50 protein-coding genes and 1 pseudogene (2 of these 51 running past the window's edge) are annotated in these 57,671 nt (G+C 48.8%); 19 read left to right on the forward strand and 32 right to left on the reverse strand.

Annotation, left to right across the window (positions count from 1 at the left end; translation table 11 throughout):
- The 16 genes from MESINF_RS04270 to MESINF_RS04345 all read right to left on the reverse strand — a co-directional run.
- Positions 1 to 503, reverse strand: the start of a protein-coding gene (locus tag MESINF_RS04270; RefSeq protein ID WP_169698691.1) for an ABC transporter substrate-binding protein. It extends 739 nt beyond the left edge of the window; the window shows 503 of its 1,242 coding nt (coding positions 1-503); it begins with the start codon at positions 501 to 503; its stop codon lies beyond the left edge, outside the window.
- A 267-nt stretch (positions 504 to 770) separates the two neighbouring features.
- Entirely contained in the window at positions 771 to 1,796 is a 1,026-nt protein-coding gene (pdxA, locus tag MESINF_RS04275; RefSeq protein ID WP_169700823.1) for a 4-hydroxythreonine-4-phosphate dehydrogenase PdxA, read from the reverse strand.
- Positions 1,797 to 1,827: 31 nt separating this feature from the next.
- Positions 1,828 to 2,136 (reverse strand): cytoplasmic protein, encoded by a 309-nt coding sequence (locus MESINF_RS04280; RefSeq protein ID WP_169698692.1) that lies wholly within the window; start codon positions 2,134 to 2,136, stop codon positions 1,828 to 1,830.
- Positions 2,137 to 2,423: 287 nt separating this feature from the next.
- Positions 2,424 to 3,572 (reverse strand): M14 family metallopeptidase, encoded by a 1,149-nt coding sequence (locus tag MESINF_RS04285; RefSeq protein ID WP_169698693.1) that lies wholly within the window; start codon positions 3,570 to 3,572, stop codon positions 2,424 to 2,426.
- A 10-nt stretch (positions 3,573 to 3,582) separates the two neighbouring features.
- Positions 3,583 to 3,735, reverse strand: a complete 153-nt coding sequence (locus MESINF_RS04290) for a hypothetical protein (protein ID WP_169698694.1) — start codon at positions 3,733 to 3,735, stop codon at positions 3,583 to 3,585.
- A gap of 12 nt (positions 3,736 to 3,747) precedes the next feature.
- Positions 3,748 to 5,052: a C4-dicarboxylate ABC transporter gene (locus MESINF_RS04295; protein ID WP_169698695.1), complete on the reverse strand. Its 1,305-nt coding sequence runs from the start codon at positions 5,050 to 5,052 to the stop codon at positions 3,748 to 3,750.
- Positions 5,053 to 5,120: 68 nt separating this feature from the next.
- The gene (locus tag MESINF_RS04300) at positions 5,121 to 5,753 is read right to left on the reverse strand and encodes a DUF6305 family protein (RefSeq protein WP_169698696.1); all 633 of its coding nucleotides are present in this window, start codon (positions 5,751 to 5,753) and stop codon (positions 5,121 to 5,123) included.
- Positions 5,754 to 5,870: 117 nt separating this feature from the next.
- On the reverse strand, positions 5,871 to 7,535 hold the full coding sequence (locus tag MESINF_RS04305; RefSeq protein WP_169698697.1) for a dipeptidase: 1,665 nt from the start codon (positions 7,533 to 7,535) through the stop codon (positions 5,871 to 5,873).
- 60 nt (positions 7,536 to 7,595) lie between these two features.
- Positions 7,596 to 8,882: a hypothetical protein gene (locus MESINF_RS04310; RefSeq protein ID WP_169698698.1), complete on the reverse strand. Its 1,287-nt coding sequence runs from the start codon at positions 8,880 to 8,882 to the stop codon at positions 7,596 to 7,598.
- On the reverse strand, positions 8,875 to 9,489 hold the full coding sequence (locus MESINF_RS04315) for a DUF6305 family protein (RefSeq protein ID WP_169698699.1): 615 nt from the start codon (positions 9,487 to 9,489) through the stop codon (positions 8,875 to 8,877). The genes MESINF_RS04310 and MESINF_RS04315 overlap by 8 nt, the downstream gene beginning before the upstream one ends.
- Before the next feature lie 216 nt (positions 9,490 to 9,705).
- Positions 9,706 to 10,476 (reverse strand): SDR family NAD(P)-dependent oxidoreductase, encoded by a 771-nt coding sequence (locus MESINF_RS04320; protein WP_169698700.1) that lies wholly within the window; start codon positions 10,474 to 10,476, stop codon positions 9,706 to 9,708.
- Between the two features lie 2 nt (positions 10,477 to 10,478).
- Positions 10,479 to 11,303, reverse strand: coding sequence for a nucleoside phosphorylase (locus MESINF_RS04325; protein ID WP_231936860.1), 825 nt, complete (start codon positions 11,301 to 11,303; stop codon positions 10,479 to 10,481).
- Between the two features lie 4 nt (positions 11,304 to 11,307).
- Positions 11,308 to 12,150, reverse strand: a complete 843-nt coding sequence (locus MESINF_RS04330) for a carbohydrate ABC transporter permease (RefSeq protein ID WP_169698701.1) — start codon at positions 12,148 to 12,150, stop codon at positions 11,308 to 11,310.
- A 10-nt stretch (positions 12,151 to 12,160) separates the two neighbouring features.
- Positions 12,161 to 13,027 carry a carbohydrate ABC transporter permease gene (locus MESINF_RS04335; protein WP_169698702.1) on the reverse strand — a complete coding sequence of 289 codons (867 nt, stop codon included), beginning with the start codon at positions 13,025 to 13,027 and terminating at the stop codon, positions 12,161 to 12,163.
- Positions 13,028 to 13,069: 42 nt separating this feature from the next.
- Positions 13,070 to 14,317, reverse strand: a complete 1,248-nt coding sequence (locus MESINF_RS04340) for an ABC transporter substrate-binding protein (RefSeq protein ID WP_169698703.1) — start codon at positions 14,315 to 14,317, stop codon at positions 13,070 to 13,072.
- A 27-nt stretch (positions 14,318 to 14,344) separates the two neighbouring features.
- A complete protein-coding gene (locus MESINF_RS04345; RefSeq protein ID WP_169698704.1) occupies positions 14,345 to 15,085 on the reverse strand; it encodes a GntR family transcriptional regulator in 741 nt (246 codons plus the stop codon).
- A gap of 331 nt (positions 15,086 to 15,416) precedes the next feature.
- Between MESINF_RS04345 and MESINF_RS04350 the strand changes: the two genes are divergently transcribed.
- Positions 15,417 to 16,361 (forward strand): MFS transporter, encoded by a 945-nt coding sequence (locus MESINF_RS04350; protein ID WP_231936861.1) that lies wholly within the window; start codon positions 15,417 to 15,419, stop codon positions 16,359 to 16,361.
- Between the two features lie 17 nt (positions 16,362 to 16,378).
- The gene (locus tag MESINF_RS13635; protein WP_231936862.1) at positions 16,379 to 16,612 is read left to right on the forward strand and encodes a hypothetical protein; all 234 of its coding nucleotides are present in this window, start codon (positions 16,379 to 16,381) and stop codon (positions 16,610 to 16,612) included.
- A gap of 24 nt (positions 16,613 to 16,636) precedes the next feature.
- Here MESINF_RS13635 and prfA read toward each other — a convergent pair whose 3' ends face one another.
- Both prfA and MESINF_RS04360 read right to left on the reverse strand, forming a co-directional pair.
- Entirely contained in the window at positions 16,637 to 17,719 is a 1,083-nt protein-coding gene (prfA, locus tag MESINF_RS04355) for a peptide chain release factor 1 (protein ID WP_169698705.1), read from the reverse strand.
- The gene (locus tag MESINF_RS04360) at positions 17,719 to 18,768 is read right to left on the reverse strand and encodes a type IV pilus twitching motility protein PilT (RefSeq protein ID WP_169698706.1); all 1,050 of its coding nucleotides are present in this window, start codon (positions 18,766 to 18,768) and stop codon (positions 17,719 to 17,721) included. The genes prfA and MESINF_RS04360 overlap by 1 nt, the downstream gene beginning before the upstream one ends.
- A 135-nt stretch (positions 18,769 to 18,903) precedes the next feature.
- On the opposite strand from MESINF_RS04360, the gene MESINF_RS04365 reads away from it, so the two are divergent.
- From MESINF_RS04365 to MESINF_RS04405, 9 genes and pseudogenes are all read left to right on the forward strand, one after another.
- The gene (locus MESINF_RS04365; protein WP_169698707.1) at positions 18,904 to 20,346 is read left to right on the forward strand and encodes an alpha-amylase family glycosyl hydrolase; all 1,443 of its coding nucleotides are present in this window, start codon (positions 18,904 to 18,906) and stop codon (positions 20,344 to 20,346) included.
- Complete coding sequence (locus tag MESINF_RS04370; RefSeq protein WP_169698708.1) at positions 20,336 to 21,274, forward strand: cation diffusion facilitator family transporter; 939 nt, start codon at positions 20,336 to 20,338, stop codon at positions 21,272 to 21,274. The genes MESINF_RS04365 and MESINF_RS04370 overlap by 11 nt, the downstream gene beginning before the upstream one ends.
- Before the next feature lie 128 nt (positions 21,275 to 21,402).
- Positions 21,403 to 21,993, forward strand: coding sequence for a rubrerythrin (rbr, locus tag MESINF_RS04375; RefSeq protein ID WP_169698709.1), 591 nt, complete (start codon positions 21,403 to 21,405; stop codon positions 21,991 to 21,993).
- Positions 21,994 to 22,511: 518 nt separating this feature from the next.
- A complete protein-coding gene (locus MESINF_RS04380; protein WP_169698557.1) occupies positions 22,512 to 22,649 on the forward strand; it encodes a hypothetical protein in 138 nt (45 codons plus the stop codon).
- A gap of 196 nt (positions 22,650 to 22,845) precedes the next feature.
- Complete coding sequence (ltrA, locus tag MESINF_RS04385; protein WP_169700828.1) at positions 22,846 to 24,114, forward strand: group II intron reverse transcriptase/maturase; 1,269 nt, start codon at positions 22,846 to 22,848, stop codon at positions 24,112 to 24,114.
- Positions 24,115 to 24,642: 528 nt separating this feature from the next.
- Positions 24,643 to 24,780 carry a hypothetical protein gene (locus tag MESINF_RS04390; RefSeq protein WP_169698557.1) on the forward strand — a complete coding sequence of 46 codons (138 nt, stop codon included), beginning with the start codon at positions 24,643 to 24,645 and terminating at the stop codon, positions 24,778 to 24,780.
- Positions 24,781 to 24,976: 196 nt separating this feature from the next.
- Positions 24,977 to 26,247 (forward strand): annotated as a pseudogene (gene ltrA / locus MESINF_RS13765) (group II intron reverse transcriptase/maturase).
- Positions 26,248 to 27,086: 839 nt separating this feature from the next.
- Entirely contained in the window at positions 27,087 to 27,410 is a 324-nt protein-coding gene (locus MESINF_RS04400; protein WP_169698710.1) for a hypothetical protein, read from the forward strand.
- A gap of 115 nt (positions 27,411 to 27,525) precedes the next feature.
- Positions 27,526 to 28,167, forward strand: a complete 642-nt coding sequence (locus MESINF_RS04405) for a peroxiredoxin (RefSeq protein ID WP_169698711.1) — start codon at positions 27,526 to 27,528, stop codon at positions 28,165 to 28,167.
- Between the two features lie 60 nt (positions 28,168 to 28,227).
- On the opposite strand, the gene MESINF_RS04410 is transcribed toward MESINF_RS04405, so the two are convergent.
- From MESINF_RS04410 to MESINF_RS04430, 5 genes are all read right to left on the reverse strand, one after another.
- The gene (locus MESINF_RS04410) at positions 28,228 to 29,061 is read right to left on the reverse strand and encodes a hypothetical protein (protein WP_169698712.1); all 834 of its coding nucleotides are present in this window, start codon (positions 29,059 to 29,061) and stop codon (positions 28,228 to 28,230) included.
- Positions 29,062 to 29,387: 326 nt separating this feature from the next.
- Positions 29,388 to 30,206: a hypothetical protein gene (locus tag MESINF_RS04415; RefSeq protein ID WP_169698713.1), complete on the reverse strand. Its 819-nt coding sequence runs from the start codon at positions 30,204 to 30,206 to the stop codon at positions 29,388 to 29,390.
- 255 nt (positions 30,207 to 30,461) lie between these two features.
- Positions 30,462 to 31,316: a thermonuclease family protein gene (locus MESINF_RS04420; protein ID WP_169700830.1), complete on the reverse strand. Its 855-nt coding sequence runs from the start codon at positions 31,314 to 31,316 to the stop codon at positions 30,462 to 30,464.
- Between the two features lie 104 nt (positions 31,317 to 31,420).
- Positions 31,421 to 32,713: a mannosylglucosylglycerate synthase gene (gene mggS, locus MESINF_RS04425; protein ID WP_169698714.1), complete on the reverse strand. Its 1,293-nt coding sequence runs from the start codon at positions 32,711 to 32,713 to the stop codon at positions 31,421 to 31,423.
- A gap of 12 nt (positions 32,714 to 32,725) precedes the next feature.
- Positions 32,726 to 34,591, reverse strand: a complete 1,866-nt coding sequence (locus MESINF_RS04430) for a glycoside hydrolase family 127 protein (protein ID WP_169698715.1) — start codon at positions 34,589 to 34,591, stop codon at positions 32,726 to 32,728.
- An 87-nt stretch (positions 34,592 to 34,678) separates the two neighbouring features.
- Here MESINF_RS04430 and MESINF_RS04435 point away from each other — a divergent pair, with 87 nt between their 5' ends.
- The 3 genes from MESINF_RS04435 (at position 34,679) to MESINF_RS04445 (ending at position 37,049) form a co-directional block, all read left to right on the forward strand.
- Positions 34,679 to 34,999 (forward strand): hypothetical protein, encoded by a 321-nt coding sequence (locus tag MESINF_RS04435; protein WP_169698716.1) that lies wholly within the window; start codon positions 34,679 to 34,681, stop codon positions 34,997 to 34,999.
- Between the two features lie 223 nt (positions 35,000 to 35,222).
- Positions 35,223 to 36,062, forward strand: a complete 840-nt coding sequence (locus tag MESINF_RS04440; RefSeq protein ID WP_169698717.1) for a M23 family metallopeptidase — start codon at positions 35,223 to 35,225, stop codon at positions 36,060 to 36,062.
- A 6-nt stretch (positions 36,063 to 36,068) separates the two neighbouring features.
- The gene (locus MESINF_RS04445) at positions 36,069 to 37,049 is read left to right on the forward strand and encodes a lipoate--protein ligase (protein ID WP_169698718.1); all 981 of its coding nucleotides are present in this window, start codon (positions 36,069 to 36,071) and stop codon (positions 37,047 to 37,049) included.
- Between the two features lie 41 nt (positions 37,050 to 37,090).
- Here the strand turns inward: MESINF_RS04445 and MESINF_RS04450 are convergent, their stop codons facing one another.
- Positions 37,091 to 37,570: a hypothetical protein gene (locus MESINF_RS04450; RefSeq protein ID WP_169698719.1), complete on the reverse strand. Its 480-nt coding sequence runs from the start codon at positions 37,568 to 37,570 to the stop codon at positions 37,091 to 37,093.
- 318 nt (positions 37,571 to 37,888) lie between these two features.
- On the opposite strand from MESINF_RS04450, the gene nifJ reads away from it, so the two are divergent.
- Both nifJ and MESINF_RS04460 read left to right on the forward strand, forming a co-directional pair.
- Positions 37,889 to 41,416, forward strand: a complete 3,528-nt coding sequence (nifJ, locus tag MESINF_RS04455) for a pyruvate:ferredoxin (flavodoxin) oxidoreductase (protein ID WP_169698720.1) — start codon at positions 37,889 to 37,891, stop codon at positions 41,414 to 41,416.
- Between the two features lie 62 nt (positions 41,417 to 41,478).
- Entirely contained in the window at positions 41,479 to 41,988 is a 510-nt protein-coding gene (locus tag MESINF_RS04460) for a ferritin family protein (protein WP_169698721.1), read from the forward strand.
- A 718-nt stretch (positions 41,989 to 42,706) separates the two neighbouring features.
- Here the strand turns inward: MESINF_RS04460 and MESINF_RS04465 are convergent.
- The 5 genes from MESINF_RS04465 to MESINF_RS04485 form a co-directional block, all read right to left on the reverse strand.
- Positions 42,707 to 43,900, reverse strand: a complete 1,194-nt coding sequence (locus tag MESINF_RS04465) for an FprA family A-type flavoprotein (RefSeq protein WP_169698722.1) — start codon at positions 43,898 to 43,900, stop codon at positions 42,707 to 42,709.
- Positions 43,901 to 44,024: 124 nt separating this feature from the next.
- Positions 44,025 to 45,089 carry an ABC transporter permease gene (locus MESINF_RS04470; protein ID WP_169698723.1) on the reverse strand — a complete coding sequence of 355 codons (1,065 nt, stop codon included), beginning with the start codon at positions 45,087 to 45,089 and terminating at the stop codon, positions 44,025 to 44,027.
- Entirely contained in the window at positions 45,082 to 46,245 is a 1,164-nt protein-coding gene (locus MESINF_RS04475) for an ABC transporter permease (protein ID WP_169698724.1), read from the reverse strand. Before MESINF_RS04475 ends, MESINF_RS04470 begins: the two co-directional genes overlap by 8 nt.
- Before the next feature lie 12 nt (positions 46,246 to 46,257).
- The gene (locus MESINF_RS04480) at positions 46,258 to 47,175 is read right to left on the reverse strand and encodes an ABC transporter ATP-binding protein (protein ID WP_169698725.1); all 918 of its coding nucleotides are present in this window, start codon (positions 47,173 to 47,175) and stop codon (positions 46,258 to 46,260) included.
- 67 nt (positions 47,176 to 47,242) lie between these two features.
- Complete coding sequence (locus tag MESINF_RS04485) at positions 47,243 to 49,012, reverse strand: GTPase family protein (RefSeq protein WP_169698726.1); 1,770 nt, start codon at positions 49,010 to 49,012, stop codon at positions 47,243 to 47,245.
- 672 nt (positions 49,013 to 49,684) lie between these two features.
- On the opposite strand from MESINF_RS04485, the gene MESINF_RS04490 reads away from it, so the two are divergent.
- The 3 genes from MESINF_RS04490 (at position 49,685) to MESINF_RS04500 (ending at position 53,966) form a co-directional block, all read left to right on the forward strand.
- The gene (locus tag MESINF_RS04490; RefSeq protein WP_169698727.1) at positions 49,685 to 51,112 is read left to right on the forward strand and encodes an asparagine synthase-related protein; all 1,428 of its coding nucleotides are present in this window, start codon (positions 49,685 to 49,687) and stop codon (positions 51,110 to 51,112) included.
- Positions 51,113 to 51,262: 150 nt separating this feature from the next.
- On the forward strand, positions 51,263 to 52,351 hold the full coding sequence (locus tag MESINF_RS04495) for an NAD/NADP-dependent octopine/nopaline dehydrogenase family protein (protein WP_169698728.1): 1,089 nt from the start codon (positions 51,263 to 51,265) through the stop codon (positions 52,349 to 52,351).
- A complete protein-coding gene (locus MESINF_RS04500) occupies positions 52,344 to 53,966 on the forward strand; it encodes a cobalamin-dependent protein (protein WP_169698729.1) in 1,623 nt (540 codons plus the stop codon). The genes MESINF_RS04495 and MESINF_RS04500 overlap by 8 nt, the downstream gene beginning before the upstream one ends.
- A gap of 433 nt (positions 53,967 to 54,399) precedes the next feature.
- Here MESINF_RS04500 and MESINF_RS04505 read toward each other — a convergent pair whose 3' ends face one another.
- From MESINF_RS04505 to MESINF_RS04515, 3 genes are all read right to left on the reverse strand, one after another.
- Positions 54,400 to 55,593 carry a MalY/PatB family protein gene (locus MESINF_RS04505; RefSeq protein WP_169698730.1) on the reverse strand — a complete coding sequence of 398 codons (1,194 nt, stop codon included), beginning with the start codon at positions 55,591 to 55,593 and terminating at the stop codon, positions 54,400 to 54,402.
- Positions 55,594 to 55,621: 28 nt separating this feature from the next.
- Positions 55,622 to 57,232: an HD domain-containing phosphohydrolase gene (locus MESINF_RS04510; protein ID WP_231936864.1), complete on the reverse strand. Its 1,611-nt coding sequence runs from the start codon at positions 57,230 to 57,232 to the stop codon at positions 55,622 to 55,624.
- Between the two features lie 170 nt (positions 57,233 to 57,402).
- A protein-coding gene (locus MESINF_RS04515; protein ID WP_169698732.1) for a glycosyltransferase crosses the window boundary here: on the reverse strand, positions 57,403 to 57,671 show its 3' portion. It continues 1,183 nt past the right edge of the window; the window shows 269 of its 1,452 coding nt (coding positions 1,184-1,452); the start codon falls outside the window, past its right edge; the stop codon is at positions 57,403 to 57,405.

Genomic DNA, 57,671 nt, shown 5'->3' on the forward strand with positions numbered 1-57,671 from the left:
CCGTTCTTCTTCAGAACTTCGGCGTTGGCCACCAGTTCGTCCCAGGTTGTCGGCTCTTTCAGTCCGAACTGATCGTAGTAATCTTTGTTGTAGAAGATTCCGACTACCTGTACCGCGAAGGGAACTCCGTACACTTTGTTTTGCCAGGTCACCGAGTTCAACGAGGCCTGTGGGAAATAAGTCAGATCTACATACTCATCGATCGGCAGATAGAGACCATTTTCGATCAGTACCTGTGTTCTTCCACCGGGGAGTCTTCTGGAGTAAACTATATCCGGTCCTGTTCCTGTTTGAAGAGCGAGGTTGACTTTCGAGTCGTACTCGGTTGGAGCGTAAGCGGTGAATTCGATCGTTATATCGTGGCCCCTGCTTTTCAGAAGCGCTTCGATCTTCTGCCAGACCTCGGCATCCTGTGTTCGCCAGCTCCAGATTGTAACTTTGCCGGCAAAAGCACTCACAACAAGTAGAGCCATTACAACAACTAGCAAAATTTTCTTTTTCATTTTTCCCCTCCTAACACTTAAAGTTGAGAACGGATGGTTCGCTTATTCTATGTTCAATAACATCTATACAACATCTGTCAAAAAGGTATGGTACTGAATTCCCTTGCTAAAGCTGACTACCGAAATACTACCTCTTAAAAATCCATCATTGTCAGAATGATTATACAATACGGGCCATGCAAAAATGAAGACTTAAAACATCACGAACAGAATCGATTCTCGCCTTTTACAGCTACCTATGGTCTATCAGTAGCGAATTGGGCAAAATCAAGCATATACAGCGGCGAGTTTCACCGCTTCGATCAAGCTGGCGGGGTCTGCTAAACCCTTACCGGCTATGTCGAAAGCAGTGCCGTGATCGACCGAGGTTCTCAATATGGGCATTCCAAGTGTCACCGAGACGGTTCTGGCAAAATTCAGCGTCTTGGCCGCAATGTGGCCCTGATCATGATACATGGACAATACGGCCGAGAACTCTCCCTTGCGGGCCATGGCGAAGACCGAATCGGCTCCGAAGGGACCCGCAACCTTGATCCCCGCTTTTCTGGCTTCTTCGATGGCGGGTATTATTTCATCGATCTCCTCTCTGCCGAAGAGACCGTTTTCCCCGCAGTGTGGATTGAGACCGGCTACCGCAAAAGGTCTATCGTCTTTCAATCTCAACTGTTTTAAGGCTTCCGTGCAGCGTATTATATAATCCAGCACCCTCTCTTTTTTCACCATATCACAGGCCTGCCGAAGCGATACATGTCTGGAAAGAAAGAAAACTCTCATCTCTCCGTAGATCTCGAACATGGTCAAGGGATCACGCGTGCCGGTGAGTTCGGCCAGAATCTCTGTGTGGCCGGTGAGTGTGATGCCGGATTCTTTCAAGGATTGCTTGTTGATAGGACCTGTGACTATTGCGGCAACCCTCTTTGCAAGGGCCAGTTGAACGGCCTGGCGTATGTATTCGAAGGCGGCCCTACCACAATCGGCCGATACTTTTCCAATGGGAAAGTCGTTTTCCTGAAGGGATCGTGGTGATAGGAGCACGAGTCTTCCGGGACGGTAATCACCTTCTCCTGAGTCTCCTGCTTCACTTATTGTTAAATTCAATTCGTTGTGAACGATCTCTCTCTCGATGCTTTTGCGATCACCTATTACCAAAGGCCTACAAAACTCGTATATTCCTCCACCGGCAACGGCTTTTGCAGTTATTTCCGGGCCTATCCCCGCAGGGTCGCCCGTAGTTACGGCGATAACGGGATTGCCCGGCGGAATTTTCAATTCAAGAGGTTTTGCTTTACTCATGTCGTCCACGGAGATAGTTCCGCACTTCATATTATCCCTCTCCGAAGACTTCGGTCCTTATTCTTCCGAGATACCAGTTGAGAGCGTCCAGGGCTATTTCGGCACCCAGTTTATTTTTCTGAGTACCGGCCATTTCGATCTTCGTACCAATTATTGAAATAAAATCGAACCCACAACCGGAACCGGCTTCCCTGAGAGAGTTTCCAATATTCTTTATCTCTTGGAAATCATGCTCTACAATAGCCTTCTGGAGTTTCTCGGAATCGAGTTGTCTGCTAACTAGAAATCCATCTATGAGACCTTCCAGGTCGGGCTCCACAGTAACGATGATCCTTTCCATTGGCTATCCTCCATGTTCTCACAACTTTCCTGCCAGATTTTCGCCCTGTGAATGTTCTATGATATTGCTATGGCCGTGTGTGAGTCGGTCTATCGCCAGTTTTTCCCAGACCTGCCGACCATATTACAGTTTTTCTGGTCTGGATTCTGTCAGGATATACCAATGATACAATATAAGATTCGTCAAAGGGATATTTCAAAGTGGTAACGAAGATCCTTCGAAATCACTGTAGAACGGGGAATAAAAAAAGTCCGGGGAAAGGTCTTTCCCCGGACTCGAGAGATCACTTACTGGTAATAGACATCGTCCTTGTTGGCTTTGGAAGGATCTTTGAAGAAATAACCGAGACCATTTTCAACGATCTCCTTGTATTTGGGCGCAGAAATGGTAAGACCTCTTTCGGGGTTCTTCTTCGACCACTGTACAACTATTTCCTGAATGACCGAAGAGTGTTGGCCAACCCTTCTATCCATCGAGAAACCGTTTTCATCGTAAGGAATAAATAGAAGTCCCTTTTCGGCGGCTTTGAGAACGAAGGGATCGATACCGTCCATTATCAGCTCGGGAGTTTTGGCCGCGGTTATCTGGTCCAGATGAACGCCGGGAGACTCCAGCAGGAAGGGATAGGCGTCCGACCAGTCGCCGATTTCTCTGTGAGACAGTCCTCTGAAAGCCGTTGGGGAGCGTTCGACATGGTTTTCGAACTTTTCTCTACCCTTGACGTAGAACGAGGCTCCGGTGGCGTAGCTCATCGATTTCTCCGGTACGACTATACAGTTGGTGACCGGATACATGGCCTCGGCTTCGTGGAGATCGATAACGATGTCGATCTTTTCCTTCTTTATCATCTCCATGGTGGCGTAGGTTACCTGTTCGGCATAGTATCCGTCCGGTCTTCCCGGCCAGGCTCTGTTAGTGTTTCTCGCGTCTATGTAAGACATGGCCTGACCTTCGGGATAATGTATATAGACATCGGGATCGGGCCACTGATCGAGAGCCTGAAATCCTCTGTCGCCCATTCTGAAAGTCTTCTCTCCCCAGGGAGTTTCCATACTGAAATACAACGGGAAACCGCCTCCGGGCTGAGTGCCGAGCGAACCGCTTCTGTTGAAATGAGGGATTATGTAAACAGTTCCACGATCGACTTTCAGATTTTCAATAAGATAGAATGCCGTGAGCGCCGCAGAGGGTTCGTTCTCGTGCGTACCGGCTATTATGAGCATCTTCCCTCCCTCTTCGGAACCTTTCAATTCGAAGACGTCGGTATCGGCTATAGTTCCTTCGATGCCGCTGAAGTATCTGCTCAATTTGAAGACATCGGTTACACCCGGACCGGCAACGACCTCTTCTTTGAAGTTTCGTTGCAGGTACAGAGGAATTCCACCGGCCAGAACCACCAGCAGCAGTACCGCCAGAATAATCCATTTTCTCATCATACAATCCCTCCTATTTCATTCTCAGTAATCTGAGAATGAGTGGTAGAAGGGCCAATGCGTAGAGTATTTCACTTTTTATGTCCTTGGTTTTGATGAAATTCCATATAAGCATGCCCACTACATAGGCTGTCATCACGTAATAAAGGATCATGATAAAAGTCATGACAATTCCTCCTTAACCCACCATCATCAGGAAGCTGAGGTTGTTGGCAAAGATAACCATTATCATTCCCACGACGGTAATAGCTATCCAGGGAACTATACACTCCTTCAGGAAGGAGCCGTAAGAGCCTTTGTAGCCGACGGTACTTACTGTCAGGCGTCCGATGAGCGCGGTCGGTGGCAATCCGTCACCGAGAGGCCACAGCAGACTCAGACCGGCCAGAACGATAACGGGATTTATGCCGTTAGAGTTCAGCATCCAGATGAGAGGAATACCGATAACCATCGCGCCTCCGTAGGTTAGCAAACCTTCGGAGATCGGTATTATGAATGGCAGGATTATCCAGACGACGATCAGAGGAGCCGTGACGATCCACATGGAGATCAAGCCTTTGACTCCGTTGAAGCTCATTATCTGAACAAGCATTCCAACGACCGCGGTGGTGGCCAGTAGAGGTGTCAATTGAGAAACCGTATCTTTGCTCACCTTGAGTATATCGACTCGCTTGTAGTTCATTATCCAGGCCACGATCGCACATATCGCAAACGACAGAGGCAGACCGAGAACGGGGAAGTCGAAGGGCCAGATCCTCGGGGCGGCGAGCAAAAATATAAGAACCAGGAAGGGAATTCCGACGCTCCAACCGCTCAGACCTTTGGGCTCGGGAATATCCTTGAGGGCCTTTTCTTTGTCAACGACTTTGGCCTTTCTTCCTAGGAACAACACGGTGAAAAGACCGAGAATTATGATTGGTATTAAAAGCGGCATTGTAAACCCAACATAAGGTATGGCTGTACCCGCACAGGTCATCATAGCCCATATGTTGATTGGTGGAGCGGCAGCGCTGAGACCGGCTACTATGAATATTATCGCCGATATCGTGACTTGCGAAAGTCCCATCGCACCTAAGGCGGCTGCGACGGTTCCGCCCACGACGAGAACTGAGATACTCCCTGCTCCGGTAAGGGCTCCTGGAACGAGGATTACACACATAAGGAGAATCAACATGAGGGTCTTTTTATTATAGAAAGCTCCTACGATTTTCCTCACTATGTAGTTTGTCCCACCGGATTCTTTGATGATATTCATGAAGATCGTTGCAAAAACAAATATCAAACCGATATCGAGATAGGTGACAGATCCTTCCGCAAGATGCCTGAAAAGGTCAAATCCGGCGCCCCCTGCTATACCTCCGCCAACCACTGCCAGGAACATACACATTTCCGTCGAGAACTTGAGTAACTTCCCGACCACGTACGCCCCGACCATTACTATACCTGCGATGATCGTTTGCATGTAAATTGCATCAGCAGACAATTTTACTACCCCCTTCAATTAAACCGGCTCTCTCACAACCCCTGTGACAACGCCGGTCAATGGGAAAATCAAAGGCCGAAGATCGTGGTGAACGTATCCAGAAGGTCGAAGGCCGACTCTATTTCTATAGCCGGAACGTTTCTTGCTTTGGCTTCGTTCGAGAAGCGTCCATCTTTGTTTGAATCGCTCGTGAACACCAATACATCTGCAGAGGGAAGAACCGTGTCGATCATGACTTCGTTCGGGCTTCCTGGAAGTCCACGTCTGATCTCCCCACCGATTGCTATTGCAACGATCTTAATACCGTTGGCCTTGGCATACTCGATAAGGCTCTTCAGTCTTGCGACTTCGGTATCCACCGAAAGACCGGATGCACCCATGCCCTTCAGATCTGCGCCCACGACAAGAATAAGCGTCTGGAACTTCGTGCCCTTTGGATCGGGTGAGAGAGTTGTAACATGTTTGCCAATTCCGGATTTGGCATCTGCCAGTCCTACACCGGCCGCGAATTCATCTTTGGAGAGAATGTCACAATAATCGTACTTAAGACCGACTTCGTCGGCAACGTAATTGACAGTCTCGACTTCGGCGCTCTGACCGGCAGATGTTATTGCCAGAGGAAGCATAAGCTTGACATCCGTAGTTGCCAACGCCAGTGTTACAACGGAGATGGCAACAAGGATCAGTATAGCCTTTTTCATATAAAACCCTCCTTTTGAGTTTTTTATGGAATGCTTTATCTCAAAACAAGATCTTTTTCAAGTCACTGGACAAAAAAATATAGAAGCCTGCCCCCTTATGGGGACAGGCAACAGTGATTACTTCGCTTTGTAACCGTCCGGTCCGAAGATATGGCCGTCGGCGTATCCGACTTCCTTGAGCCACCAGTCGGGATAACCAACAGACTTTCCAACATCGGGGATGTTGATGTAACCGTCGCGGTACTTGGTTATCAGATATTCGTTGAATTCCCATGTTTCTGCCATTACTCTGTCAGTGACATCGGCGACGTAATCTGTCAGGAATTCCTTACAGAGTTCGGGGTCCACCTCGTAAAGCTGTGCCGCAGCGGTTTCTACCGCCGACTGCATTGCGAAGAGTTTGCCTTCAGTCTTCTTCTGGAATGCCTGGATTTCCGGGTACATGTAGCTCCACTTCAGCTCGGCCCAGTTGCCCATGAAATTGAAGGCCCAGGATGCGACATCGCGATCGAATTTCTGGAGACTGCCGCTGTCATATGCGTAAGGAACATCGGTGATGCCACAGTACATCGGAACGAGTATCGTTTCATGAGGTGCCGCTGCGCCCCACCATACCACTCCACCGACAGGATCGGGAAGCCAGTCTCTAACCTGAGACACAAACACGTATTCACATCTGAAGATCGAGAGTGCTCTTTCCCAGCTGCCCTTGATCAGTTTGCTCGAGCCAGAATAGCGGTTAGGATTGCCGAACGGTCCGGCGGCTAGACCCTGTGTCAGGTCGAACTCGGTCCCTTCGTAGTGGTCTCTGAAGAGGTCGATCACGTCGGCCACGGAGAGCTTCTTGTCGGGAACAACCGAGAACGGGTAAGCCTTTGTGAAGCTGTCTTCTACCCACGGAGAAAGTTCCAGGGAAGGAGCAACCCTGTCGAGAACTCTCCAGGTCCTTCTGAGACTGTAGTAGGGCATGGAGTATTCGCCGGTGCTGACGGTTGCCATCCAGTCGATAGGACCGGAGCTGGGGTCATACCAGCCGGCCGCCGTCGCGACTTCGATCAGGTTCGGGGAGAACATTATGTCGGGATCGTTGGGATCGAGTTCCCTGATCCTGAACATGTTGGATTCGACGAAGACTTCTCCGTCGGGAACTTTCTTGGCCGCCCAGAGAGCGCTCTTCTGGTCCGGTGTCGCACAGATCTCGAAGACCCAGGCTTCCTGAGGGTCGGTTATTGTGAGAGTTTCGCCCCAGCCGTAGTAGCCGTACTCTACGGCCAGCGCGCCCATGAGCTCGATTGCCTCTCTGGCCGTCGTGCATCTCTCCATGGCTACTCTGGAAAGAGCGGCAACGTCGAAAATACACTGGCCGGCTTTGGGCTGCGCATAGACTTTGGCCGAACATGTACACTCGCCGATCGCGAGCTGGTGTTCGTTGATTACTCCATAGACTGCATCGAAGTATCCGTAGGTGTGCTCGACCTGGTCGATGTAACCAAGAGGTTCTGTCGGTGGATAGTTAGGATCATCGTAGGTCGGGCCCATGTCCTTACCCACATAACGCGGATACGGTTCGATGAATGGATATACGGCTCTCTGTGCGCCTGGTTCATAATCCGCCGGTGGAACGTAGACATACCTGAAATCGCAGAGACCACAATCTGCGGAATGGCTGGTCATGACCGACCCATCAACCGATGCGCCCTTGGTGACGATGATGGTCGTGCAGGCCCAACCGATCGTTACGATTGCGGCAACCGCAAGCAAGACTAACAGGATCTTACGCAATTGAAACCCCTCCCAACAAAATGTATTGGGGATATACCCCGGATTTAAGGTCGTTAGACCTTATTCAATCACAGTAAAGACAAGTAGATCTTTTCCCACGGAATTACCCGTCTCTAAAGAAGTGGAGTATCCCGTAAAATACAGCTTTTTGTCTCCATAACAGAACGATAGTATCGCATCGTCCTTTGAGCCTCCGACTGCGAGCCTATCCAGAATTTTACCGGCGGTGTTCACCCGGATGATCCAACCGTCGGCCATTCCATGGTTTCCAACCACATCTTTATCGCTGGATGTTGAATAACCGGCTACAATGAATTCATCTTTTCCAACCTGTACAACTCCACGTGCGATGTCTGAGAAGCTTCCGCCGAAATTGTTGCTGGAGATCTCTGTTCCATCGGGTGAAATATACGCAATCCAGAAATCCTTTCCGCCGAGTCCGCTGGAGAACATCGAAATCCCCGCGTCCTGTTCTCCGACCACGACTATGTTTCCATCGCTCGCAACTATTAAATCCGATCCCGCTTCGTACCAGAAACCTCCGTATTGATTGAACCATTGTATGATTCCGTCGCTCCCTATCTTCAAAACGGACGTTTGTTCTTCAACGTAGTTGCAACTGACGTTGCAGTCTTTGAACGCGTAGTACCCGACAACGTAAATCGAACCGTCGTCGCCTATGGCGATCCTTTTAGCGCAATCTTCGCTCCGGTAGGCCCCGGCGAGCCACTGCCCGAGCAACTCTCCGTCGCAGTTGAGCTCTATTACCCAGAAATCCTCGCCCCAGTCGTACCCTATGACATCTCCGTTATCCGATCTGGTATATCCCGCAACGAGTATATTTCCTTCGGGAGTCTCCACCACATCGTAGGCGTAGTCCTGTCCGCTTCCACCGAAGGTTTTCTGCCACTCAAGCTCGCCCGTCGAAGAAACTCTTATCACCCAGAAATCTCCCAAACCTTTGTTACCGGTTACATCTCCGTCGGAGGATTCCGTCAATCCCGCAAGCACGAAACCTCCATCCCGTGTAGTCGTAAGCGCCTGAGCAACATCGCGCTTGCTTCCACCGTAAGCCTTCCACCATATTAGTTCGAGATCTTTGTCGAACCTGGCTATGAGAAAGTCTTCCTGTCCATGACTGGAAAAGAAAGTGCCTTTCGAGGAAGTGGTGTAACCGGCTATTACGACACTACCGTCTGCGAGTAGAACGATATCGTTGCCCACATCGTTCCCGTCTCCGCCCACGACGACCTGATCAGAAAGTGTCAAACCGGCGCAGACCGTAACTGCAAAAAAAGCGAATAAAACTACCATGTATCTCTTCATCCATTTTCTCCCATCAATCACAACATCTTCCCCCACCGAAGTCCCTCTCGAAAACGATCAAAAGATCCACCACGACCGAAAGTTTCAAAACGATTGGCGAACCTTCATACAAAGCGGACGCATAATTTTCTCTAGAACTACCGGCAAATATAACGGCATCTGTAAACGGAATCAATCTTCGGGCGAACTCCGCCTTGATTGAGTCATCACCGGAATCATCCACATCTATATCGATGATCATTACCAGTCCGTTTTCTTTCTTAATTTCGGCTGCCATTTCCACGACTCTGGAGATATCCCCCAGATGCCTTTCGGATCCACCACCGGCAATCACAATCAGGGTCCTGTATTGGGTGCCAGGCGTATAGAAATGGTAGAAAATATCGCCCTCGCTTTCTTTTGCCTTACCGAAACTTGCGCCCATTTTCATCTGCTCCAAAGTCGCTCCGGGAACGTAATCACGGGCTATAAAAAGATTACTGCAGAAGTAGTTCACCGTATCTATCTCCTGGCTCTCTCCCCAGACGGTCATTAACATGGGGTCTTCCATTGGAGGTAGAACGTCCGGCACATAGGCGAAAGAAATTGTAGTAATAAGAAAAAACAAGAAAGACAAAAAGATTTTCAAAAGACCATCTCCGTTTAAAAACCAGTGTGAGTTTTGGACAGAAAGAACATACATAATTGCCGTCAGAATTACTATACTCCAAATTGTACCAGATAAATACTTCGATTAGCGAACTTTTCCAATTTTGATACAGAAGTTTTAAAAAGGAGCTTTTTTATCCGGTTGTCTCTTAACTACTACATGATCATATTTAGAAATCGACTCTAATTCACTTATTCACACTAGACTCAATCCACCATCGGAAAGTATCACCTGACCGGTAATCCAGTCGGACTCCTTGCAAGCTAGGAAGACAAGCAGGCCGGTATGGTCTTCGGGTTGACCGATCCTTCCGGCCGGAGTTCTGGATTCTATCCTCTGGAGGACCTCCGGGTGTTGCAAGTAGAACGGCGAGGAGAAGGGAACGGTTTCGGTCGGCCCTGGAGCCACGACGTTGACCTGGATGTTGAACTGTGCCAGCTCGAGAGCCATGACTCTCGAAATCGCTATTATACCCGCCTTGGCCGCACAGTGGCCGGTGTGCTCCCTTTCTGGATACTTGCCCCCGATCGAAGCCATATTGATAATCTTTCCACCTCCTCCGTCTTTCATTACCCTCGCGATCGCCTGAGAAAAGATGAAAACAAGTCTCACGTTCACATGCCACTGCCTGTCTAGCTCTTCCACCGGGTGATCTAGAAAAGGCGCGCGGAATATGTAAGCAGGACAGTTGAGGAGTATGTCTATCCTTCCAAAGATCTCAATGAGTTTTTGCGATACTGTCCGTGCATCCGACTCGCTCTCTATGTTGCTCTCGATGGCGATGCAACGTTGGTCTTCTCCCCTGCCTTTTAATAGACGTTGTTTTATAGTTGCCAGTTTTTCCGAGTTTTTATCTATCAGGGCGAGCGAAGCGCCTTCACTCCAGAAGGCTTCGGCGGCCGAGCTTCCTATCCTTCCGGCGCCTCCGAAAATCACCGCAACTTTATTTTCAAGTCTCTTTCCCATTATTATATTCTCCCCCTATCTTCGATCGGTGGAATCAGGAAATTCTTTCCGGCTTGTTCAGAAAGTCTTTCCCATCTCTTGAATAGAAGCGCTGCTTCGCACGCGCATCTGATAGCCGGGTCGTTAGATGGCGGATATTCAGGCCTCAAACCTTTGGTTATGTTTGAGCCGGCGGTGCAGATCGCTCCGGCTGAGATTCCCAGGAGCGACGACAGTACAAACAGTGTAGCGGCCTCCATATCCAATTGAAGCGCTCCGGCTGATTTCCAGAGGTCCATCTGGCCGTTTATAGTAGAAGGAAAGTCCTTCCCAATCAATCCAGGCTTCGTCGCGTAAAAGGAATCGACCGAAAGGCCCAGACCGACGTGAAATGTGGTCCCTTCTCTGTCGCAAGCGCATATCAGTGCCTGAAGCACTCTATAATCGGCGATCGATGGAAAATTCTCCGGCACGAACAGATTTGCAGTTCCCGAGTACTTTATGCAACCTGAAAGAACAATTAAATCGCCGGGCGAGATTTTTTCTGAAAGACCGCCGGACGTTCCGATTCTTATAATAGTATTCACGCCGTGTTTGTGAAGCTCAACCACTGCTATCTCCGTCGATGGACCTCCCATGCCACTCGAACAGGCCGCTATTGGGAGTCCCCTGTACTCACCAACTATGGTCAAGTAATCCCTGTTGTTCCCAACCTCTTTAACGTTATCCAGAAAACGTCCTATCTCATATACCCTTGCGGGATCGCCCGGTAGGAGCAGGACGTCCGGCAATTTGTCTACGGAGAGCTTGAGATGGTCCTTGGATATATTTATATTTATGCTTTCCACACGCTCACCCCTTCAATCCAGTTCCGCTTATTCCGCGAACGAAGTATTTTTGGAGAAACAAAAATAGAATCACAGGCGGCAGACTACCGGCGATCGCAGAGCTGAAAAGATTGGCCCAGCTCGTACTTTCGGTAGATCTGTGAGAAGCAATGGCCACCTGCACAACTTCAAACCTGCTGGAATGAGTCGCAACAAGCGGCCAGAAAAGGGAGTTCCACTGGAACATGAAGACCATGACGACAACCGTAACTATCGCGGGCATACTCAGGGGCAGCAAAATCCTCCAGTAGATCCTGAACCAGGAAGCGCCATCGATTCGGGCCGCTTCCATGATTTCCGAAGGCACTTCCGAGAAGAACTGCCTGAAGAGGAATATCGCCAGCCCGTTCGCCACGCCCGGAAGTATGAGAGCCCAATAAGTATTGTCTATTTTTAGCTGTTTCACAAGAATATAAAGCGGAATCACGATCGATTCGAACGGAACCATGAAGGTTATCAACACTATGGCAAAGACCAGGTTCTTTCCTCTGAAACTGAATTTCGCCAGTGAAAATCCAGCCATCGATGAAACGAAGACCGTGAGAAGTATCGTAACTAGCGAAACGAAAAGGCTGTTGGCGATTGCCCTGCCAAAGTTGAGCTTCGAAAAGATGTGTACGAAATTCTCCAGCGTCGGTTTCGAGGGTATGAAAGTCCTCCAGGTAAGGGGATTGGCGTACTGGTAAAGCGATCCGGCCGGCCTTAAGGCCGAGGCTACTATCCATACCAGCGGCACTATGAAGAAAAGACTGATGATCGCCAGCACTATGAAAAGCGATGTTGTTTTCCAGACTCTGCCACTTTTCATAAATCTCGCCTCAATACTCAAAATTCGCCTTCGTCAGCTTCAATTCGAAGAAGCTGAAGACGAGAATGATCGCAAGAAGTATCGACGTAATGGCCGATGCCCTGCCCATATCGGCATTCACGAAGGCGCTCTTGTACGATTCGTACATGAGCAGGTTGGTCGAACCCATCGGTCCGCCTTTAGTTATTATATATACCGGAGCGAAACTGAGAAAATTGAAGGCCGTGTTGGCTACCAGAACGAAAGACATAGTTCGTGTCAAGAGCGGCAGGGTTATCTTCAGAGTCTTCTGGAGGGTCGATGCGCCGTCCATTTCGGCCGCCTCGTAGAGACTTTCCGGAATGTTCTGCAGGCCGGCCAGGAAGTACATCATCCAGTATCCCGAACTTCTCCAAACGTTCAGCATTATCAATCCCCACAACGCCTGATTGGGCGAGGCGAAAAAAGGCTGTGGCTTAAGACCTAGCGAAGTTAAAAAACTGTTCGCCAGTCCGTAGTAAGGGTCGAGCACGATTGACCAGATAACCGCGACCACCGCGTACGAGATCGCCGTGGGCAGAAAAAAGACCGTTCGAAAAAACTTTGTGAAGAAATGCGACCCGTTGAGCAACAAGGCCATGAGCAAGGAACTCAAGACTATCAGCGGGTTGACTATCGCCGAATAAAGGAGAGTTACCCAGAAGGAATTCCAGAAAACGGGATCGTACTTGAACAGATAGGAGTAATTTTCAAATCCCACAAAAGACTTTGTTCCTCTGAAACTGGTCGTTGTCAGACTCTCGATAAAAGAGACGCCTATCGGCCAGATCTTGAACAACAAAAGAAATACCAGCGCGGGTAATATAAAAAACCATGCAACTCTGCCACTTCTGAACACTTCCGCACCATCCAGATTAAATTCAAATACGATCCCCTTCGATCATTTGTACCTCTTCAGTTCTCTATCGATTCTAATTGCGGCATCGTCAAGGGTTTTCTTAGGATCGGCCCCATAGTGAATAGAGTTGAAAGCCTCTCTGAGCATCAATTCGTATTGCGAGTAACCGGGCGTTACCGGCCTGGCCACGGCGGTGTGTTCCATCTCATACAGGAAGGTCTGCCACATCGGATTTTCGAAGACCTCGGGCAGGGCCTCATAGACATCGTACCTAGCCGGAGCGATGCCGTTCAGCAAGTGCCAGGTTATTACGGCTTCTTTCCCGGTAATGAACTTGGTGAACTTCAGAGCTTCGTCGAGCTTCTTGGTTTTCGAGTTTATTCCCACATGCCAGCTTCCGGTGGGAGTGACGATCGCTCCTCCTTCGAAATAAGGGAAGGGTGTCAGGCCGAATTCGACCGAAGGATACTGGGACATCCTGCGTATATTCCATTCGTTGCCCAGCATCATGGCCGCCTTGCCGGTACCGAAATACTCCCTGGCGATGGCTGAATCGGAAACGCCCTGGGGACTTATCTTCCACTCGTTGAAGAGTTTCCAGTAGAAAGTTGTGCCTTCTATGAACTCCTTGGAGTTGATATATCCCTGCGAGACGAACCCGTCGCTGGAGAGTACTTGAGCTCCAAGCGATTGTACGATCGGGAATATAAGATAGGGTCTGTCTATCTGCTCGATCACCAGGCCCCAAATGTCAGTTATACCATCGTTGTTCGTGTCTTTGGTGAGAGCTTTAGCAATTTCGACAACCTCATCCCATGTCAATCTCTCGTCGATCCTTTCGGGTGGAAAGGGTATTCCGTACTCCTTGAAAATGGCCTTGTTGTAAAAAATCCCGGCCGAAGATGTGCCGTATGGTACCGAATAAAACTTGCCGTTGTAGCTCCCCTCTTCGATCGATGAGCTAAACCAGTCATCCATCTCTTCATCCGTGAAATAATCGTCCAGGGCCAGTAAATAGCCTCTAGCCGCGTAAGACGCGGTGTTAGGACCGTCAACGATATAAACGTCCGGCGTCCCATCGCCCGCGGCGAGTCTCACTTCGAGAGTCTGGAAAAGCTGCCCGAACGGAACAAGTTGAATGTCCACTTCGATAGTGGGGTTCTCGTCCTTGAAAGCTTTCACCAGCTGCATGACCTGATCCTGTGGCCAGCCCATCCACAAAACCTCGATGGTCGTTGCAGAGAGAAAAATCCCGATCAACAGTACCAGCAGTACAAAAAGCCTTCTCAACGCACTCACCTCCTTGGTAATGGTATCTTAGCGCCTTCTGATCAACTTGAAAGTGAACTTACCGACAGGGAAATAACTTTTGGAGTACAGGACCCTTCTGTTCTGCGAATCGTAATGTATCTGCTCCAGCAGCAGAACCGGCGTTCCGGTCTCTACGGAGAGCTTTCCGGTCAACTCCTCTCCAGCGGTCATAGGTATCAGATCGCACTCGGCGTACCTTATATCCACTCCGTAGTGATCCCTCAAACCGTCGAAGATGGAGTTGTGAATCCTGTCCGGATCGATGTTCCCGGCGATCGAACGGGAAATGAAATCTACGCAGAGCGCTACCGGCACTTCTGAGGCGTACTTGATCGTCTCCATTATGAAGATCTTTTCACACGGTTCTGTATCGAGCTTCTGGCCTATCTCACCCGGGCATTCCAGGAGCTCGAATCTGGTGATTTTACTTCCGGCCTTGAACCCCTGCGCCCTTATGAACTCAGTGATCCCGGCAAGTCGTTCAATTCCTCCACGGATCAACGGATACCTGTCGGTCACGAAGTTGCCCACACCATGACGCTTCACCAGAAGGCCCTCTCTCTGGAGAAGACCGATCGCCTCTCTCAAGGAGTTTCTGCTCACCCCCAGCTCCATTGCGAGTTCCGGCTCGGAAGGAAGCTTCTCTCCCGGCTTGAAGGCTCCGTTAACTATCCTGGTCTTGAGTTCGTTTTGAATAACGCTTATCAAAGAGCTGTGACCGCGGTTCTCTACGGGAATGTGAGACATATGCAACCCTCCCGATCAAGATGTAGGATGTCCTACAACAATACTATATCAGAATTCTCTGGACTCTTGCATATTTTTCGTGATGTCGAATGGAAAATTATATACATAATCACCCGTACGGAGTGTATAATTTCTCTCGGATAAAGAGGAGGTGGCATCTCATGCTGGATATTATCCAGGCTCACAGAAGAGCGATCCTCGGCGGAATTGCCGATTCCGTGGGTGAATGCTACCTCGTCAGGCTCGGTACCGGAGCTTAAACCGCCTCAAAGCATCAGTATACAAGGCCGTGACGGGAGTCACGGCCTTTTTATTTTAGGAGAGGTTTTGAATGGATAAACTGGCTGTTGGAATGGAAAAAAATATACGCAGGAACTACGTATTCTCTTTCTTAATGAACCTCAGGCTGTCTGGCGGCCTGTGGATGATCTATATGGCCTTCAAGGGAATGAGCCTGACGCAGATCGGATTATTGGAGGGCATATTCCACGTCACTTCGCTGGCTATGGAGGTACCTACCGGTTCGATCGCGGATCTTTTCGGAAGAAAACTGAGCCGTGCCCTGGGACGTTGCATGTCTCTTGCAAGCATTCTGATTTTGATAGCCTCCAGCGATTTCACTCATTTTCTTTTTTTCATGGTGTTTTCTGCCCTTTCATACAATCTAGAATCCGGTTCGGGAGAGGCTCTAGTCTACGATTCACTGAAATATCTCGGAAAGAGCGAAGAGTTTATGCGAATTGCAGGAAAACAGGAGGCCATCTTTCAGTGTTCATCGATCGTGGCCTTCCTCGTCGGAGGTCTCCTCGGAACTCTCGATTATCACCTTGCCTTCTGGGTGTCGGCGGCGATAATAACCTTCACCATCGGCTACTCTTTGCTTTTCGTTGAACCGCCGATAGACTCGGATTCGACCGGATTTTCGCCAAAGCGTAGCCTGAAGGGTTTTGCAAGGCAGATTGCGGATAGCTTCGGCGTGATCGCGAAGACCAGAAAGGTGGCCTTCCTGATTCTCTTTACGCAAACCATGCTGGCCTTTTGCACCTGTATTTTCTTCTATATGCAGAACTTCTGGAAGGGCGAGGGAATGAGTGAATTCCAGATCGGGGTGTTGCTCGCTATCGGCTCTCTTGCAGCGGGAGTGACGGCCTCAAAGGTTCACAAACTCCAGACGCTGCTCAGAGAGAAGAGGATGCTCATCGTTTTGCCGTTGGCGGCAGTGATTTCTATATGGGCGCTCGCCCTGGCCCCATTCAAGGCACCCTTTTCATTCTAATATCAATGTTTGAAGCCATGCTCTTTGTGACCAGCAGCGATTACATAAACAGACTCATTCCATCGCAGTACAGAGCGACGATCATCTCGTTTTCCAGCATGGTTTTCAGCGTAGTCATGATAGTCATTTTCTCGTCGTTCGGAAAGATGGCCGACACCTTTTCTTTCGGCATCGCCTTCATTTCGCTTGCGGCTGTCGGGTCGTTTCTTTACGGGCTGAACATGCGGGTTCTGGCAAAGCTCGAAATGTGACCTTCACACTCGACCGTTCATGGCTCAACCCACCAGTTCTTTGTGAAGGAGTTCGAGCCTCTTGTTTATATCGGCGGCGGAGAGTTCAGTGACAAGTTCCTCTATATCTCCATCCATTATATCCAGGAGGCGGTAACTGGTGAAATTGATCCGGTGGTCGGTCACTCTGTTCTGCGGGAAGTTGTAGGTCCGGATTTTTTCACTCCGCTCTCCGGTGCCGATCTGTGATCTTCTGGTCTGGGTTACTTCACTCTCGGCCTTCGAGCTGTACATGTCGTACAGTTTTGCCCTCAACAGCTCCATCGCCCGGGCCTTGTTCTGGTGTTGTGATCGTTCCTTCTGCACCGCCACCACTATTCCGGTGGGGATATGGACGATCCTGACGGCCGAGTCGGTCTTGTTTACGTGTTGCCCGCCGGCCCCCGAGGCCCTGTACGTGTCTATCCTGAGATCGGAAGGCTCTATCCTTACCTCTGTCTCGCTGACTTCGGGGAGTACCGCCACTGTGGCGGTCGAGGTGTGTATTCTCCCGCCGGATTCGGTTGTGGGCACTCTTTGCACCCTGTGAACGCCGCTCTCGTATTTGAGCTTGCTGTAAACGCTCCGACCCTTTATCTGGAAGATGATCTCTTTGAGGCCGCCGAGATCTGTTTCACTCACTTCTATAACTTCAGACTTCCAGTTGTTGCGCTCCGCGTAGCGGCTGTACATTCTGAAGAGATCGGAGCCGAAAAGGGCCGCCTCTTCGCCGCCCGTTCCCGCCCTGATTTCTATTATTATGTTCCTGTCGTCGGCCAGATCAGGAACTAGAAGCGACTTGAGATTGCGCTCTTCTGTCGCGATCTTCACGTTCAATTCATCGATGGTTTTCTCTATCTCTTCGAGCTCTTCCTCTTCGCTGCTGTTCTTCATTTCGCTCCAGTCGTCGAGTTCTCTCTTCATGATCTCTATCCTCCCGTGAAGCTCGATTATCTGGGAGAGCTCGGCATGTTTTTTGCCGTATTCCATAAGTCTTTCCGGATCGGAGGCGATTTCGGGCCTTGAAAGTTGGGCCTCGACCTCTTTGAATCTTTCCCGGAAGACTTCCATGATCTTTTCGAGATTCATCAAAAACTCCTCCTGGCCATCGAACTGGCGTCCCTAGCGTAGGACAAAAGCTGATCTTTGTCTATTATCCCCTTCTTGAAGATCTCCACAAGGGCGTCGTCGAACGTGACCATACCGAATTTCACTCCGGCCTGCATCATTGACTCTATCTGGTGGAATTTCTGTTCACGTATGAGATTCCTTATGGCCTGATTAACCACCATGATCTCTATGACGGCGACTCTTCCCTTACCGTCGCGTCTTTTTAGAAGCCTCTGGTAAACGACGGCCATCAAGGTGTTGGCCAGCTGCATGGATATCTGGTTCTGCTGGTGGGGCGGAAAAACGCCGACGATTCTTTCGGGTGTCGTAGCCGCAGAATTGGTATGTATGGTGGAGAAGACCAGATGCCCCGTCTCGGCGGCGGTCATGGCCAGCTCCATGGTCTCGCTGTCTCGCATTTCTCCAACGAGAATCACGTCGGGGTCCTGCCTGAGAGCGTACTTCAGGCCGTTGTAAAAGGATTGTGTGTCAGGTCCTAGCTCTCTCTGATGGATCAACGCGTTCTTTTGCTCGAAGACGTACTCGACCGGATCTTCTATGGTTATGAGGTGAACATGCCTGGTGCGATTTATATTCTCCAGCATGGCGGCCAGTGTCGTCGATTTACCGCTTCCGGTGGGACCGGCCACCAGAACCAGCCCTTTGTCAGGCTTGCAGAATTCCTTGAATAGCTCCGGGTATCCGAGATCGTCGAGCGTTCTTATCGTTTTGGGTATTAGCCTTAGCGCGAGTGCCGGCAGCTTGTTTGAATAGAAAAAATTGCCTCTCACCCGCGAAGAACCAAATCCGAAAGAGAAATCGATCTCTTTCTTTTCCGACTCTTCGAACTTTTCGTTGGTGAGACTCTGAAGCTCTGAGAGGATCTTCCTCATCATTATATCGTCCGTAATAAAAATATCCTCGACCAGCTCGCCATCAACCCTATACATGACGTTTCCTCTACAGGTTATGTGAACATCGCTGGCGTTCATCTTTTCGCCCTTGCCGAGCAACTCTTCAATCAACATTCGATTCCATCTCCTTCTACCGGGGCTAGAGAAAATTTTATCACAAGAAATAATCCAACAACCGTGATAAGATGTAAGATTCTAATGTTGAGTTGACCGGTCCAAATTAGTCCACACTGACTGGAGGGAAGAACTTTGTTTTATGAGCTTTATCTCCGTTCCTTCTGCGACGGAAACGGCGACGGGTTAGGCGACCTGAAGGGAGCCGAAAAGAAGCTCGACTACATAGCCGAACTTGGGATGGAAGGAATCTGGCTGCTTCCCATAATGCAATCTCCCGCTTACCATGGGTACAGCGTAACGGATTTCTTCGCCATAAATCCGATTTATGGAGATCTGAAGGACTTGAGAAACTTCCTTTACGGCGCGCACAAAAGAGATCTCAAAGTGATCCTTGATCTCCCGCTCAACCACACATCACCCAGCCATGAATGGTTTTTGAAGGCTCTGGACGGCGAGAAACCGTACTGCGACTGGTACCTCTTTCTGCAAAGTGAAGAGTGGCTTAAGGCGCGCCGCCACTGGGACAATCAACAGGTCTGGTCGAATTACTCGGGCCGGTGGGTATATGCGCTCTTCGGACCGGGGAGTCCCGATCTCAATTTCGAGTCGCCCTCTCTATGGCAACAGATAAAAGAGGTTTTGACTTTCTGGCTTTCTGTGGGATTCGATGGTTTCAGGTTCGACGCGGCCAAACACATTTTCGATTTCTCCATCGAGAAGGGTATTTGCGAGTACCAGCACAGTAGGAACATCGCCTTCTGGAAGGAGATGACTTCACACTGTCGCGCGATCTCCCCCGATTGTCTCTTCGTTAGCGAGGTCTGGGACGACGCCAGGATCGTGGATATGTACTCGAGCATCTTCGGGATCGGTTTCAACTTCCCCCTGGCCGAAGATCTGAAGCTGGCGATAGCTTCCAGGAACGCCGAATCGCTCGTAAAGGCTCTGAAGACGGACATGCAGAGATTTTTCAGATCCAAGCGTAGTTACGAGTCTGGTACTTTCCTGACCAACCACGATATGACAAGGCTCGTCAGCTCCATGAATGGCGACAGGGATCTGGCTCTTCTGGCGCTTACGGTACTGCTCACTCTCCCGGGACTGCCCTTTCTGTACTACGGAGAAGAGCTGGGAATGGAAGGGGTTTACGACGAGTACTTCAACGAAGAACAGTTGGAACCGTTCCTCTGGTACGAAAACGGTTATGGACCCGACCAGACCGAATGGAAGGCTTTGGGAAAGAACCGCCCGCACGGCGGCGTATCCATCCAGGCGCAGAGCGGTATCGCTGGTAGCTATTTCGAGCGCTTCAAAAACATACTGAGATTCAGGAGGGATAATCCCTGGCTAAGGTTCACCACGATCAAAAGCATAAGCAGAAAGAAGGATCTGGTAAGGATCAACCTCCACGGGAGCAAAGGAAACGCTATTTTGTACCATAACACAGGCAATTCTAGAGCGACGCTCGACACGACCGGAACCCCTGTAGTAATAAATGGAAGACTGGAAAAGCAAAGGGGCAGGTGGAGTATGGCGGGCCTCTCGAGCGCGATAGAGGTGTTAGATGGAGAATAAAGACAGGGCCTCGACAGCGAGGATCGGATCGATAATCGGCGTAGTGGGCAACGCCATTCTGGCAGTTCTGAAGTTGTTGACCGGTTTCTTCACCGGAAGCGTCGCGATACTGGCCGACGGTATAGACTCATCGACGGACATACTGACGTCGCTGATCACTCTGGTATCGACATCGGTCTCCAATAAGCCACCAGACGCGCAGCACCCGTACGGTCATGAGAGAGCCGATGCCGTAGCCTCGAAGATAGTATCGATGGTTATCTTTTTCGCCGGCGCTCAACTGGCTATGAGTTCTATCGAGAAGCTGTTTTCGGGAAGTTCGTCGGTTGAGAATCTACCGCTCGTGGTTACGGTGGCTATGATCTCGGCGATCGGGAAGTACGCACTCTACAGATACAAGCTGGCGATAGCCAGAAAAATCGACTCATCGGTCTTCAAGGCCGATGCCCTGAACATGAGATCGGATATAATAATATCTCTGTCCGTTCTTTTCGGTTCCATTCTGGTTAGCCTCACGGGGTTCCAGATAATCGACACGCTTGTCGGCCTGGCCGTTTCTGCCATGGTTATAAAGACGGCCGTCGGACTATTCTGGGAGACCAACTTCGAGCTCATGGACGGTCTCAAACCCGGTGACGATATATACAATATAATCTTCGAAGCCGTCTCCAAAATTCCCGGCGTCCAGAACCCTCACAAGGTAAGGGTGAGAAAAATGGGGCACAAATACCTTGTCGATCTGGATATTGAGGTGGATCCGCTGCTCACGGTGAAGAAGGCGCACACGCTGGCTAAGAACGTAGAAAAGGCGATAATTGAAGGTCATGAGAGTGTGTACGATGTACATGTCCATATGGAACCGGCCGGAAACGTTGAAAACGAAAACTTTGGAATCGACTCGGCCGGTCAGTTTGAAGATAAGAATTAACGATCTAGCCGATCCATCGAACAAAACAAAGTAAATTTATAATATACTAAAAGAGTAATGATTTCCATCTCAAATTCAACCGAGCTGACAAGAAAACCAAAAAATATCTCAAACCTGGGGGTGAATAAATGGATCTTAAAGGCACAAAAACACTTGAAAACCTTATGAAGGCCTTTGCGGGAGAATCACAGGCGAGGAATCGCTACACGTTTTACGCTTCCGTCGCGAAAAAGGAAGGCTACGAGCAAATAGCCGCGATCTTCACCGAGACTGCCGATAACGAGAAAGAGCACGCGAAAGTATTTTTCAAACACATCCTTGAAGGAATGGCAAGCGAACTGCCGATAACGGTACATGTCGATGCCGACTACCCGGTAGAGCTGAGAACCACCAAAGAGAATCTCAAGGCCGCGGCGGCCGGAGAGAACGAAGAATGGACTATACTGTACCCAGAATTTGCCGATGTGGCCGAAAAGGAAGGCTTCAAGGATGTCGCCAACAGCTTCAGACAGATCGCTAAGGTCGAGAACAGACACGAAGCCAGGTACTTGAAGCTACTCGATAACGTCGTGAAGGGCAAAGTCTTCAAGAGGGAAGAGAAAGTATTGTGGAAATGCGGGAACTGTGGCTATATTCTCGAGGCCAAAGAAGCGCCCGATATATGCCCGGCCTGCAAACACCCGAAAAGCTACTTCGAGCTTTTCTGCGAGACTTACTGAGATCGAACCAAACCATACGAAAAGACCCGGTGAATCGCTACCGGGTCTTTTTTTGGAAAAGTCAGGCTCGATGATTTTAAATGATCTGCCCAGGTTTGACATAACACAGGCGAATAAAATGTACAAATTCATTGCCTTAAAAAAGTTATATAGCCTGTGAAGATTGTGAGCGTATCACTAGGTGTCTTGCTGGATTTCGAAGTAGATTGGAGATACTTCAACCTTAAGTCATGCCGGACCCGATCCGGCATCCCGTGCGCCCGGCATGGTACACAACTATAGGGTGAAAGACCCGAATGTGGGGAGTCAAAGAAGCATTAGCCAGAGGCAAGGGTGTCACTGGTAACGGTGAATCTGAAGGAAGCCCGAGGCAAAGTCCGGAACTGAACGAAAGTGAACCAGAGATGGCCGTTACAGAGGGTAACCCTGCGAGATAAGGGAAAGCCCTGACTCCAGCTGTAAAGGTTCGGATGGCAGGATTCGGATGAAAGTGGTGTATCTTACCCGGGGAAGTCCTCATGAGTCCGAAAGGGGTAACCGTTAGCAAGGAGGAGATCCAAGTTAAGGGAAAGCTCAGGAGGATGGCAGATGAACCCGTAGTAGTGAAGAACCTCTCCGAAAGGAGAAGGGACCTTGGCTATAAGCCAAGGGGGTGATGAGGAGGTCGAAAGGCTCCATCACTTGCGAAGGGGAGAAGGATCGAAGAAATGTGATCGGAAGACAGTGAAGAGACTTAGGTCAGACAGTTAAAGACAAGGTACATATTCCCGGGAGGGTAGAGAAGCCAGTCATTAATTGTCGCAACAATATCTGAGGCTGGAGCTGTTGGAAGGGAGCATGCAGGAGAAAGAGATGAAGTATTACAGTCTAATCGACAAAGTCTATTCGAAGAAGAACCTATTGAAAGCCTATCACAGGGTAAACTCCAACAGAGGAGCTCCTGGGATAGACGGAGTAACCGTAAAATCATTCGGGGAGAAACTCCTTGAAGAAATCGAGAGATTATCCGAAGAAATCAAGAGCGGTGAGTACATGCCCATGCCACTCAGGAGAGTAGAAATCCCAAAAGCAGATGGTAAAACAAGGCAATTGGGAATACCTACTGTGAGAGACAGGGTGGTACAACAATCTCTCAAGGAGATACTGGAACCTATATTCGAGGAAAGATTCCATCCCTCCAGTTACGGTTACAGAAAGGGAAGAAATGCCTGGCAGGCGGTGGAGAAGGCGAAAGCTTTTGCATCCAAATACGGTCTGTGCAATGTAGTGGAACTTGACCTGAGCAAATGTTTCGACACTCTGGATCATGAGAAGATAATAGACTCCGTAGCAGAGAGAGTGAGTGATGGAAAGATACTCAAACTCATACGCGCAATGCTGAAGAGCGGAGTAATGGAAGATGGAGTCTGGAAGGCAACAGAAACTGGCAGTCCACAGGGTAGTGTAATAAGTCCCCTGCTGGCGAACATCTACCTGGACGAGTTCGACCAGAAGATGAAAGCCAGAGGAATAAGGATAGTCAGATATGCAGACGACATATTAATCTTCTCGAAAACCCAGGAAGAAGCCCGAGAGTTTCTGGCAATCGCGATCAACATACTGGAGATTGACATGAAGCTCAAGGTCAACAGAAACAAGACGAGAATCACAACACTGGAGGAGGGCTTTCACTTTCTTGGCTTCGAAATAAAAGGCGAGAGAGTTGGGATAGAGAAATCCAGATTGAAAAGGTTCAAGGGAAAGGTCAAGGGACTTACAAGAAGGAACCAGAGCACACCGGTAAAGGAAATAGTGAAAGAGCTAAATCCACTGTTGAGAGGATTTGCCAGCTATTTCAGGATAGTAGACTTACAATCTACCTTGAGAGGGCTTTTGAGCTGGATAAGGAGAAGGCTTAGAGCCATCATACTACACCAGTGGAAGAGCACAAAGAAACTGAACAGAGTCCTTAGAAGGGCTGGATGGGAAGAGAAAGTCAATTTGAGAATGAACAAATGGCGCTCTTCTCACACAAAAGCAGTCAATTACGCCATTCCCAACAGGTTCTTTGAAGAGATGAACTTATTCGATATGACATCGTACTATCATCCCCTGTCGAAGTATCCGATACTCGATCCATGAGCCGTGTACGAGGCCCGTACGCACGGTTCTGTGAGAGGACGAGGGGCTCCGCCCCTCTCCTACTCGATCGCTCTTTCCTCTGTCTTGAACCAGGAACGAGGAGCCTGGACTCGCAGCGTCGGAACGAGGAACTGCACGAAGGACGGGTCCATGATCTGGGACGAACAACGAAGGACGGCTCTTCTGAGCGAGATCCCGTATAGGATCATTACGGGATGACGGTCCTTCTTCCTTCCCATCATTCTAAGCTTGACTCAGAATCTCGTGCGCCCGGCATGGTACACAACTATAGGGTGAAAGACCCGAATGTGGGGAGTCAAAGAAGCATTAGCCAGAGGCAAGGGTGTCACTGGTAACGGTGAATCTGAAGGAAGCCCGAGGCAAAGTCCGGAACTGAACGAAAGTGAACCAGAGATGGCCGTTACAGAGGGTAACCCTGCGAGATAAGGGAAAGCCCTGACTCCAGCTGTAAAGGTTCGGATGGCAGGATTCGGATGAAAGTGGTGTATCTTACCCGGGGAAGTCCTCATGAGTCCGAAAGGGGTAACCGTTAGCAAGGAGGAGATCCAAGTTAAGGGAAAGCTCAGGAGGATGGCAGATGAACCCGTAGTAGTGAAGAACCTCTCCGAAAGGAGAAGGGACCTTGGCTATAAGCCAAGGGGGTGATGAGGAGGTCGAAAGGCTCCATCACTTGCGAAGGGGAGAAGGATCGAAGAAATGTGATCGGAAGACAGTGAAGAGACTTAGGTCAGACAGTTAAAGACAAGGTACATATTCCCGGGAGGGTAGAGAAGCCAGTCATTAATTGTCGCAACAATATCTGAGGCTGGAGCTGTTGGAAGGGAGCATGCAGGAGAAAGAGATGAAGTATTACAGTCTAATCGACAAAGTCTATTCGAAGAAGAACCTATTGAAAGCCTATCACAGGGTAAACTCCAACAGAGGAGCTCCTGGGATAGACGGAGTAACCGTAAAATCATTCGGGGAGAAACTCCTTGAAGAAATCGAGAGATTATCCGAAGAAATCAAGAGCGGTGAGTACATGCCCATGCCACTCAGGAGAGTAGAAATCCCAAAAGCAGATGGTAAAACAAGGCAATTGGGAATACCTACTGTGAGAGACAGGGTGGTACAACAATCTCTCAAGGAGATACTGGAACCTATATTCGAGGAAAGATTCCATCCCTCCAGTTACGGTTACAGAAAGGGAAGAAATGCCTGGCAGGCGGTGGAGAAGGCGAAAGCTTTTGCATCCAAATACGGTCTGTGCAATGTAGTGGAACTTGACCTGAGCAAATGTTTCGACACTCTGGATCATGAGAAGATAATAGACTCCGTAGCAGAGAGAGTGAGTGATGGAAAGATACTCAAACTCATACGCGCAATGCTGAAGAGCGGAGTAATGGAAGATGGAGTCTGGAAAGGCAACAGAAAACTGGCAGTCCACAGGGTGGTGTAATAAGTCCCCTGCTGGCGAACATCTACCTGGACGAGTTCGACCAGAAGATGAAAGCCAGAGGAATAAGGATAGTCAGATATGCAGACGACATATTAATCTTCTCGAAAACCCAGGAAGAAGCCCGAGAGTTTCTGGCAATCGCGATCAACATACTGGAGATTGACATGAAGCTCAAGGTCAACAGAAACAAGACGAGAATCACAACACTGGAGGAGGGCTTTCACTTTCTTGGCTTCGAAATAAAAGGCGAGAGAGTTGGGATAGAGAAATCCAGATTGAAAAGGTTCAAGGGAAAGGTCAAGGGACTTACAAGAAGGAACCAGAGCACACCGGTAAAGGAAATAGTGAAAGAGCTAAATCCACTGTTGAGAGGATTTGCCAGCTATTTCAGGATAGTAGACTTACAATCTACCTTGAGAGGGCTTTTGAGCTGGATAAGGAGAAGGCTTAGAGCCATCATACTACACCAGTGGAAGAGCACAAAGAAACTGAACAGAGTCCTTAGAAGGGCTGGATGGGAAGAGAAAGTCAATTTGAGAATGAACAAATGGCGCTCTTCTCACACAAAAGCAGTCAATTACGCCATTCCCAACAGGTTCTTTGAAGAGATGAACTTATTCGATATGACATCGTACTATCATCCCCTGTCGAAGTATCCGATACTCGATCCATGAGCCGTGTACGAGCCCCGTACGCACGGTTCTGTGAGAGGACGAGGGGCTCCGCCCCTCTCCTACTCGATGGTCCTTCATAAGAGCGAAAGAGCGAGATCCCGTATAGAACCATTACGGGATGACAGTGCGGGGGAGCATTTCAAGACAGACTCTCCCTTCACGTCATCCTGACGTGCTCCTAGTCAGGATCCCGGTCTTTCTCCCTTCCCGTCATGCCGGACTCGCTTGACGTCATTCTGAGCTTGACTCAGAATCTGCTCTTTCAACGTTAAGGAACGAGATCCCGTATAGAACCATTACGGGATGACAGGATGGGGGCACTAAAGAACGAGATCCCGTATAGGATCACTACGGGATGACATGAGTGGGGTGGTTAACGGGATGACAATCCCCTCACGTCATCCTGACGTGCTCCTAGTCAGGACCCCGGTCTTTCCTCCCTTCCCGTCATGCCGGACCCCGATCCGGCATCCCGGTCTTTCCTCCTCAGAAAGAGCCGGAGCGAGATCCCGTATAAGAGCACTACGGGATGACCCTGAAGAGGTTAGAAAATCAAGATCTTAACGCTTTTCACACCTCACACCTCTGGCCTCTGACCTCAGGTTTACCAGGAACCTGGACGCGCAGCGTCGGAACGATTAACCGCTCTAATGTATGAGTAACCTCCGTAATCAGTATATGGAGTATAATATTCAAACCGGATCAGGCTTTTTCGGGTCAAATTCTCAGATTTTCGGTCTTTCAAAACAGGCTTTTCCAGAAATGCGGATCTACCGTTAGGTACCTTCCTGTGTTAGTTACAAACATTACTGAAGAAACCAGACGAAGGAGGGAGCGCCATGTACATTGTATGCGATTTGAGGTACACTGTTTCGGAAAGTAGATCCACAGAAGCTTTGAAAATGATACTCGAGACGCTCTCAAAGAAGTTGCTCCTGGGAGCCCGGGGGGATGCTCTCAACATGAAGGCAGAGGACAGCAGTGTCCTCGAGGTGCAGATCATGGCCTTGAAAGGCGAGTGTTCCTTTGAAGAAGTAATCCCGAGAATCAACGAGTACCTGACAATCATTTCAAAAGCACTGGAAGAAAAGTTCCCAGATTACAGAGTAGTCAGTTCTTACATTTATCCAGATAATGAGCAGAATCCATATCTACTCTGTTGAAGAGATACAAAAAAGGGCCGAAAGGCCCTTTTGTTATTGATGCTTGACATGAAATGTAAAGACATATATAATCAAGATATTACAGATTATAATTATTATAAATAGGAGGTGCTTTATGGAAGGAAGAATTCCATTGATCGGTGAAGACTTTCCAGCGATGAAGGTCAAGACAACACACGGGGTTATGAATTTACCCGAAGCATACAAGGGTAAGTGGTTCGTGCTTTTCAGCCATCCGGGAGATTTTACCCCTGTTTGTACCACGGAGTTCGTCGGTTTTCAGAAGAGATACGAGGCTTTCAGAGAATTGAACTGTGAACTCATCGGCCTGAGCATAGACCAGGTCTTTTCACATATCAAATGGGCCGAATGGATTGAAGAAAAGCTCGGAGTCAAGATCGAGTTCCCGATAATTGCCGACGATATGGGCGAAGTTGGCAAGACACTGGGTCTCATACATCCGGCAAAGGGTTCTAACACCGTCAGGGCCGTCTTCATAATAGATCCCAAGGGAAAGATCAGAGCGATCCTTTACTACCCCCAGGAACTCGGAAGGAACATGGATGAGATACTGAGAATGGTAAAAGGCTTCCATGTAGTTGACGGCAAAGGCGTAGCGCTTCCTGCCGACTGGCCAAACAGCGACCTGGTAGGCGATCATGTGATAATCCCGCCCGCGTCAGATGTCAAGACGGCCGAAGAGAGAAAGAACAAGGAAGGCTGTTACGACTGGTGGTTCTGCCACAAGAGTCTTTAAGAACAATCAAATAGAGAAGCGGGCATAATGCCCGCTTCTTTTTTTAGAGAGTGGCACCTTCTACCAATCGATTATGTTCTGGAGAAGCTTTTTGTTGTTGAATATGTCGATATAGTCTCCCGGCACGTACGACCCAGGTTCATTGCCGAAGATATTCGTGTCGCCAACCGCGAAGACCTTTCCAACTCCAACTCTTGCCGCGGCAACTATCGGTACCGATATTATGACTTGAGAATCGTATCCTTCTTCCTGTGAAACTCCTATAGATGATTCGGCAGAAAAGTGTACAGTATCGACACTTGCGGTATAGGATGTAGCTTCCGCCCGGGCCACTATACTGGCACCGGCGCCAACGTTCAGCGTGCACCCCGCAAAGATCACTATCTTGCTCAATCCTGTACTCAACGGATGTGTTTCGAACTTCGTTGTCGTTACCCAGTAAGTTGTGCCATCGTAGTTGTTCGTGTTGTCCAGAAGTTCGTTGTTGTTGAAGGATATGTTGACTCCTATTGCCGCGGTAATGGCATTCATTGGGGCGTTGTTGTAATAGCTGTACCATTCACCCAGAAGTATTATCTTTCCTCCACGGCTGAGCAGGCTCGATAGTTTGTTTTTTTCGGCTGCAGTATATGTGAGCTCGGGCACTGCGATGAGAACGGCTCCATAGTTTTCAGGGGAAAATCCCACACTCGATGCCAGACTCACTGAATAGCCCTTTGCCTGGAACTCTTGAATGAACTTCGCGAAAAGAATATTGAAGGATCCGCCGATAGCGTTGTTGTGAATATCGTCGATCAGCAGGGTTTTAGGAACCAGAGGTATTGACCCCGGCCAGCATGAAGCAAGCGCAATTACAAGTATAACGACAACACCGAAAAAGACAATTCTCTTCATGAAATCACCTCCATTTGAATAAAATCATCTCCGGTCAAGACTATCCTAGGACTCGAGTATCTATACTTAAAATAAGATGTCGAGTCTTTCAGGTGATTTTATCGGACTAAGTAATTAAAATGGCTCTTTTAGGCACATGCTTTTGGAAAAAAACTATTGACTGTATCCAAGATGTAGGTATGAACTCCTTTTTTCGGTTTCACAAGCTACGACTCGAGTGTTAAATATATCTGAGTTTTATCGCTTTCATAGGAAATCTGCAACCATAATGGCGCATCAATCGTAAAAAAACCGGCCCGAAGGCCGGTTGATGACCGAGACCATTATCACCAGTTTATGATGTTCTGAAGCAATCTCAAGTTGTCCAGTTGATCGATATAAGCGCCCGGCAAGTTACCATCTCCGCTGAAAATATCGCTGTCGCCCAGAGCCACAACTTTGCCGCTCCCGACTCTCGCGGCAACCACGAGCGGAACTGAGATGATAACATCCTGCGATGAGAACCCTTCACTTTGAACACCGCTCTCCACACTGCTGGCCTCAGAGAATTCAGGTGAAATCCCGGCGGGAGTGTAGGAAGTGGCTTCGGCTCTGGCAACAATCGACGTGTTTGCCCCCGCGTTGAGAGTTGAGGTGGCAAAGAACACTATCTTGTTCAGACCCACGCTGAGAGTGTGTGCTTCGAATTTGGTGGTCGTTACCCAATCGGTATGACTTTTGTAGTTGTTGACGTTATCCAGAAGTAGATTGTTGTTGAACGAGATATTCACCCCCAGATACGAAGTGATTGCGTTCAAAGGGGCACTGTTGTAGTAGCTGTACCATTCGCTCAATATTATGATCTTGCCTCCGAGACTGAGTAAATTGCTCAACTTGGATTTTTCGGTGTTTGTATATGCCACTTCCGGTGCCGATATCAGCACGGCGCCGTATTCTTGAGGGTTGAAGCCTACTACAGAAGAGTAGAATACCGAATAACCTTTTGCCTGAAAAGCCTGTACTATTCTCGTAATGCCTCCGCCACTGGATGAATGAGTGTTATCGATCAGCAGGGTTTTAGGAACCAGAGGTATTGACCCCGGCCAGCATGAAGTCAGTAAGAGCGCGAAAATCACAAGGGTGGAAATCAAAAGCAGTTTCTTCATAACGTCACCTCCCGAAGATTGAAGCCTCCTTTGCAGGCTCGAATCGTTCTTGGGTGAAGTATATTCCCGCAATTTTCTTTTGGTGAATAAGATAGAGAGTCTTTCGGGTTAACATGGATTGTATTAGCCAATAAGGGACATACTAAACGAGAAAATGAACCTGAACTTATCGCGAATAAATCAACAATTAAGCATGGATATTTGAATATATGGGGTCAGGGATTAAAATATTCTCGAGTTGAAGTATTGGGTTCACTAAAGATAAAAGAGAATGTTCTCTAAAAGCTTAAAAAATCGAGCTGCATAAACAATATCGGCGATGTTCGATCTTTGATAGACGAAATCTGAGATATTACCGATCTCGATGGCCGGATCTCTGAGGAGTATCGATGCCTTTCCCGAGCTGTCCTCCCAGACTTCTCCGTAAACTCTCACCGTTTTTCGATAAAGCTTATTGAAATCGAATCCCTCCGGCATGAAGAGATCGGCTTCTTCCTGTCGGATTTTAACTATTATGTCCTTACCGCTTATAGAAAGCCTTGATATATCGGTGACGAGAAATTCTACCCAAACAATTTTTCCCAGGAATCCACCCTGGCTGTAAGGCTTAAGATTGTCTTTGATCTTTGAGGCTTCAACGGTTTTGAGGGTGTTGTAAGAGCTGAAGATTCCCTTCCTGTTCTTGAAAGCTTCATGATACGCCGATACGATCTTGTCGTTGTAGTGGGAGGTCTCTTCATAAGTAAGGGGTCTGGCGAGTCCGTTGCGCAGGAGCTCCGTGTTCAGCATCTTTCCGTCGGGAGTGAAGACGTAGGCCAGGTTCCGCCCGTAACTGTCCTTCCCGTGGAGTTCGAGTCTGACTTTAGAGTTCCCTTTCTTTAAACTTTCAAGAATGAAAAGCCTGGCCTCCTGGGCGTACTGGCCGGCCGGTTTGCTGCCGTCCCTGAGTTCCGGAGCGTCTATTCCGATAAGCCGTACGCTGGCTTCCAGAGATTCTACGACTATCGTATCGCCGTCTATGACTTCGGTTACGGTCGTTAACCCATCGGTTTTACAACCGCACAGAGAAAGAACGACGAAAAGCGCTATAAAAATAGAAACTCTGACGATATGCCGGACGTGTTTCGTTTTGTCACCTTCTCTTAGTCTGTTTGGAGGCCTCTGCCTCCTAAAGTGTCAATTGCATAGCGACGACTATTCACAAGGAACTGCAACTAGAGGAGTTCTCTGAGAATTCCTTCTAGCGCTCCGTAACCGAATTTTTCACTCCCTATGGAGAAGTTGTTTTCGGTTGTTGCCAGGTATTTTTGGCGGTTGAAAAGTAAATCGACCAGGTTTTTGATGGCCCTGTTAAACGCTTCTTCGGAGATTTTTACGAGTCCCTCTTCCAAAATATAGCTGTCTCCAAGGTCCACGAAGGAAAGTCCACTGTCTTCGATGTCGCTTTTAAAGACAGCATATTTGAAAAGCGCGACGGGTTTGCGTGCAAACATGGCTTCCAGGAGCTGATTGCCCCACCCTTCAAGTATGCTGGGATAGGTTACTATGTCAGCGATACTGTAGGACTGGAAGAACTCTTCCTGCGTTTCACAACAGTGATAGGAAAGATCTACAACGTTCACGCCCAGTTTTGATGCAAGAGCGTCGATTTTTTCCCTGTATCCGAGAGATCGCTTCTCCGTAAGGCCTGTTAGAACCAGGTGAGCCCTTCCCGAAAATTCCCGACCCGTGTAGAGACTCCTGCCCTTCAGCACGTGCGAGAGGGAGTTGAACCTGGCCACCAGTTCTACGGCAAGTTCTATGGCTTTGCGTTCCGTGACCCTGGTAGCCTGAAGAAAGACTACGTCGTTCTCGGCGATACCGGCAAGCCTTCTAAGCTGAAGATTCTTTTCCCAGGACGTCCAGGACTGTTGCGCGAAATCCATAACATTCGGCACTACAGTCGCGCGGAGCTTTCTTCTTCTCAGGAGATCACCGGCGGAGATAGAGTTTATAGTTATATGAGATACGTTCTCCAGAGAGGGCGGAAAGTACCTCTCAAGAATTTCGACGACTCCGGGGTGAGGGCTCGAATAGTAAGGTCTGTCCCACCAGAAGTCGTGGTTATGCGAGATTAAGGGTTTGCCGGAGTCTCTGGCGTACATATAAAGGGCCAGTCCAGCGGGCAAAGACCAGCCGAGCGACCAGATATTGTTGGGAACGAGTAGATCAAAACGCGAGAGTTCTCTATCGAAATCGCGAAGAAGTTCTTCGCTTCGCTCATGGATTTCTTCAAAGAGCGCCTGAGTTTCTATTTCTCCTTTTTCGTACAACCTTTCGTTCAAAGCGAGGTTTCTCACGTCGTTGTATTCTATACCCGGAATGGTTATATCGACTCCCGGACAGGAATTACCGGCCACGATCTCAACGGAGTGCCCCATGCCCGTGAGAACGGCGCGCCATTTCTCCATCTCTAGAGAGACTCCATCCATGAGTCCGGCTCTGTAGTGAATCAATCCAATTCTCATAACTCGTACCTCTCAGTGAACGTGCAACCAGACACACATTGGCGAGCTTCCACGGTTGTTCCAGGCGTAGTACGGTATGAGAGTGAAACGCACGTTTCTGCCTTTGTTCTTGACGGCAGCCAGCGGCTTGTAGAGAGCCTCTTCCCATTCATCGAGATCATAAGCGATCCCTTTTCCAGAGATAGCCATGTATCCACCGGGCAATTCTTCGTTCATCTGTACGTCGTAACCTCTTTTCACCGGCACGGACAGAGTCCAAACGCTGAACCCCTCATTATCCGTTCCTTCTGCGCAGTAAACCAGCGGACCCCGTTCAATGGCGACTTTGTATGTGTTCTCCCTGATCATCGGGTTGGAGGCAATCATGTTGATCTCCATAGGTAGATCGAGGAGTATTGTGGTCTTCCCCTTCCAGTTGTCGGTGAGTTTTATGAAACCCTTTTCAACCTTCGCCTTCTGTTTTATACCGTCTATTTGAAGGTCGAATTCGCCCTCCGTCCAGCCTGGTACCCTCAACAGTATAGAAAGCTGCATATCCAGATCCGTTGAGACCGTGAGTTCGATTTCTCCATCGTGAGGATAGCCGGTTTTCTGAGATATGTTGATTTCTCCATCTCTGAAAGGTATGACGGCCTCGCTCGTTTCGTAGAAGTTCACCCTTATCTCGTCCAGAGTGAGCCCGTACATGTAACCTCCGAAAGAGGTCAGCACCCTGGCTATGTTTGGCGGACAGCAGGCACAGGAATACCATTCCTTTCTCTCATGGTTCCCTATATCCTCCAGAGGGTTCACGTAAAAGTACTTTAACCCGTCGAGGGATATCCCGGGAAGAACGCCGTTGTAGAGAGTCCTCTCCATTACATCGAGGTATTTGCCATCACCGGATATCATGTACATCCGCCAGTTCCAGAAGAAACTCCCGATGGCCGCGCAAGTCTCGGTGTACGCTCTCCTGTTGGGCAGCTCGAAAGCTTCCCCGAAAGCCTCCCCTTCGTGTCTGGAACCGACTCCACCGGTTATGTACATCTTTCTACCAACCAGATCGGCCCACAGGCGATCTATAACTGCCAGAAGCGTCTCGTCACCTGTTTCAAGGAAAACATCGGCGGCGCCGGCCACCAGGTAAAGCATTCTCACCGCGTGGCCAGTCAACTCTTTCAGTTGTCTGAACGGTACATGATCGATCCTGTATTCATCGCCTCCGGCGAGCCCCTTTCCCCTGTTATCTATAAGTCTCGATGCGAGTTCAAGGTATTCCCTCGTTCCGGTTTCTCTGTAAAGTTCAACGAGCGCCATCTCCAGTTCTGGATGGCCCGTGGTTGTCTCGCGCCCGTTTTTGCCGAACATCTTGACGATATGGTCGGCGAATTTCAGGGCGACTGCGAAGAGATCCTCGCTCCCCGTGACCCGGCGGTGGGCGATCGCGGCCTGTATAAGATGCCCGGCACAGTACAGTTCGTGCATGTTTTTGAAATCCGTCCAGCGTGCGGACACCTTTTCGAAAGTGAAATAGGTATTCAGATAGCCGTCGTCTCCCGCATTCTGCGCATCTCGAATAACATCGATCGTCAGGGTTATCTTCTCTCTTAGTTCGGGATCGTCGTTATCGATGAGAGCATAAGAAGCGGCCTCGAGCCATTTGTAAACATCGGAATCGTTGAAAAAAAAGCCCTGGAAATCTCTTTCGATCTTACCCGCGGCCCTCCTGAAATTGTCGAGCCTACCGGTGGATTCCAGCAACTCGTACTGGGAGATCAGTGTTCTGGATCTCATGATGTTGTTGTACCTGCCCATGAAACCGCCCAGTTTCACCCTCTCCAGTGCCAGTGGCCTGACTTGAGCTCTAGATGATCGAGACGTATCGTTTATAAAAGTCACCCTTCACACCTCCCCAAAAAACGCTCTCCCTTCTAGAGTAGCAGAAAAGACTATAACTTATGTATGCTTTTGATGGAGGGGATGAAGATGTTTGAAAAGATAGATTACTGGGTCACGGCGGCAAGCTACGCTGACAGAAAGGGAACATGGCTTCTGGAAGCCGCACTCATTCATCCAAACATTGGAGAGTCGCATGAGTTCAACGAAGAGTGGACTCGCGAGCAGATCCTTGAAAAATGCGATGTTTTCGTTTTCTGTACGATTGCTAAAAATGAAAAAGGCGAGTGGAAGAGGATGGAACAGGTCAGAAAGATAAAGACGGAACAGGGTGAGTTCCTGAGAGTTGATGGAAAGGTAAAAGCGGGAGATCAACTGGGTCTTCTGCCCACCATTGAAGAGGTTCTTTAGGAGCTTGGGGTGAGAACTCTATAAAGCGTCATACTTTAATGAGTTTTTTACCTGAGTTTATGCCTGTCTTTTTTTAATGATGAACAGTGTTTGTGTTTTTTCGGCCCGTGAATTATCCTGGTTTGCCTGCTTTTAGAAAGGGAGTTTATGGTATTATTTTATCATCATTTTCTATTTTTACATTTTGCGAGTCATAACAAGACTGAAGGTTTGGGGGTTTCAGATGAGAGTAAAAGGACTTATCTTTCTTGTGATTCTCGTTTTTCTTTGCACCGCTCTCGGTAACAGCTATGTTCGTTATCTTGTAGAGCCCGGCGACAAATTATTCAACATCATCAGGGATTACAACATCAGAATCAGTACGATTCTCGACTTCAACTGCATAGATGATCCCAGATGTCTCGAATCGGGTCAGGCGATCTACATTCCCGTAAGAGACGGTTTCTTCTACGACGTTCAGGAGGGCGATTCTCTGGAGTATATCGCCAAGCTTTTTTTCGCTCTGGTTGAAGACATAATGAAGGCCAATGGGCTGAGTTACTCTTCTAAGATCTTCACGGGTCAGAGACTGTTCATTCCTTTGGAAGCCGTGAGTGTTTGCAGCAACGTGAACATAAGCACTCAGTATTCCTGGCCGGTTTACGGAAAGATCTCCTCTGAGTTTGGCTGGAGAAAGGATCCTTTCACCGGTACTTCAACCTTTCACTCTGGATTGGATATCGCTGTTCAGCAGGGTGCGCCGGTTTTCGCGGCCAGAGACGGGACGGTGATCGAAGCTGCCGACAACGGTGGTTACGGCCTGAACATAATTATTCTACACGCCGATGGTTCAAAGACACGTTATGCCCATCTGAGTCACATAAGTGTCTATTCGGGACAGCGGGTCGCCAGAGGAGAGTTGATCGGCAGGGTAGGAGAAACCGGCAGGGCAACCGGTCCGCATTTGCATTTCGAGATAATCGATTCCAAAGACCAGTGTAAAGATCCGAGGAGTTACCTGTCCAGCAGTCAGTATATGTACGTGAGAAAAGAGCCGGGCTCTCTCGGACTCGGAGGTAAATAAGAAACCTTGAAGACCGCTTACATAGAGTCGAACTCTTTCGATCCATGGTTGAATCTTTCGATAGAAGAATATTTGCTCGACACTTACGCGTGCGATAACAACGTGCTTTATCTGTGGCAGAACGCCCATACCGTGGTAATCGGGCGTAACCAGAACGCCTGGCGAGAGTGCCGTATAGAGAGCCTTGAGAGGGACGGCGGTAAACTCGCCCGGCGGTTATCGGGCGGCGGAGCCGTCTATCATGATCTGGGAAATCTTAACTTCACTTTCCTGCTTCCCAGGTCAGAATACAATCTGCACAGGCAGCTTGCAGTAATAGTCGATGCAGTTAAGGGTCTTGGGATTGAAGCAAGCTTCAGTGGACGAAACGATATTCTGGCCGAGGGCAAGAAGTTTTCCGGCAACGCCTTCTATCATGGACGGCAGGCATCGTATCACCATGGAACGGTGCTTATAGACGTCGATATGAGCAAGCTTTCGATGTATCTGAACGTCTCGAAGGCGAAAATGGAATCTAAAGGCGTCAGATCAGTCGCTTCTAGAGTGGTAAACCTAAAAGATCTTAAACCCGATCTGACGATAGATATAATGAAAAGGGCCATGTACAACGGCTTTATAGAGGAGTACGGTCATATAGACAGGATTCTTAATTACAATGAAATTGCCTCTCGGGAAGAAGTCCGTACTCTTTACGCAAAGTATTCATCACGAGAATGGCTTCTAGGAAAGAGTCCTGATTTTGACTTCGGGATCGAAAACCGCTTTGCCTGGGGCGGAATAGAGATAGGATTGAACGTCAGAAAGGGAATGATAAGAGAAGCGGTGGTTTATTCCGATTCTATGGACTTGGATTTCATAGAATCGCTAAGAGCTTCTCTGAAAGATATAGAGTTTTCCAGAAAGAGCCTGGCAAGAGCCCTTGCCAGCCTCCCGGAAAATAAGGAACGTGCCGATCTTTTAGAGTGGTTCGACCAGGTGGAACTGTAAGACTCGAGGTTCTTGTGTTCGATTTATATAAGGTAATCGCTTCACTTGATTTCATTGATTTCATCTTCTCTCAGCAATGCGATTATTGTTATTATCGAGCCCGCAAACATAGCTATCCAACTTATCCAGTTCAGAGAAATGCCGACAGTTATCTCTTGTGTCATGCGCATGAATCCGTCGAACTCGGGCGAAAACGGGTCTGGATTTATGCTACTCTGAAGAGAGTTGAATTTAGAGATATCCGAAAGAAAGGTGACGAGTCTGAAGACGAGTATTCCCAGAGCCGCAACGGCTCCTATGAACGCCCATTGGAATCTCTTCGCAATCGCAAGCGTCACCACAATCAACGAAAGCAATAGAAGTATCACACCGTAAGTCTGGTCGGCCTGAATATAGTTGCTCGAACCGGCAATGTTTGCCAGCAGATTATTGGCGTTCAGAGAAATCGCCGGAAGAAAGAGCCCCGTCAGGAGAATGGAAGCCCCGATTATAATCGCAATCTGTTTCCTCGATAATGCCATGAAATCACCCCTTTGAATTTTGATCATATTTTTATATCATATATCAATTTATTTTGCAAGATAAGATAATTATTTTATTTATTGATATTTATGACTTAATTTTTATTCGTTGTATTTTCTATTTTTTTCTTAGCGAAAGTTCTGTTTTTTCGACAGGTTGTTTAATGCAGTTCACAGGCTAAAAAAAATCTGTCCATGAAAGCTGTTGCAACTTGTTCTATAATGTAGATGAACAGTGACCGGAGCACTGAACTAAATTCATGTATATCATGAACCATATAGATCAGCCAAAACTTCAAGGATTCCAGGAGGTAAAAAATGGCACGAGTAATGAAAACAATGGACGGTAATACGGCTGCCGCCCACGTCGCTTACGCTTTCACAGAGGTGGCGGCCATTTATCCTATCACCCCGTCTTCCACCATGGCGGAGCTCGCAGATGCCTGGGCGGCAAACGGGTTGAAGAACATTTTTGGTCAGGTCGTCGATGTTATAGAAATGCAATCGGAAGCCGGCGCGGCGGGAGCGGTTCATGGCTCGCTTGCAGCCGGAGCTTTAACTACGACATTCACGGCGTCGCAGGGACTTCTTCTCATGATTCCCAACATGTACAAAATCGCCGGCGAACTTCTACCGGGAGTTTTTCACGTCAGTGCCCGCGCAATCGCCGGTCACGCTCTCTCGATATTTGGCGATCATTCCGACGTTATGGCCGTCAGGCAAACGGGGTTTGCCCTTCTGGCCTCGGGAAGCGTTCAGGAAATAATGGACCTCGGTTCGATCGCACACCTTTCGGCGATCAAGTCCAGGGTTCCCTTTTTGCATTTCTTCGATGGATTCAGAACTTCAAGTGAAGTCCAGAAAATCGAGGTGCTGGACTACGAGGAACTGGCAAAGCTGGTCGATTACGAAGCCATCAAGCGCTTCAAAAACGACGCCCTGAACCCCGAGCACCCCAAAACTATGGGTACGGCTCAGAACCCTGATATCTTCTTCCAGGCGAAAGAAGCTTCCAATAGATTCTACGATGCCGTTCCGGACATAGTTGCCGGGTACATGGAAGAGATATCCAGGCTCACCGGACGCGAATACAAACCATTCGTGTATTACGGCGATCCCGAGGCCGAAAATATTATTATTGCCATGGGTTCGGTGACAGAGACTATCGAGGAGACAGTGGACTACCTTCTCAAGAAGGGAGAGAAGGTCGGCGTTATCAAGGTTCATCTCTACAGACCATTCTCGGCGAAGCACTTCTTCGAAGTGCTCCCAAAAACAGTCAAGAAGATCGCCGTTCTCGATAGAACGAAGGAGCCCGGATCTCTGGGTGAGCCGTTGTATGAAGACATCAAAACGGTTTTCTACACCCGCGAAGATGCACCTCTCGTGGTCGGTGGAAGATACGGTCTCGGTTCGAAAGACACGACCCCCTCTCAGATCAAGGCCGTTTTCGATAATCTCAAGACCTCTACTCCGAAAGATCATTTCACTATCGGAATCGTTGACGACGTTACCAATACGTCCCTGGAAATCAAAGACAAGATAAACACCGCACCGGAGGGCACCATCCGCTGCAAGTTCTGGGGGTTTGGTTCCGATGGTACGGTTGGAGCGAACAAAGATGCAATAAAGATCATCGGCGACTACACGAAACTCTATGCTCAGGGATACTTCGCCTACGATTCGAAAAAATCCGGCGGTGTAACTATCTCGCATCTCAGGTTCGGGAAGAAGCCAATTAAATCCACCTACCTCATCGACGAAGCCGACTATATAGCCTGCCACAAACCGGCCTACGTCAATCAGTACGATCTTCTAGAAGGACTCAAGAAGGGCGGCACCTTCGTTCTCAACACCGGTTGGAACCTCGAAGAACTCGATAAGCATCTTCCGGCCAGTATGAAGAGATACCTGGCGGAAAACGATATAAAGTTCTATACGATCGACGCCACGAAGATAGCCGTTGAAATCGGTCTCGGAAACAGGATTAACATGATAATGCAGTCGGCCTTCTTCAAGCTTGCCAACGTCATCCCGATAGAAGACGCTGTAGAGCATCTGAAAGACGCAATCGTGAAATCTTATGGCCGCAAGGGCGAAAAAATCGTCGAGATGAACTACAAGGCAGTCGAACAGGGGATAAGCGCCCTGGTAAAGGTCGAAATCCCTGCCGCCTGGAAAGACGCGGTCGATGAAAAGGTTGAAAATTCCGACAGACCGGAATTCATCAAGAAGGTTGTCGATACTATGAACAGGCAGGAAGGCGATAAGCTTCCTGTATCTGCCTTCGTCGGAAGAGAGAACGGTGAATTTCCCAGCGGAACATCGGCTTACGAAAAGCGCGGAATAGCCATAGACATCCCCGAGTGGCAGCTTGAAAACTGCATACAGTGCAATCAGTGTTCTTACGTCTGTCCCCACGCGGCGATAAGGCCCTTCCTGGTAAACGCCGAGGAAGCCTCGAAGGCACCCGCGACCTTCGAGATGAAGAAAGCAATCGGTGGAAAAGCCTTTGAAGGACTGCAGTACAAAATACAGGTCTCGCCGCTGGATTGTACCGGTTGTGGAAACTGCGCCGACATATGTCCGGCCCCCAACAAAGCTCTAATCATGAAACCGCTCGAGTCGCAACTCGAGAAGGAGATTCCCAACTGGAACTTCGCCACCATGATCTCCGAAAAGAAGGATCTGATGAACGTAGAAACTCTCAAAGGCAGCCAGTTCGTAAAACCCCTGCTCGAATTCTCCGGGGCCTGCGCCGGTTGCGGAGAGACTCCTTACGCCAAGCTCGTGACTCAGCTTTTCGGCGATAGAATGTTGATTGCCAATGCCACAGGCTGTTCCTCGATCTGGGGCGCCTCGGCACCGGCGACTCCTTATTGCGTGAATGCACAGGGCCATGGACCGGCATGGGCCAACTCTCTTTTTGAGGACAACGCCGAGTACGGTTTCGGCATGGCCATGGCAATTAAACAGGGAAGAAACAAGCTTGCCGATATCATTCGGGAGCTTCTAAAGCTGGACATTCCCGAAGACGTAAAGGCACCGTTCGAAGCCTGGCTTGAGGGAAAAGAAGACGCGAAGGCATCCAAGGCCGCCGCTCTGGATATTCTAAACATTCTATCCAAAGGCTGCAAGAATGAAAAGGCCAGCCAGCTCATGAAGGAAATCGAGGAACGAAAGGATCTTCTGATCAAGAAATCGGTCTGGGTGTTCGGTGGAGACGGCTGGGCGTACGATATTGGTTATGGCGGTCTCGACCACGTTCTAGCTTCGGGAGAGGATATAAACGTACTGGTCTTCGATACCGAAGTTTATTCGAACACCGGCGGACAGTCGTCCAAATCTACTCCGGCAGGCGCGGTCGCAAAGTTCGCCGCTTCCGGCAAGAAAACGAAGAAAAAGGATCTCGGTAGAATGGCCATGACGTACGGTTATGTCTATGTTGCCCAGGTTGCGATGGGAGCAGACAAGAACCAGGTCCTGAAGGCCATGACTGAGGCCGAGAAATACCACGGTCCATCTCTAATAATCGCTTATGCACCGTGTATAAACCACGGCATCAAAATAGGAATGGGGAAAACCCAGGAGCAGGAGAAGAGGGCCGTTGCGGCCGGTTACTGGCACCTCTACAGGTACAATCCTCTGCTGAAGGAACAGGGCAAGAATCCATTCATTCTCGATTCGAAGGAGCCCACCGAATCCTTCCAGGACTTCCTGATGGGTGAAGTCAGGTACAGTTCTCTGAGGTCAACCTTCCCGGACATAGCCGACGAGCTGTTCAAGAAGGCCGAACAGGATGCCAGAGAGAGATACGATATCTACAGAAAAATGGCTGCGGAATAAGGCGATATAACGGCTGCGGGTGGTCAAAGACCACCCGCTTTCTTTCAGATAGGAGGTATATGATGAACGCAATCGATTACGCATTGAAGCTCGAGACCGATGGAAAGGCTTATTACATGAAACAGGCCGAGTGCACTTCCGATCCTCAGTTGAAGCAGCTTTTCACCATGTTGGCCAACGACGAGCAGAGGCACTATGAAATCATAAAGGGATTCAAAGACAAGAATTACACGTACAGAGGAACCTACACTTTCAAAACCACCAGAAACATGTTCTCGGAAATGCTTCAAGACTCGAGGTGTTTCGATATCGAGGCAACCAATCTGGAAGCCTACGAACATGCCGTGGAAATGGAAAAAGAGAGTGTGAAACTGTACCTCGATCAGGCGAAAGTCACCAAAGAGCCTTCCGAGAAAGAGATATTGATCAAGCTCGCGGCCGAGGAAAACAAACACCAGATAATACTCGAAAACCTCATGGATTTCATTCGTAAAGGTAGAGACTGGGCCGAATCCCCCGAGTTCAGTCATCTGGAAGAGTGGGATGAAATAACAGATTTGGACAAATATTGATTAGAAGTACATTCTTCCAAAACCGTTATTTCGTTTGGCGAAAATAGTGGAGCCTGCCCTGCGCGAAAATGGGGACTGACGGGCTCCTGACGTCTGTCCCGTTTTTCGCGAAGACCGGGATCCTGACTAGGAGCGCGTCAGGATGACGTGAGGGGATTGTCATCCTGTTAACCACCCCACTCATGTCATCCCGTAGTGCTCCTACTAAGAACCGTTGTTGGTTGTGCGTTGTGCGTAAGACCGCGATGCCGGATCGGGGTCCGGCATGACGGGAAGAAAGAGCCTGCCCTGCGCGAAAATAGAGACTGACGGGCTCCTGACGTCTGTCCCGTTTTTCGCGAAGACCGTCATCCTGACTAGGAGCGCGTCAGGATGACGTGAGGAGATTGTCATCCCGTTAACCACCCCACTCATGTCATCCCGTAGTGCTCTTATACGGGATCTCGCTCTTTATATACGGGATCTCGTTCTTCTCACTTTGCGGGTGGAGAAGTAAAATGGGTCCTCTCTTTGAGGACCCATTTTCAATTGGGGAAAATTTCCGAACAGGGGTGGGGTTTAGCATGTTTATGTAAACGATTCAATTGGGATTATGAATTTTCAGGACCTTCTACATGATCTTTGCGTCTAAATTCTAGTCTATTTTTGACCCTTATCAATTAACCTTTTGTGACCCTTTTTTAAGTCTCTATGTACTTTTTTTCACCAGGAACAAATTTCAACTCTTGACAGCCTTTGCCATATTCATCCCCAGTTCCACGCAACGATCTATATCTTCGGCCGTCGGCGAGCTTTTGGCTTCTATTACCGGTCCTACCCGCTCGCATTTGGACTTGCCGGCGAATTCCTGGAGCTCTTTGAGAGCACCGCCACTCCATGTGTAAGAGCCAAAGATACCTATTTTGCGGTTTACCATCATCCGGTTTTCAATTGCGTTCACAAGCTGCTTCATCGGAGGGAACAGTTCCATATTGTACGTGCAGCTTCCAAGAACCAGTCCCTTGAATCTCCAGATATCTCTTATGATGAACGAGAGGTGTGAAGTCGAAATGTTGTGAACCCTTATCTTTTCGACTCCTCCCTTCACGAGGCCGGCAGCAACGGCCTCCATCATCTTCTGAGTGTTGCCGTACATGGAACCATAAACCAGTACCACGCCTTCTTCGGTCTGCTGTTTGCTCCATCGATCGTAAAGGTTTATGATGTGAGCTGGATCGTTCCTCCACACTGGCCCGTGCGTGGCGCAGATTATCTTTATATCGACCCCTTTGAGCTTTTCGAAGGCCTTCTGTACCATAGCACTGTATCTTCCGACTATATTGGAGAAGTACCTAAGTACCTCATCTTCGTAGTAATCCACATCGACCTCGTCGTCGAAGATGCCTCCGTTTAGTGCGCCGAAGCCACCAAAGGCGTCTCCCGAGAAGATAACGCCGGTACTTTTTTCGTAGGTCATCATCGTCTCGGGCCAGTGAACCATGGGAGTCATATAGAATACGAGTCTCTTTTCGCCCAGGGAGAGTTCCTCTCCATCTCTGACTACGACCAGATTGTCCGTCAACCCGTAGAAGGCCCCAAGCATATCGGCCGTTTTCTGGTTGCCAATTATCTTGACCTCCGGAAAGGCCTCCCTCAAAACCTTTATCGAGCCCGAGTGATCCGGTTCCATATGATTGACGACCAGATAGTCAACCGTCTTTCCCACAGGTAGCAACGATTTCAATTTATCGAGGTAAGTCGAAAAGTAAGGCCCCTTCACCGTATCTATGAGAACCACTTTCTCATCCACGATCATATAGGCGTTGTAAGACACTCCTTTAGGCAGAGGCCAGAGAGCCTCGAAGAGGTGGGTTTCAAAGTCGTTCACTCCTATCCAGTGAATTCCATCGGTAATTTTGATTCCAAGACTCATTATTTTCCCCCTTTCAGATAAAAGTGTCGGTAATATTCTACAACACCGGTCGCTATTTCTCTTGAATAAAGAAAGACCGGAGAATATATTCTCCGGTCTGCAGTCTGCGAGATTGAATATCTAATCAGGAAGCCTTGAGATATCTCCTGCCGGTGAAATAGAGCAAGGCGATTCCACACAAAGAGAGTACAAGGTTTATAACTACGAAGTCCAGATTCGACAAAAGCTCTATTCCTAAAGAATGTCTCATCAATTCGCCGACGTACTTTACCGGCATGAACATCGAGACTACCCTCAGGTAATCGGGCAGGAAAGCCAGCGGGAAGTATATCCCGGCGAGGAAGATCATTATGACCATCAGAATACTCGCCGCGGAATCGGCCGTCTCGGGATTTTTGAAGATAAGTGTTAGGAAGAGACCGAGAGCCATCATGCCGAGCGTCGAACTTATCACTGAGATCAAGAATATTGGCCAGTCGATCTGGAACGTCGTCTTGAAGAGTAGCTTGCTCACAAAGATTATGAGGAGTATAGAGACGAAACTCACCAAAAACCTCGTGAGTGTGCTTCCAAGAACGAAGGTCATGGGTTTCACCGGGGTGATCTTGAATCTTTTGAGCACCCCGCGCTTCCTGTACCTGCCGAAGACGCTTATAACAGAGAACATTCCCGCCGATAGAATTGAGATTGCGATAACTCCGGACATGGTATAGTCAGCATCTGTGGCCGTCGTCCTGCCAGCCGTCTCAGGTATCTTTTCAAGGACTATGACGGTTTTGGCATCGTTGATCTTCTTTTCAACTGCGGCCGAAATGCTCGACTGGGCCATCGTTATGGTGCTTCTCTGGCTCAAGTCGCCTTCCTGGTAGCTGTATTCTATAACTGCCCCGTCAAAGGCGACGCCCAGAAGAACTTCTCCTCCGCTGACGGCCTCGAGCAGTTTATCCCTGGTCTCGTAAATGGTGACTGACCATGCACCGGACTCCTCTATTATCGGCCTTAAATCCATTGTTCCGCTCTGGAAGAGACCCAGCTTAGATTTGCTGTACCCGCCGGAACCACTGAAGAAGAAGCCAAAAAGTATCAGAAACAGCATCGGGAAAAATAACGTGAAAAAGACCTCCAGCTTGTTTCTGAAAGCCTCTTTGGCGAATGCGACGAACATCGGCTTCAGTTTGCTTTTACTCATAACCCATCACCTTCCTGAAGTTCAGCGCGAAGACGCTCACCGAGAAGATCATCCATATCAGGGGAACGACTATCAACCAGGTCATGGAAATCGGGGCGATCGTGTAACCCATGAAGCGCCGGCTGAGTTCCACCAGGTATGTCGTGGGTAGCAGATAGACTATCCATCTCAATCCCCAGGGTAGATCGAAGACGGGAAAGTAGAGACCTCCCATGAACATCATCACCTGGTAAAGACTCTGTCCCACAACGGTGGCGGTCGAAAGTTTTTTAGCGAACGAGGCCACCATCAGACCAAACGATACCGAGACAAGCATCGAGTATATGAGCGATAGAATGAATCCCGGATCGAAGATAGTTCCCTGAACCCTGTAAACCGTGAGTGCGATGATGTACAGGAGCACGAGCGACATGAGCATCGTGAAAATCAGCTTGACAAAATGGGCCGAAAAGTACTCAAGAGGCTTCAAGGGAGTTGTGTAAAGCTTCTTGTTGGTACCGGAAACTCTGTACTGTATCAATCCGATGGGGCTGTTGAAAAGCGAAACAGAGAGAATCATCATCAACGCCACGCCCGGGAAGATGTACTCGTTGTAGTCGAAGCCCTTCTCTTGTTTGGCCGAGACAACGTGGTTTGTGGAAGCTATGTCTATATAGTTCTCATCCTGTCGCTTCTTTATCTCTAAGTTCACTTCATTCATGATCTCTCCCAGGATGTTGGCAGCAATAGATGAGGATTCCTTTCCGCTGATGTAATGCATACGTAGCGGCACATCGCCAACCTGGAGCATCAACGATCCCGTCATTTTTGCGTTGGTTCCTTTAGGGATCACGAGCACGATATCCTGTTTGCCGTTTTTGAGATCTTCTAAGGCCTCGTCTAGATTGCCGTATTCCTTCTGTACGAAGGGACCTCCATTGGAGCTTATACTTCCCAGCACTTCGTCGAGAATCCTGCCGAAGCCCGTGAGGTTTTCCTCCTTTACAATTCCCAGATTGAAAGATATGCCCTGCGGATTCCCCGTGGCCATTCCTCCAAAAACCGACGTGAGGATGAAATAGAGAATCAGGGGAAAAATGAAGCTCCAGAACATTACCTGGAACTCCCTGATTTCGTTTTTAAAGAGTCCTGAGGTAAACTTCAACATTCTGCTCATCGAATCTCACCCTCAGTCCCTGAGTTTTCGACCGGTAAGCGTTATGAACACATCCTCCAGATTCGGCTTTCTTATAGTTACGTCGTCAAGCAGTATTTCGAATTTTTTGGATCTCTCGAACAGCCTTCCCAGAGCTCTCTCAACGTCTTTTGTAGTGACCGCGTATGTTCTGTTCTCGACGTGCTTGAGGCCCTCCATCTCAAGGAATTCCTGTGGAATCTCGTCCTCGCCTCTGACTCTGAAAGAAACTATATCTTCCGTCTCTATCGAAGCTATGAGTTCGTCGAGAGTACCGCGGGAGATTATCTTCCCGTGATCCATGATTATTATCCTGTCGGCCAGATGTTCGGCCTCTTCCATGTAGTGAGTGGTAAGAATAATGGTCTTCTGTTTCTTCTTGAGATTTAGAACGGTTTCCCAAAGCATTCGCCTTGCCTGCGGATCGAGTCCGGTCGTCGGTTCGTCCAGGAAGATAACCTTTGGATCATTCACCAGCGATACAGCCACCGCCAGTCTCTGAAGCTGGCCCCCCGAAAGGTTCTTCGTGTAGGTCTTTTTTTTCTCGTCTAGAGAAACCTCCTTGATCAATTCATCCGATGAAATACCTTTGGTGTAGAGTCCCCTGAAAAGGTCGAGCGTCTCTTTAACCGACAGATACTCAAAAAAACTCGAAGACTGCAACTGAACGCCGATTTCTTCCTTCACTCTGTCACTGGAAGGGGGTAGTTTCTCTTCGAAATACTCGATTGTGCCCGAGTCCGGCCTTCTGAGACCTTCGAGCATCTCCACGGTGGTGGTCTTCCCGGCTCCGTTCGGTCCGAGTATGGCTAGAACTTCACCTTCCATGAGGTTGAAGCTGATATCGTCAACTGCCTTCGTTTCTCCGTAATACTTTTTCAGATTTCTCACATTGATTGCCGTTTTAGGCACTTCAACACCCCGCTTTCACAAGATCTCGTAGCAAAGGATATCATACTTTTGCTGTTATTTTTACATTTTATGACTCGAGTTCCTCGATCGCTTCGAGAAGAGCCTTAGCAGCCTGAAGCGGACCTTCCATCTCGAAACCATGAATCCCTAGCCGGGTCATAACCTCGCCCACCTTTACACCGCCGTCAATCATACTCTTCAGGTAGCGCTGCGCGATCGTTTCATGTTTCTCTCTTCTCTGAACAGCCCCAAAGGGGTTAGCGAAATAGCTGTACGTCAGACCTTTTTCCGTCGTGGTTCCTTTGGCCATACGCGCACCTTTAGAAAAGACCTCGTTGGCATCCTCGGCCTTCTTGAAGAAAGCGATCTTCTCTTTCACGTTCTCGTTGTAGTTATTGGCGTAAAGAAAGTAATCGATCCTGGTCGGTTTTATGATCTCCGTATAGTTGGAGTAAGGGACGATCACTCTGGCGTTTATCTCGTTGGGATTCATGAAGATACTTCTGTCCATAGTGGAGTAAGCGTACCCCGGCTGGAGGTCATCCAGTCTGACGAAGGCGCCGGTTTCGGTCCCGTAAGCGACGACCGCCCCGTCGGCCGTGACATCTAGCGAGCCCATGTCGTCGATGAGTATGTTAACCTCCGATACCTCTTCCTGGAGCCTGTTGAGAGCATCGAGCGTCTCGGACTTTCCGGCGCCGCTGTCTCCTATGAGCATGACATTTGCCTTCTTTCCGTTTCTCAATTTTATATGCGCCAGCGCTCCGTGGATCGGAAGCCTCCCCTCGTCTATAACCAGCAGGTTATGAATCGTGAGTATCATCTTCTTCATATAACCGAAGTAGTCTATGGATGGATCGTCTCCGACTAAACCAACATATGTACCGTCGTTCTCTTTATATATCACGCCGTTGAAGTCGTTGGGCTCTTCGAAGAATTGATTATCGATACCCAGTATGTAAATGCCATCAGGCTTTTTGTTCTTTATTATGTCGAAGCTGGCCAGCTCGAAGAGATTTCCCAATCCCGAAGCGAGAGCCAGATACTCTTTATTAACGACGACGTATATAAGTTTCGTTCCAACGTGTATCGGAAAGCCGAACCAGTCTTTGGGGTCGGTGATATCGATTCTATCGAGAACGGGCCTGTCGTTGACCTTGAAGACTCCCCTGCGCTTGTTCGACTTGGTGTAAAAGATCACTGGCGGCTCGAATACTATACTCCAGACATACTCCAATTCATACAGCCAGCCGGCGTTCTTGAGCTTAATCCTTGGGTCCACCACGGGCCTGTCAACGATGAAACCCACCTGCGCGCCGCCCGGTTCCTGCCTGAGAATTTTTAGCCTGATATCCGAAACGTTTATAAGTATCTGACGATACATGCTGAGTACGAGTCCTTTTAGATCTGTGTTGGTTCTAACCAATAGCATCTGTTTGAATATTCTATCGAACCTGTTGGGTGTATATTCGTCATGCTTGATAATGAACCTGTGCTTGTTTCTCCAGAGAGAGAAGAGACTCTCCACGAACCTTACCAGCAGGTCCTTCTTGTTGCTCATTTTCGGGAAAGAGTAGTAAGGCGAACCGTCGATCTTCTCTATAGGATCGATCGTGAGAGCCAGAAGAAGCTCTATTATCCCCTCTATATCGTACTTCTGTGCGGTGTCAACCGTATCGGTATTCTTCAAGAACGGCTCAAAAAGCGGAAGAAGTGAATTCTTCTTCTCCTCTGAGTCCTTTATTAGCTCGGAGAGGATTTTCTTGAAGGTACTACTGTTTAATATCTGCGATGTCGCATTATAAGTGACCTCTCCGTTGATCAGTATGCTTCTCATGTTGGTTTCCTCCATCGATCAAGGGTTTTTACTATATTATACTTACGATGCTATCGCGTTCTTTTCGTTAACATGAAGGCTTGTCATTTCATACTTCGAAAGAACGGGAAGAACCGTCCTTCGAAAGAGCGGTTCTTCGTTGCGGAGCTAGGAACTTCGTTCTTCGTTGAGGATAGCAGTGCGTAGAAGAGCCGTCCATGGGGACCTGAGGCTAGAGGTAAGAGGCGGGAGGTGTGAAGAGCGTGAAGATCTTGATCTTCTTACCTCTGACCTCATTCCTCTTACCTCTGTTTAGAGGCGAACGAGAAGAGCGAGAGAACGGGATCCCGTATAGGAGCATTACGGGATGACAGCCTCCTCAGGTCATCCTGACGTACTCCTAGTCAGGATCCCGGTCTTCGCGAAAAACGGGACAGACGTCAGGAGCCCGTCAGTCCCCATTTTCGCGGTCTTTCCTCCTTCCCGTCATGCCGGACCTGATCCAGCATCTCCACCATCTTTCGAAAGAGTGGGAATTTAACAAGACAATATCACTGAATATGGCTTAAAATAAAGGTTATAGCGTCTAGTATTGTCAATATGGTATAATACGGTTAAAGCAGATCAACAATCCAGCCGATAATAGCCGCGTTCGGTATATTCCAACAGAACTACCCTCGAAAGGAGATAAGCATGAGTGCAATAGTCATATTTACAGGTAACAACAGAGAACTCCTTGGTGAGTCTCTAGACTTGATGGCACACAGGGGAGAAGAAAAAACTATTTATGAAACTGTAGATGGTTATCAGATGGCCTCCGTTGCTGGCAGGGCCTTTTCGGCCTCAAAATTGCGACATTCATCATCAGAAGGCATAGCTGTCATCGACGGTTTTCTCCTGTCTCCGTCAGGATCGGGTTGGTCGGAGGAGACCGTACAGCTTTACAGAGAACTCGGGAAACGTTTTCTCGAGCGACTGGAAGGCTCTTTCTCACTGGCTGTGAACGATGGTAAAGAGACGATAGTTGCTAGAGATCCAATTGGGTTGAAGCCGCTTTATTACGGCCTGATAGGCAGAGAGACGATCTTCGCTTCGGAATTGAAGGCGATCGCACCTTACTGCGACGAAGTTGCCCTCTTCCCACCCGGTCACTATTTTACCAGAGAGGAAGGTTTCAAAGAATATTCCACCTGCAGGGAAATCATCGACTCCGGCGAGATCGCCACCGATAAGGAAAAAGCCATCGAAGATGTGAGAGAAACCCTTGAGGATTCTATAAGGAAAAGACTTGAAGTTCTGAATTGCGAACCCTCGATCTTCCTCAGTGGCGGACTGGACAGCAGCTGTATCGCGGCCTCCCTGAAGCCGTTTGTCGGCAGTTTCAAGACCTTCACGGTAGGAAAGAGCGACGGTGAAGATCCAGGATGCGCAAGAGTTGTCGCCGATCATCTGGGCACCGAGCATCTGGAGTATTTCTACGATCTCGATGAGATGCTTGAAGTTCTGCCGGACGTGATCTATCATCTAGAGTCATTCGATCCGCTCCTTGTCAGGAGCTCGATACCGAATTTCATTCTCTCGAAACTCGCCAGTGAAAACGGTTGTGAATTCGTCTTTATGGGCGAAGGCGCTGACGAGCTCTTCGCCGGGTACGATTATATGAAAAAGATCGGGGCCGGAGAGGAGATCGAGGCAGAGCTGTTACATATAACCGAGAACGGTCACCGTTCAGGCTTCCAGAGAGACGATAGAATGGCTCTGGCTCATGGTATCGAATACGACGTTCCTTTCATGGATCAGGAGATGTTGAAGCTGGCTTTCTCCATACCGATTGAATGGAAACTGCACGGTAAAGACAAAACCGAGAAGTGGATACTCAGAAAGGCCTTCGAAGACCAGCTGCCACACGAGATAGTGTGGAGAAGAAAGAAGAAGTTCAGTATCGGAGCGGGTTCTTACAATCTTATGGAAAAATACGCACAAGAGACGGTGAGTCAGGAACAGTTCGAAAGAGATCGGGAGAAGGCCGGTATAAGGACCAAAGAAGAGTCTCTTTACTTCAATATTTTCAAAGAAGTTTACCACTGTGAAGGAGCCATAGAGACCGTATATCGCAATTGATAAACAGATAAATATATACAAATCGCTGTGAATGGCTTATAAAAAGATGCACGACGAATAAAGTATAATTGTACTGTGGGGGATTATTGTTTTAGAATCTGAGTTATACGGAGATCTCTTCAGCGGTCTTCTGGGAAAGGGAGGTGTCGAATGAAAATAGCTGTGATCGGTGCGGGGAACGGCGGACAGGCTCTTGCCGCGGTGCTTGCCATGCGTGGAAACGAAGTTGCGCTCTACAATCGAAGTCAGAGCAGAATCCAGCCTATATTGAAAAGCAAAAAACTCAAAGTTGAGGGCGAATCTGGTGGAACGGCCCGGCTCAAGTATGTCGGAACGGATATGGAGAAGGCCGTTTCCGATGCGGAACTCATCATGGTAGTCGTGCCCGCCTTCGCGCACGCGGAAGTAGCCCGAAAGCTTTCAAAGTTCATCTCGGAAGGTCAGATTATCATTCTCAATCCCGGAAGAACCGGAGGCGCCCTCGAATTTGACAAGATATTAAAAGAGTGTGGCGTGAGGAACAAGGCTATACTGGCCGAGGCACAGACCTTTCTCTTTGCATCGAGAATCTCTGGTCCGGGGATGGTAAGGATATTCCGGATCAAGAACGCCGTACCGGTGTCTGTGCTACCTTCAAAGGATAATGAACTCCTCATGCCGGTGATCAGCGATGTGATTCCAGAATTTACGCTCGCAGACAACGTACTCTACACGAGTTTCAACAATATCGGCGCGATCTTCCATCCCGGGGCGATCATTATGAACGCCGGCTGGATAGAATCTACTCACGGAGACTTCCAGTTCTATCTCGACGGAATCAGCCCGGCCGTAGCGAGGGTTCTTGAAGAGGTTGATAGAGAGCGTTGCGAGGTTACAAGCAAACTAGGCGTTCAGGCGATGGGCGCCAGAGAGTGGCTTGATTACGCCTACGATGCCAGAGGAGAAGATCTGTACAACGCTATCCACAACAACGAAGGCTACAGAGGCATCATGGCGCCGATCAGCATGGAAAACCGCTACATAATCGAAGACGTCCCGATGAGCCTGGTTCCCATGAGCTGTTTCGGGAAAAAACTCGGCGTCGATACCAAGACCATGGACTCTGTGATAAACATAGCCGGGGCGATAATGGGAAAGGACTTCTGGAAGGAAGGTAGAAACATCGAACGACTGGGAGCAAAGGATATGTCGGTTGAAGATCTCTGGCATTACGTTGAAAAGGGGAACGGCGATGGATAAGATACTGGCCGGCGCTATAGGGAGCGACATTCACACTGCAGGAATTCTGAACTTTCTTAACCTGGCCAGGAAAGAAGGGTACGAAGGCGTGTATATCGGCAACGTACTGGGAATAGACAAGCTTTTGGACAGTATAAAAGAAATTTCGCCCGATATCATAGCTATAAGCTACCGGCTTGGTGGGGAGTCCTGCAGAGAGCTTCTCAGAGAATTACGTACGGCGCTGGAGAGAGAGGGAATCGAAAAGAAGATGATCTTCGGCGGCACCGTCGAGACGGCCAGGGTTGCCCGTGAATCGGGGATGTTCGACAGAGTCTTCGACGGGAGCGAATCGATTGAAGAAGTGATCAACTATCTCCGTGGTCGCGACGAAGCGCGAGGAACCGTTGAATACCCTCAGGAACTACTCGAGAGAATAGCCTTCAAAGAGCCTTTCCCCCTGATCCGTCACCATATTGGCCTTCAAACGCTCGAGGAGACCGAACTGGCCGTGAAGGAACTCGCGCAATCTCGTTTGCTGGATATCATCTCTCTCGCGCCGGATCAGAATTGTCAGCAGTGGTTCTTCCATCCCGAGAACATGGTTCGTTCCGAGGACGGCGCCGGAGGCGCGCCCTTCAGAAAGAGAGAGGATTTCGAGAGAATGTACGAAGCCAGCCGAAGGGGTAACTATCCGCTAGTGCGTTCTTATTCGGGCACGAGAGAACTTCTGAAGTTCTCTCTCCTCTTCAAAGAGACTTTGAACAATGCCTGGGCTGCCATCCCGCTCACCTGGTACTCACGACTCGACGGAAGATCGGACCGAGAGCTTCTGGAGGCTATAAGGGAAAACCAGAGCGCGATAGCCTGGAACGCCGGCAAGGGAATTCCCGTCGAGATAAACGAGGCCCACCAGTGGGCTCTCAGATACTGCCACGACGCCATTGAGGTTACGATGGCGTATCTGGCCGCCCTGACAGCCAAAAGACTGGGAGTGAAGGTGTACGTGGCCCAGTACATGATGAACACGCCTCCCGGGATCTCGCCTTCGATGGATATCGCCAAGTCTCTTGCGAAAAAGGAAATGATCGAATCTTTGAAGAGTGAGAACTTCATTCCTGTAACGATGGTACGGCCCGGACTCATGTCCTTCCCGGCCGATCCCCACATGTCGATGGGCCAGCTGGTATCCTCCCTTTTCACGGCCTCTTATCTGCAACCGCAGATAGTACATGTGGTGGCCTATTGCGAAGCGACTAAAAGAGCCACGCCCGCGGAGATAATCGAAAGCGTGAAGATGGTGAAACAAGCCATGAGCGAGGCAAGAAAAGGTCTGCCTGATTTTTCGAAGGACGATAAGATTGAACGACACAAAGAGTTCTTGAAAAACGAATCTGCCACTATACTTGAAGCCATGGAGACCATAAAGATCTCCAGTTTGACTTCACCCGAGACTATCTATGCGGCCATAAACGCTGGAATTCTGGACGCCCCAGGATTGAGAAAAATGTCGGTGGCCAAAGGTAGAACAATGACAGCGACCATAGACGGGGCTACCTTCGCGGTCGATGAAAACAACGAAGTGATCGACGAGAAAATCAGGTTGAGAAAACTGGGAATCCTCACGCTAGAATGAGCGAGAAAAGTGTTAGGGGCCATCCTTCGTCAGTCGTCCCGGAGCGTGAACCCGTCCTTATAGAGAGCGGTTCTTCGTTGTGGAGCTAGGAGCTTTGTTTTTTGTTCAAAAGAACAGTGAGCGGAAGAGCGAGAAGGGCCGGAGCGAGATCCCGTATAAGAACACTACGGGATGACAGTCTTACTCCCTTCCCGTCATTCTGAGCTTGACTCAGAATCACGGTTTCCTAAGGAGTGGATCCCGGGTCAGAGCCCGGGATGACAGTTGCCTCACGTCATGCCGGACCTGATCCGGCATCTCCGTCCTTCGAAAGAGCGAGAAGAGCGAGATCCCGTATGTAAAGAACGAGGTCCCGTTTAGGATCATAACGGGATGACACGGGATGACATGAGGGTGAGCGCTGCGAGATGACAGCCTTTTCTGGATCTAGATCCTAAGCTCTCCCTAGAGGGTTGAATGTTTTTCTGTAGCTTTCCAAAAGTCTGTTCAAAGCCTCCTCGACGGTGCTTCTGGGACAGGCGAGGTTGACCCTCATGAAACCGGCACCTTCCTCTCCGAAGACCGAACCGTCTTCGAAACCCACCCGGGCCTTTTTGTACAGAAAATCTTTTAGTTCTTCCACGGTCATCCCCAGTCCCCTGAAATCCAGCCAGGCCAGGTAAGTGCCTTCGAGTTCCGTCACCTTCACCGCTGGCAGATTCTTGCCGATGAATTCCCTCATATAATCGAAATTCCCCCTCAGATACGGCAGTAGTTGTTCCAGCCACTCTTCACCGTATCTGTAAGCCGCTTCGAATGCAACAATTCCGAAGGTGTTGGCCAGCCCTATCCCCACCGAAGAGAGTGCGTTGTTATATTCGTCGAGCATCCTTTTGTTTTCGGCAATTACGGAGGCTGTAGCCAGTCCTGCAAGGTTGAAAGTTTTGCTCGGAGCGACGCAGGTAATCGTCTGCATCGAAAACTCTTTCGAGATAGAGGCCAGGGGAATATGTTTGTATCCCTCGAAGACAAGATCTGAGTGTATTTCGTCGGAAACTATCTTTATATCGTGCTTAAGGCAGATCTCTCCCAGTCTTTCCAGTTCTTTTATTTTCCAGACCCTGCCCACCGGATTGTGGGGGTTGCTGAGTATGAAGAGCCTTGTCCTGGAGTCTATTCTTCTCTCAATATCATCGAAATCCATTTCGTAACGGCCTTCATCGCTTTTAAGAGGACTCACAAGAAGCTGTCGGCCAGTGTTCTTTATGGCACTGTAAAAGGGATAGTAAACCGGGCTGTTGACCAGAACGCTATCGCCTGGATGGGAAAAGGCCATTATGCTCAGATGAACGGCGGGAACCACTCCGGGAGCGTACGCCAGCCATTCCTTCTTTATCTTCCACCCATGCCTTTTTTTCATCCACTCGACAAGGGCCTCGTGGTAACTTTCCGGTTTAACTGTGTATCCAAAGACTCCATGACCGGCCCTCTTTTTGATTGCCTCCAGTATTGGTCCGGCCACTTCGAAATCCATGTCTGCCACCCACATAGGCAAAAGATCATTTGTGCCGAAAAACCAGTCCGCGTGGTCCCATTTAAGGCAGTTAGTACCCCTTCTTTCTATTTTCCTGTCGAAATCGTACTGCACAAGCACAACCTCCGTTTTTTATAATTCTTCAATTTTTGACTATTTTCAGAAAGCGATCAACGATCCTTTCATCGAATAATTTCCCTGAATTCTCTCGCAAATACTTCAACGCCTCTTTTTCGGGCCATGCATGCTTGTATCGCCTCTCAGAAGTCAGCGCGTCGTAAACATCCGCGACTGTGAAAATCCTTGCCGAAAGCGGAATCTCTTCACCTTTCAGTCCGCGGGGATAACCAGAACCGTCCCAGCGTTCGTGATGGCAGTAGGGTATATCCAGCGACGGCACCAGGTAGTCGATCTGTGAAAGGAGCTTACGGGCATATACTGTGTGCGATTTCATTATTTCCCACTCATTTTCATCTAGCGGACCTTTTTTGAACAGTATCTCATCCGGCACGGAAATCTTTCCGATATCGTGCAAAAGTGCACCCCTGTAAAAATTCTCGAGTTCTTCACCGTTCAATCCCATCTCTTTGGCGAGGGCCATGGATAGTTCCGTCACTCTTCGCGAATGTCCCTCCATCTCTATGTCTCTCAAATCCATAGCCATCGCCAGACCTTCGAGCGTTTGATCGTAGGCGTGTTTGATCATCTTGTTGCTCGCTTTAAGGCTTTCTATCATGATAGCAATGTCTATTGCCAGCGATCCCTGTCCGGCGAGGGTGATCAAAAAGTCGTGCCATTCGCTGTCGCGCTCCCTTTCTTCAACACTGAAGACCTCCAGTACCCCCAGGGTCTTGCCGCGCGTCTGAAGGGGAACGGCGTGGTATTCGGATATCTTCATCTCTTTTATCATTGCAAGTCTGGGACAGTTTGAACCTGGATCGGAGTGCAACGGCCCCGAATAAGACTCCCCAGTGAGTACGACCTTACCGGGAACGGTTCCTTCGAGCGGAAGATCGATGGGGAGGCTTTTGTCGGATAACAATCCCATTCCGTGAGTGAATCTCAACTTATTGTCCTCACTCAGCAAGTAAATATCTGCACCATCCACTTCCAGTCTGGATATGGACTTCTCAAGAAAGACGTCTAGCATCTTCTCGAGTTCTATGTTGTAACTGACCGCAAGATCTATCTCGTGAAGAGCCTGAATATCGTTCAATCTTTTAGTTGCGTTTCTCTCCGATTCTACGACTTTGGTTATATCGACTCCTGTGAGAACGAAATAATCGTTCTCTTCCTTCCAGGAGGCTAGAAAGCGCAACGACCAGCGGATATGAAGAGTCTTACCGGAAACAGTGCAGCCGCTTTCGAAAACCTGTTCGCTGTCTATATTCCGGATACTTTCTACGGCCGATCTCAAAACGCTCGCCGTCGAGGGATTTAAAAAAACATCGTATATGCTTTCCCCGACGATTTCTCTGCCGGAAGAGGCGAAAAGCTTTTCGAACTTCTCGTTGATTCTCGCGATCGTTCCCTTACCATCAATTACCGCTACATAGACCCCGGCGCTGTCGAGCACGGAATTGGAAAAATCCTTCTGTCTTGTAAGCAACACGTTAGCCTTTACTTTTCCACGGAATTCCCTGAAGATCATGAAATAAAAGAGAAGACCGCTTGAGACTACAAAGGCCCATCCTTTATAGGTCTGAACGGCTGAAAGAGAAGCCTTATCCGGAAAAAACGCATTGACCAGCATATCCGAGAACAAAATCCACAATGCTCCAAATACAATATACGCGAGTACAACCTTAAAGGCCGGATTTTTCACAGCAACTTACCGCTAAGGACCTCGCTCTAAGGGTTAAGCGGTATGCCTCCCTCCCTAAAAATCGGATCTTTCCAGTTATAAAACATCTTGCCAGCTTTTCACGATTCGATAAAGGGTATTTCCATTCCGGTGTATATGCAATCGGGAATCTCTGGCTCCGGGTAGGTATTCTTTATCAACTCTTTGATCGCATCGAGATAGCCCTTTGCAGTTGCCGCCCAGGTGTATTTGTCAAGAACCCTGTTCATTGCTCTTTCCCTGAAGGACTTCCAAACATCCTGATCGCAGTTTATCAATCTTTTCAACCCGCGAGCAATATCCTGCGGATCGGCAGGATCGACCAACACCCCGTACTCGACTCCATTTT

Origin of the sequence: Mesotoga infera (assembly GCF_900157305.1) — a bacterium.
GTDB classification, from domain to species: domain Bacteria; phylum Thermotogota; class Thermotogae; order Petrotogales; family Kosmotogaceae; genus Mesotoga; species Mesotoga infera.

What these genes read in the sequence shown, in the direction of transcription:
- pdxA (WP_169700823.1), bottom strand. Translation starts at nt 1,796, where the DNA reads ATGAGTAAAGCAAAACCTCTTGAATTGAAAATTCCGCCGGGCAATCCC.
- MESINF_RS04280 (WP_169698692.1), bottom strand. Translation starts at nt 2,136, where the DNA reads ATGGAAAGGATCATCGTTACTGTGGAGCCCGACCTGGAAGGTCTCATA.
- MESINF_RS04285 (WP_169698693.1), bottom strand. Translation starts at nt 3,572, where the DNA reads ATGATGAGAAAATGGATTATTCTGGCGGTACTGCTGCTGGTGGTTCTG.
- MESINF_RS04290 (WP_169698694.1), bottom strand. Translation starts at nt 3,735, where the DNA reads ATGACTTTTATCATGATCCTTTATTACGTGATGACAGCCTATGTAGTG.
- MESINF_RS04300 (WP_169698696.1), bottom strand. Translation starts at nt 5,753, where the DNA reads ATGAAAAAGGCTATACTGATCCTTGTTGCCATCTCCGTTGTAACACTG.
- MESINF_RS04320 (WP_169698700.1), bottom strand. Translation starts at nt 10,476, where the DNA reads ATGGGAAAGAGACTTGAAAATAAAGTTGCGGTGATTTTCGGAGGCGCC.
- MESINF_RS04330 (WP_169698701.1), bottom strand. Translation starts at nt 12,150, where the DNA reads ATGAAAAGTGGCAGAGTCTGGAAAACAACATCGCTTTTCATAGTGCTG.
- MESINF_RS04345 (WP_169698704.1), bottom strand. Translation starts at nt 15,085, where the DNA reads ATGTCTCACATTCCCGTAGAGAACCGCGGTCACAGCTCTTTGATAAGC.
- MESINF_RS04350 (WP_231936861.1), top strand. Translation starts at nt 15,417, where the DNA reads ATGGATAAACTGGCTGTTGGAATGGAAAAAAATATACGCAGGAACTAC.
- MESINF_RS13635 (WP_231936862.1), top strand. Translation starts at nt 16,379, where the DNA reads ATGCTCTTTGTGACCAGCAGCGATTACATAAACAGACTCATTCCATCG.
- prfA (WP_169698705.1), bottom strand. Translation starts at nt 17,719, where the DNA reads ATGAATCTCGAAAAGATCATGGAAGTCTTCCGGGAAAGATTCAAAGAG.
- MESINF_RS04360 (WP_169698706.1), bottom strand. Translation starts at nt 18,768, where the DNA reads ATGTTGATTGAAGAGTTGCTCGGCAAGGGCGAAAAGATGAACGCCAGC.
- MESINF_RS04370 (WP_169698708.1), top strand. Translation starts at nt 20,336, where the DNA reads ATGGAGAATAAAGACAGGGCCTCGACAGCGAGGATCGGATCGATAATC.
- rbr (WP_169698709.1), top strand. Translation starts at nt 21,403, where the DNA reads ATGGATCTTAAAGGCACAAAAACACTTGAAAACCTTATGAAGGCCTTT.
- MESINF_RS04380 (WP_169698557.1), top strand. Translation starts at nt 22,512, where the DNA reads ATGAGTCCGAAAGGGGTAACCGTTAGCAAGGAGGAGATCCAAGTTAAG.
- ltrA (WP_169700828.1), top strand. Translation starts at nt 22,846, where the DNA reads ATGAAGTATTACAGTCTAATCGACAAAGTCTATTCGAAGAAGAACCTA.
- MESINF_RS04390 (WP_169698557.1), top strand. Translation starts at nt 24,643, where the DNA reads ATGAGTCCGAAAGGGGTAACCGTTAGCAAGGAGGAGATCCAAGTTAAG.
- MESINF_RS04400 (WP_169698710.1), top strand. Translation starts at nt 27,087, where the DNA reads ATGTACATTGTATGCGATTTGAGGTACACTGTTTCGGAAAGTAGATCC.
- MESINF_RS04405 (WP_169698711.1), top strand. Translation starts at nt 27,526, where the DNA reads ATGGAAGGAAGAATTCCATTGATCGGTGAAGACTTTCCAGCGATGAAG.
- MESINF_RS04410 (WP_169698712.1), bottom strand. Translation starts at nt 29,061, where the DNA reads ATGAAGAGAATTGTCTTTTTCGGTGTTGTCGTTATACTTGTAATTGCG.
- MESINF_RS04415 (WP_169698713.1), bottom strand. Translation starts at nt 30,206, where the DNA reads ATGAAGAAACTGCTTTTGATTTCCACCCTTGTGATTTTCGCGCTCTTA.
- mggS (WP_169698714.1), bottom strand. Translation starts at nt 32,713, where the DNA reads ATGAGAATTGGATTGATTCACTACAGAGCCGGACTCATGGATGGAGTC.
- MESINF_RS04435 (WP_169698716.1), top strand. Translation starts at nt 34,679, where the DNA reads ATGTTTGAAAAGATAGATTACTGGGTCACGGCGGCAAGCTACGCTGAC.
- MESINF_RS04440 (WP_169698717.1), top strand. Translation starts at nt 35,223, where the DNA reads ATGAGAGTAAAAGGACTTATCTTTCTTGTGATTCTCGTTTTTCTTTGC.
- MESINF_RS04450 (WP_169698719.1), bottom strand. Translation starts at nt 37,570, where the DNA reads ATGGCATTATCGAGGAAACAGATTGCGATTATAATCGGGGCTTCCATT.
- nifJ (WP_169698720.1), top strand. Translation starts at nt 37,889, where the DNA reads ATGGCACGAGTAATGAAAACAATGGACGGTAATACGGCTGCCGCCCAC.
- MESINF_RS04460 (WP_169698721.1), top strand. Translation starts at nt 41,479, where the DNA reads ATGAACGCAATCGATTACGCATTGAAGCTCGAGACCGATGGAAAGGCT.
- MESINF_RS04465 (WP_169698722.1), bottom strand. Translation starts at nt 43,900, where the DNA reads ATGAGTCTTGGAATCAAAATTACCGATGGAATTCACTGGATAGGAGTG.
- MESINF_RS04470 (WP_169698723.1), bottom strand. Translation starts at nt 45,089, where the DNA reads ATGAGTAAAAGCAAACTGAAGCCGATGTTCGTCGCATTCGCCAAAGAG.
- MESINF_RS04475 (WP_169698724.1), bottom strand. Translation starts at nt 46,245, where the DNA reads ATGAGCAGAATGTTGAAGTTTACCTCAGGACTCTTTAAAAACGAAATC.
- MESINF_RS04485 (WP_169698726.1), bottom strand. Translation starts at nt 49,012, where the DNA reads ATGAGAAGCATACTGATCAACGGAGAGGTCACTTATAATGCGACATCG.
- MESINF_RS04490 (WP_169698727.1), top strand. Translation starts at nt 49,685, where the DNA reads ATGAGTGCAATAGTCATATTTACAGGTAACAACAGAGAACTCCTTGGT.
- MESINF_RS04495 (WP_169698728.1), top strand. Translation starts at nt 51,263, where the DNA reads ATGAAAATAGCTGTGATCGGTGCGGGGAACGGCGGACAGGCTCTTGCC.
- MESINF_RS04500 (WP_169698729.1), top strand. Translation starts at nt 52,344, where the DNA reads ATGGATAAGATACTGGCCGGCGCTATAGGGAGCGACATTCACACTGCA.
- MESINF_RS04510 (WP_231936864.1), bottom strand. Translation starts at nt 57,232, where the DNA reads ATGCTGGTCAATGCGTTTTTTCCGGATAAGGCTTCTCTTTCAGCCGTT.